Annotated in this window: 52 protein-coding genes, 2 tRNA genes and 3 rRNA genes (2 of these 57 running past the window's edge); 21 read left to right on the plus strand and 36 right to left on the minus strand. The window is 60.0% G+C overall.

Annotation, left to right across the window (positions count from 1 at the left end):
- The 8 genes from KI612_RS08525 to KI612_RS08560 form a co-directional block, all read left to right on the plus strand.
- On the plus strand, nucleotides 1-1,259 hold the 3' portion of the coding sequence (locus KI612_RS08525) for an aminotransferase-like domain-containing protein (protein WP_226443449.1). It extends 163 nt beyond the left edge of the window; the window shows 1,259 of its 1,422 coding nt (coding positions 164-1,422); its start codon lies beyond the left edge, outside the window; it ends in the stop codon at nucleotides 1,257-1,259.
- 124 nt (nucleotides 1,260-1,383) lie between these two features.
- The gene (locus KI612_RS08530) at nucleotides 1,384-3,270 is read left to right on the plus strand and encodes a SurA N-terminal domain-containing protein (protein WP_226443451.1); all 1,887 of its coding nucleotides are present in this window, start codon (nucleotides 1,384-1,386) and stop codon (nucleotides 3,268-3,270) included.
- Nucleotides 3,271-3,737: 467 nt separating this feature from the next.
- A 16S ribosomal RNA gene (locus KI612_RS08535) occupies nucleotides 3,738-5,275 on the plus strand.
- 62 nt (nucleotides 5,276-5,337) lie between these two features.
- Nucleotides 5,338-5,414, plus strand: a tRNA-Ile gene (locus KI612_RS08540).
- A 96-nt stretch (nucleotides 5,415-5,510) separates the two neighbouring features.
- Nucleotides 5,511-5,586: transfer RNA gene (locus KI612_RS08545), tRNA-Ala, on the plus strand.
- Nucleotides 5,587-5,792: 206 nt separating this feature from the next.
- Nucleotides 5,793-8,673, plus strand: a 23S ribosomal RNA gene (locus KI612_RS08550).
- A 106-nt stretch (nucleotides 8,674-8,779) separates the two neighbouring features.
- Nucleotides 8,780-8,893: ribosomal RNA gene (gene rrf, locus KI612_RS08555) — 5S ribosomal RNA — on the plus strand.
- The 16S, 23S and 5S rRNA genes sit together here with 2 tRNA genes alongside, the layout of an rRNA operon.
- Nucleotides 8,894-9,130: 237 nt before the next feature.
- A complete protein-coding gene (locus KI612_RS08560) occupies nucleotides 9,131-10,603 on the plus strand; it encodes an IS1182 family transposase (RefSeq protein ID WP_226443453.1) in 1,473 nt (490 codons plus the stop codon).
- 120 nt (nucleotides 10,604-10,723) lie between these two features.
- Here the strand turns inward: KI612_RS08560 and fabI are convergent, their stop codons facing one another.
- Complete coding sequence (gene fabI, locus KI612_RS08565) at nucleotides 10,724-11,521, minus strand: enoyl-ACP reductase FabI (protein ID WP_226443455.1); 798 nt, start codon at nucleotides 11,519-11,521, stop codon at nucleotides 10,724-10,726.
- Nucleotides 11,522-11,564: 43 nt separating this feature from the next.
- Nucleotides 11,565-13,211, minus strand: a complete 1,647-nt coding sequence (locus KI612_RS08570) for an electron transfer flavoprotein-ubiquinone oxidoreductase (protein WP_226443457.1) — start codon at nucleotides 13,209-13,211, stop codon at nucleotides 11,565-11,567.
- A 93-nt stretch (nucleotides 13,212-13,304) separates the two neighbouring features.
- Here KI612_RS08570 and KI612_RS08575 point away from each other — a divergent pair, with 93 nt between their 5' ends.
- Complete coding sequence (locus tag KI612_RS08575) at nucleotides 13,305-13,715, plus strand: acyl-CoA thioesterase (protein ID WP_226443459.1); 411 nt, start codon at nucleotides 13,305-13,307, stop codon at nucleotides 13,713-13,715.
- Between the two features lie 36 nt (nucleotides 13,716-13,751).
- Nucleotides 13,752-15,101 (plus strand): dGTP triphosphohydrolase, encoded by a 1,350-nt coding sequence (gene dgt / locus KI612_RS08580; protein ID WP_226443461.1) that lies wholly within the window; start codon nucleotides 13,752-13,754, stop codon nucleotides 15,099-15,101.
- Between the two features lie 6 nt (nucleotides 15,102-15,107).
- Here the strand turns inward: dgt and KI612_RS08585 are convergent, their stop codons facing one another.
- The 7 genes from KI612_RS08585 to KI612_RS08615 all read right to left on the minus strand — a co-directional run bounded on the left by KI612_RS08585 (nucleotide 15,108) and on the right by KI612_RS08615 (nucleotide 21,698).
- Nucleotides 15,108-15,425 carry a hypothetical protein gene (locus KI612_RS08585; RefSeq protein WP_226443463.1) on the minus strand — a complete coding sequence of 106 codons (318 nt, stop codon included), beginning with the start codon at nucleotides 15,423-15,425 and terminating at the stop codon, nucleotides 15,108-15,110.
- Nucleotides 15,426-15,578: 153 nt separating this feature from the next.
- A complete protein-coding gene (locus KI612_RS08590) occupies nucleotides 15,579-16,139 on the minus strand; it encodes a hypothetical protein (RefSeq protein ID WP_226443465.1) in 561 nt (186 codons plus the stop codon).
- Nucleotides 16,140-16,205: 66 nt separating this feature from the next.
- Nucleotides 16,206-19,523 carry a tape measure protein gene (locus tag KI612_RS08595; RefSeq protein ID WP_226443467.1) on the minus strand — a complete coding sequence of 1,106 codons (3,318 nt, stop codon included), beginning with the start codon at nucleotides 19,521-19,523 and terminating at the stop codon, nucleotides 16,206-16,208.
- 111 nt (nucleotides 19,524-19,634) lie between these two features.
- Complete coding sequence (locus KI612_RS08600) at nucleotides 19,635-19,961, minus strand: hypothetical protein (protein WP_226443469.1); 327 nt, start codon at nucleotides 19,959-19,961, stop codon at nucleotides 19,635-19,637.
- A 127-nt stretch (nucleotides 19,962-20,088) separates the two neighbouring features.
- Complete coding sequence (locus KI612_RS08605; RefSeq protein WP_226443471.1) at nucleotides 20,089-20,505, minus strand: head decoration protein; 417 nt, start codon at nucleotides 20,503-20,505, stop codon at nucleotides 20,089-20,091.
- A complete protein-coding gene (locus tag KI612_RS08610) occupies nucleotides 20,505-21,044 on the minus strand; it encodes a hypothetical protein (protein WP_226443473.1) in 540 nt (179 codons plus the stop codon). The genes KI612_RS08605 and KI612_RS08610 overlap by 1 nt, the downstream gene beginning before the upstream one ends.
- A gap of 9 nt (nucleotides 21,045-21,053) precedes the next feature.
- On the minus strand, nucleotides 21,054-21,698 hold the full coding sequence (locus KI612_RS08615; RefSeq protein WP_226443475.1) for a hypothetical protein: 645 nt from the start codon (nucleotides 21,696-21,698) through the stop codon (nucleotides 21,054-21,056).
- Between the two features lie 138 nt (nucleotides 21,699-21,836).
- On the opposite strand from KI612_RS08615, the gene KI612_RS08620 reads away from it, so the two are divergent.
- A complete protein-coding gene (locus KI612_RS08620; protein WP_226443477.1) occupies nucleotides 21,837-22,106 on the plus strand; it encodes a hypothetical protein in 270 nt (89 codons plus the stop codon).
- Nucleotides 22,107-22,252: 146 nt separating this feature from the next.
- On the opposite strand, the gene KI612_RS08625 is transcribed toward KI612_RS08620, so the two are convergent.
- Genes KI612_RS08625 through KI612_RS08660 form a run of 8 tightly spaced genes read right to left on the minus strand, consistent with a single transcriptional unit; the run spans nucleotide 22,253 to nucleotide 27,294 of the window.
- Entirely contained in the window at nucleotides 22,253-22,537 is a 285-nt protein-coding gene (locus KI612_RS08625) for a hypothetical protein (RefSeq protein ID WP_226443478.1), read from the minus strand.
- On the minus strand, nucleotides 22,537-22,728 hold the full coding sequence (locus KI612_RS08630) for a hypothetical protein (RefSeq protein WP_226443481.1): 192 nt from the start codon (nucleotides 22,726-22,728) through the stop codon (nucleotides 22,537-22,539). The genes KI612_RS08625 and KI612_RS08630 overlap by 1 nt, the downstream gene beginning before the upstream one ends.
- A complete protein-coding gene (locus KI612_RS08635) occupies nucleotides 22,725-23,075 on the minus strand; it encodes a hypothetical protein (protein WP_226443483.1) in 351 nt (116 codons plus the stop codon). Before KI612_RS08635 ends, KI612_RS08630 begins: the two co-directional genes overlap by 4 nt.
- Nucleotides 23,072-23,485, minus strand: a complete 414-nt coding sequence (locus KI612_RS08640) for a regulatory protein GemA (RefSeq protein ID WP_226443485.1) — start codon at nucleotides 23,483-23,485, stop codon at nucleotides 23,072-23,074. Before KI612_RS08640 ends, KI612_RS08635 begins: the two co-directional genes overlap by 4 nt.
- 7 nt (nucleotides 23,486-23,492) lie before the next feature.
- On the minus strand, nucleotides 23,493-24,527 hold the full coding sequence (locus tag KI612_RS08645) for a hypothetical protein (RefSeq protein ID WP_226443486.1): 1,035 nt from the start codon (nucleotides 24,525-24,527) through the stop codon (nucleotides 23,493-23,495).
- Nucleotides 24,528-24,550: 23 nt separating this feature from the next.
- Entirely contained in the window at nucleotides 24,551-26,878 is a 2,328-nt protein-coding gene (locus tag KI612_RS08650) for a hypothetical protein (protein WP_226443488.1), read from the minus strand.
- On the minus strand, nucleotides 26,868-27,032 hold the full coding sequence (locus KI612_RS08655; protein WP_226443490.1) for a hypothetical protein: 165 nt from the start codon (nucleotides 27,030-27,032) through the stop codon (nucleotides 26,868-26,870). Before KI612_RS08655 ends, KI612_RS08650 begins: the two co-directional genes overlap by 11 nt.
- 40 nt (nucleotides 27,033-27,072) lie before the next feature.
- Complete coding sequence (locus KI612_RS08660) at nucleotides 27,073-27,294, minus strand: helix-turn-helix domain-containing protein (protein ID WP_226443492.1); 222 nt, start codon at nucleotides 27,292-27,294, stop codon at nucleotides 27,073-27,075.
- Nucleotides 27,295-27,366: 72 nt separating this feature from the next.
- Here KI612_RS08660 and KI612_RS08665 point away from each other — a divergent pair, with 72 nt between their 5' ends.
- The 5 genes from KI612_RS08665 (at nucleotide 27,367) to KI612_RS08685 (ending at nucleotide 34,312) form a co-directional block, all read left to right on the plus strand.
- Nucleotides 27,367-28,005 carry a helix-turn-helix domain-containing protein gene (locus KI612_RS08665; protein ID WP_226443494.1) on the plus strand — a complete coding sequence of 213 codons (639 nt, stop codon included), beginning with the start codon at nucleotides 27,367-27,369 and terminating at the stop codon, nucleotides 28,003-28,005.
- Between the two features lie 474 nt (nucleotides 28,006-28,479).
- Entirely contained in the window at nucleotides 28,480-29,085 is a 606-nt protein-coding gene (gene lexA, locus KI612_RS08670) for a transcriptional repressor LexA (protein WP_226443496.1), read from the plus strand.
- Nucleotides 29,082-29,789 carry a translesion DNA synthesis-associated protein ImuA gene (gene imuA / locus KI612_RS08675; protein ID WP_226443498.1) on the plus strand — a complete coding sequence of 236 codons (708 nt, stop codon included), beginning with the start codon at nucleotides 29,082-29,084 and terminating at the stop codon, nucleotides 29,787-29,789. Before lexA ends, imuA begins: the two co-directional genes overlap by 4 nt.
- The gene (locus tag KI612_RS08680) at nucleotides 29,722-31,161 is read left to right on the plus strand and encodes a Y-family DNA polymerase (protein ID WP_226443500.1); all 1,440 of its coding nucleotides are present in this window, start codon (nucleotides 29,722-29,724) and stop codon (nucleotides 31,159-31,161) included. The genes imuA and KI612_RS08680 overlap by 68 nt, the downstream gene beginning before the upstream one ends.
- Nucleotides 31,145-34,312: an error-prone DNA polymerase gene (locus tag KI612_RS08685; protein WP_226443502.1), complete on the plus strand. Its 3,168-nt coding sequence runs from the start codon at nucleotides 31,145-31,147 to the stop codon at nucleotides 34,310-34,312. The genes KI612_RS08680 and KI612_RS08685 overlap by 17 nt, the downstream gene beginning before the upstream one ends.
- A gap of 8 nt (nucleotides 34,313-34,320) precedes the next feature.
- On the opposite strand, the gene KI612_RS08690 is transcribed toward KI612_RS08685, so the two are convergent.
- The 16 genes from KI612_RS08690 to zigA all read right to left on the minus strand — a co-directional run bounded on the left by KI612_RS08690 (nucleotide 34,321) and on the right by zigA (nucleotide 49,247).
- Nucleotides 34,321-35,103: a ZIP family metal transporter gene (locus KI612_RS08690; RefSeq protein ID WP_226443504.1), complete on the minus strand. Its 783-nt coding sequence runs from the start codon at nucleotides 35,101-35,103 to the stop codon at nucleotides 34,321-34,323.
- Entirely contained in the window at nucleotides 35,100-35,681 is a 582-nt protein-coding gene (locus KI612_RS08695; protein ID WP_226443506.1) for a DUF3299 domain-containing protein, read from the minus strand. Before KI612_RS08695 ends, KI612_RS08690 begins: the two co-directional genes overlap by 4 nt.
- Nucleotides 35,682-35,692: 11 nt before the next feature.
- A complete protein-coding gene (locus KI612_RS08700; protein ID WP_226443508.1) occupies nucleotides 35,693-36,967 on the minus strand; it encodes an ABC transporter permease in 1,275 nt (424 codons plus the stop codon).
- Nucleotides 36,964-37,632, minus strand: coding sequence for an ABC transporter ATP-binding protein (locus tag KI612_RS08705; RefSeq protein WP_226443510.1), 669 nt, complete (start codon nucleotides 37,630-37,632; stop codon nucleotides 36,964-36,966). Before KI612_RS08705 ends, KI612_RS08700 begins: the two co-directional genes overlap by 4 nt.
- A 1-nt stretch (nucleotide 37,633) precedes the next feature.
- Entirely contained in the window at nucleotides 37,634-38,134 is a 501-nt protein-coding gene (locus KI612_RS08710; RefSeq protein WP_226443512.1) for a DUF2796 domain-containing protein, read from the minus strand.
- Between the two features lie 65 nt (nucleotides 38,135-38,199).
- Complete coding sequence (locus KI612_RS08715; RefSeq protein WP_226443514.1) at nucleotides 38,200-38,709, minus strand: TlpA family protein disulfide reductase; 510 nt, start codon at nucleotides 38,707-38,709, stop codon at nucleotides 38,200-38,202.
- Nucleotides 38,710-38,720: 11 nt separating this feature from the next.
- Nucleotides 38,721-40,856: a TonB-dependent receptor plug domain-containing protein gene (locus KI612_RS08720; RefSeq protein ID WP_226443516.1), complete on the minus strand. Its 2,136-nt coding sequence runs from the start codon at nucleotides 40,854-40,856 to the stop codon at nucleotides 38,721-38,723.
- Between the two features lie 100 nt (nucleotides 40,857-40,956).
- A complete protein-coding gene (locus KI612_RS08725; RefSeq protein ID WP_226443518.1) occupies nucleotides 40,957-41,226 on the minus strand; it encodes a hypothetical protein in 270 nt (89 codons plus the stop codon).
- Between the two features lie 54 nt (nucleotides 41,227-41,280).
- On the minus strand, nucleotides 41,281-42,021 hold the full coding sequence (locus KI612_RS08730) for a DUF4198 domain-containing protein (RefSeq protein ID WP_226443520.1): 741 nt from the start codon (nucleotides 42,019-42,021) through the stop codon (nucleotides 41,281-41,283).
- A gap of 11 nt (nucleotides 42,022-42,032) precedes the next feature.
- Complete coding sequence (locus KI612_RS08735; RefSeq protein ID WP_226443522.1) at nucleotides 42,033-43,196, minus strand: DUF1624 domain-containing protein; 1,164 nt, start codon at nucleotides 43,194-43,196, stop codon at nucleotides 42,033-42,035.
- Entirely contained in the window at nucleotides 43,196-45,313 is a 2,118-nt protein-coding gene (locus tag KI612_RS08740) for a TonB-dependent siderophore receptor (RefSeq protein WP_226443524.1), read from the minus strand. The genes KI612_RS08735 and KI612_RS08740 overlap by 1 nt, the downstream gene beginning before the upstream one ends.
- Nucleotides 45,314-45,356: 43 nt before the next feature.
- Nucleotides 45,357-45,917 carry a gamma carbonic anhydrase family protein gene (locus KI612_RS08745; protein ID WP_226443526.1) on the minus strand — a complete coding sequence of 187 codons (561 nt, stop codon included), beginning with the start codon at nucleotides 45,915-45,917 and terminating at the stop codon, nucleotides 45,357-45,359.
- Nucleotides 45,918-45,920: 3 nt separating this feature from the next.
- Nucleotides 45,921-46,502, minus strand: a complete 582-nt coding sequence (locus tag KI612_RS08750; protein ID WP_226443528.1) for a 6-pyruvoyl trahydropterin synthase family protein — start codon at nucleotides 46,500-46,502, stop codon at nucleotides 45,921-45,923.
- Nucleotides 46,496-47,581: a CobW family GTP-binding protein gene (locus KI612_RS08755; protein WP_226443530.1), complete on the minus strand. Its 1,086-nt coding sequence runs from the start codon at nucleotides 47,579-47,581 to the stop codon at nucleotides 46,496-46,498. The genes KI612_RS08750 and KI612_RS08755 overlap by 7 nt, the downstream gene beginning before the upstream one ends.
- 8 nt (nucleotides 47,582-47,589) lie before the next feature.
- Nucleotides 47,590-48,012: an RNA polymerase-binding protein DksA gene (gene dksA, locus KI612_RS08760; protein ID WP_226443532.1), complete on the minus strand. Its 423-nt coding sequence runs from the start codon at nucleotides 48,010-48,012 to the stop codon at nucleotides 47,590-47,592.
- Entirely contained in the window at nucleotides 48,009-49,247 is a 1,239-nt protein-coding gene (gene zigA, locus KI612_RS08765) for a zinc metallochaperone GTPase ZigA (protein ID WP_226443534.1), read from the minus strand. The genes dksA and zigA overlap by 4 nt, the downstream gene beginning before the upstream one ends.
- 123 nt (nucleotides 49,248-49,370) lie before the next feature.
- Between zigA and KI612_RS08770 the strand changes: the two genes are divergently transcribed.
- Complete coding sequence (locus KI612_RS08770; protein WP_226443536.1) at nucleotides 49,371-49,868, plus strand: Fur family transcriptional regulator; 498 nt, start codon at nucleotides 49,371-49,373, stop codon at nucleotides 49,866-49,868.
- 28 nt (nucleotides 49,869-49,896) lie between these two features.
- Here the strand turns inward: KI612_RS08770 and KI612_RS08775 are convergent, their stop codons facing one another.
- Genes KI612_RS08775 through KI612_RS08785 form a run of 3 tightly spaced genes read right to left on the minus strand, consistent with a single transcriptional unit; the run spans nucleotide 49,897 to nucleotide 52,309 of the window.
- A complete protein-coding gene (locus KI612_RS08775) occupies nucleotides 49,897-50,250 on the minus strand; it encodes a YkgJ family cysteine cluster protein (RefSeq protein WP_226443538.1) in 354 nt (117 codons plus the stop codon).
- A gap of 25 nt (nucleotides 50,251-50,275) precedes the next feature.
- Nucleotides 50,276-50,539: a phosphopantetheine-binding protein gene (locus KI612_RS08780; RefSeq protein ID WP_226443539.1), complete on the minus strand. Its 264-nt coding sequence runs from the start codon at nucleotides 50,537-50,539 to the stop codon at nucleotides 50,276-50,278.
- Nucleotides 50,540-50,542: 3 nt separating this feature from the next.
- Entirely contained in the window at nucleotides 50,543-52,309 is a 1,767-nt protein-coding gene (locus KI612_RS08785) for a serine hydrolase domain-containing protein (protein ID WP_226443541.1), read from the minus strand.
- 137 nt (nucleotides 52,310-52,446) lie between these two features.
- Here KI612_RS08785 and cysE point away from each other — a divergent pair, with 137 nt between their 5' ends.
- The 4 genes in view from cysE to KI612_RS08805 are tightly spaced (at most 58 nt apart) and all read left to right on the plus strand, a layout consistent with a single transcriptional unit that may run on beyond the window.
- A complete protein-coding gene (gene cysE, locus KI612_RS08790; protein WP_226443543.1) occupies nucleotides 52,447-53,202 on the plus strand; it encodes a serine O-acetyltransferase in 756 nt (251 codons plus the stop codon).
- Between the two features lie 58 nt (nucleotides 53,203-53,260).
- Nucleotides 53,261-53,755, plus strand: coding sequence for a Fe-S cluster assembly transcriptional regulator IscR (gene iscR, locus KI612_RS08795; RefSeq protein ID WP_226443553.1), 495 nt, complete (start codon nucleotides 53,261-53,263; stop codon nucleotides 53,753-53,755).
- 7 nt (nucleotides 53,756-53,762) lie between these two features.
- Nucleotides 53,763-54,920 (plus strand): cysteine desulfurase family protein, encoded by a 1,158-nt coding sequence (locus tag KI612_RS08800; protein ID WP_226443555.1) that lies wholly within the window; start codon nucleotides 53,763-53,765, stop codon nucleotides 54,918-54,920.
- 25 nt (nucleotides 54,921-54,945) lie between these two features.
- Nucleotides 54,946-55,954 carry the 5' portion of an IscS subfamily cysteine desulfurase gene (locus KI612_RS08805; RefSeq protein ID WP_226443557.1) on the plus strand. 203 nt of this gene lie beyond the right edge of the window, so only the first 1,009 of its 1,212 coding nucleotides appear in the window; it begins with the start codon at nucleotides 54,946-54,948; the stop codon falls past the right edge of the window.

Below are 55,954 nucleotides of genomic sequence, written 5' to 3' on the forward strand. Positions count from 1 at the left end.
AGGGCAGGGGGCTGGTCGAGGCCCGGCCGCAGTCGGGTTACTTCGTGCGCCGGATCGAGCCGGCGCGGGCCCAGCCGGTGCTTCGGCCGCCGCCGGTCGAGCCGGTGCCGGTCGATGTTTCGCAGCGCCTGGTGCGTGTCCTGCAGTCCGGTGCCAAACCGGGCATGGCGCCGTTTGCCGCCGCCTTGCCGGCGCCCGCGTTGCTGCCGCTCGCGGCGTTGCACCGGTTGTACGCGGGTATTGCCCGCCGGCAACCGAAGCTCCTCGAAGGCGGCAGCCATATCAACATGGACGAGCCGGCCCTGGTCCGGCAGCTGGTCCGTCGTTCGCTGGCCTGGGGCGGACCGCTCGCCGCTGAGGAATTCGTCATCACCAATTCCTGTACCGAAGCGCTCGGCCTTTGCCTGCGGGCAGTGACCAAACCCGGTGACACGGTGGCCGTTGAGTCGCCGGCATACTATTTGATGCTGCAATTGCTGGAGACGCTGGGCCTGAAGGCGCTGGAGATTCCGACCGACCCGCAGACCGGCATCTCGGTCGAGGCACTCGATCTGGCGACGCGTGACGGCGCGGTTGCCGCCTGTCTGCTGGTGCCCAATGCCAGCAATCCGCTCGGCAGTGTGATGCCCGACGAGAAAAAGCGCCTGCTGGCGACGTTGACCGCCAGCCGCGGTGTCGCGGTGATCGAGGATGATATCTACGGTGACCTGCATTTCGGCAGCCAGCGGCCGTGGCCGATCAAGGCCTTCGATACGGCGGGAAACGTCATGCTCTGTTCCTCCTTCTCGAAAAGCCTGACGCCGTCGCTGCGCATCGGTTTTGTCGCCGCCGGGCGGCACCGTTCGGCGATCGCGCTGCAGAAGACGATCACCAGCGGTGCCACCAATCCGCTGACCCAGCATGTGCTCGCCGAATATCTGGCGTCCGGCGCCTACGAACGGCATCTGCGCAGTTTGCGGCGCAGCTACGAAAGCCAGGTCGAAAGCATGCGGCAGGCGGTCGGTCGCTATTTTCCCGCGGCGACCCGGATCGCCAGGCCGCAGGGCGGCTTCGTGCTCTGGGTTGAGTTGCCGGAGGCGTTCGATGCCGCGCGTCTGCACGAGCGGGCGGTCGCCGAAAATCTTTCCTTTGTCCCCGGCGAGCTGTTTTCCGCCAGCGGCATGTACCGCAATTGCCTGCGTCTCAATTGCGGCAATCCGCATACGCCGGAAATCGACGATGCCGTGCGCCGTCTCGGTGCCTTGATTGAAAACCCGTAATTGCACCAAATGGAGGCTGCAAAAACTACGGTATCATTCCACATTGGCCTGTACGGGCCATCAGTCTCAATGAAGGCGGGCACGGGTCCGCTTCTTATATTGCATCCGAAGGGTTTCTCCTCTCATGTTTGACGCAGTCCGGAACAACAAGAAGATCGTCCAGATTTTTCTGGCGCTGATTACACTGCCGTTTGCCTTTTTCGGCGTCGAGTCCTACGTTCGCAGCGTGGGCACCGGTGACGATGTGGCCAAGGTCGGCGACATCAAGATTACCCAGCAGCAATTCCGGCAGACGCTGCAGGAGCAGCAGGAAAAGCTGCGGACCCAGTTGGGCGGTCAATTCGACCCCAAGATTCTGGATACCGTCGAAGCGCGCAGCGCAATTCTCGATGATCTGATCAACCAGCGTTTGTTGCTGGTCGAAGCCAGCAAACGCGGCATGTTTGCCAGCGATGATGCCGTGCGCCGTACCATTGGCTCGGTCGAGGCTTTCAAGGTCGATGGCAAATTCTCCTCGGAACGCTACGAAGCAGCGTTGCGGGCGCAGGGCATGACGCCTGCCGGCTTCGAGGCGCAACTGCGCCAGGACATAACCCTGCAGCAGCTGGCTGGTGCGGTCGGGCAATCGGGCCTGATGGCGCGCGCGGTCGCTGACCGGGTGCTGGCCGTGCAAAGTGAAAAGCGTGAAGTCATGGAATATCGCCTTGGTCTGGATGCTTATCTGGCCAAGGTCAAGCTGGCTGACGGCGCGGCGAAGAAGTTCTACGACGAGAACAGCAAGCAATTCGAAATGCCGGAGCGCCTCAAGGCCGAATATGTCGTGCTTTCGATGGACGGCATTGCTGCCCAGTTGGCGGTCACCGATGCCGAGATCAAATCCTGGTACGACAGCCACAAGGACAAGTTCCAACAGCCGGAAGAGCGGCGCGCCAGCCATATCCTGGTTGCCTCGGAAAAGATCGGCAAGGACAAGGCACGGGCAAAGGCTGCTGAACTTCTCAAGGAAGTCCAGAAGACGCCGTCCGCTTTCGCCGAACTGGCCAAAAAGAACTCGGATGACCCGGGCTCCGCTGCCAAGGGTGGGGATCTCGGCTTCTTCGGTCGCGGCATGATGGTCAAGTCGTTCGACGATGCGGCTTTCAGCCAGAAGGAAGGCGAGATTTCCGGTGTGGTGGAATCCGATTTCGGTTTCCACATCATCAAGGTGACCGGTATCCATGCCGGCAAGGAAAAGCCGCTGGCTGACGTCAAGGCCGAAATCGAAGCCGAACTGAAGAAGACGGCTGCATCGCGCAAATTTGCCGAAGCCGCCGAGGCTTTCAGCAATGCTGTCTATGAGCAGCCGGATAGCCTGAAGCCGGCTGCCGACAAGTTCAAGCTCGCGGTCAAGCAGTCTGACTGGTTGTTGCGCCAGGCCAATCCGGTCAACGGTCCGCTGGGCAATGAAAAGCTTCTGGCTGCCCTGTTCTCGGAAGACTCGGTCAAGAACAAGCGCAATACCGAAGCGGTTGAGGTGGCAGCCAATACGCTGGTTGCTGCGCGTATCGTTGAATACAAGCCGACCGAGTTGCAGTCATTCGACAGCGTTCGCGCCAATATTGAAACCCTGCTCAAGCAGCGCGAGGCTCAGGCGCAGACCAGGAGCGAAGGCGAAGCTCGTCTGGTAGCCCTCAAAAAGGGTGAGGACAAGCTGGCTTGGGGAAGTGCCAAGAGTGTTTCCCGCATGGATGCGCGCCTGATCCATCCGCTGGCGGCACCGCTGGTCTTCAAGGCTGATGTCAGCAAGCTTCCGGCTTACGCTGGTGTTGAGCTCCCGGGGATCGGCTACGCACTCTATAAGGTTGCCAAGGTCGAGGCGGGTGACAAGCTCGATGATGCCCGGCGTCTGGCGGTTGTTCGTCAGCTTGGATCGCTTCAGTCTCAGGAAGATGTGCAGTTGTATCTTGCGGCCTTGCGCAATCGCTACAAGGTCGAAGTAAACAAGGCTGCATTGGAGTCGAAGGATCGCTGATTTCCTCTGGGTTAAAAGGAAACCAAAAGCCGGCTGGATTACCCCAGCCGGCTTTTTCTTTTTGAGAGGGCGAAAACGCTCAAAGGAATCTTTTTGTTGATCGGTGTTGACCTTGGCTTGAAGATCTATATAATGCGCCCCTCCTTGCAGCGCTTGGTTCTACGGGCGGTGGAGGGAGGAAGTGGTGGTTTGGGTTTTGGCGGGTTGAGCAGAAAAAAGATTTCAAATTTTGCTTGACGGTTTAGCTGAAGTTCTTCATAATCTCGCTTCTCTGCTGCTGACGGATTTAACGAGACGGCGCGGTGGAAATGATCTTTAACAATTTGAACAACCGATAGGTGTGGGTGCCTTGATGCTAGTGGCTTAGGTCACACAAAAGTATTAAAGGCAATCACACGGATGGAGAGATCCATCGAGGTAGAAGTTAAATTCTACCGTCAGTGAATTGTGAGTAGTAATGTTGGATTGAACTGAAGAGTTTGATCCTGGCTCAGATTGAACGCTGGCGGCATGCCTTACACATGCAAGTCGAACGGCAGCACGGGAGCAATCCTGGTGGCGAGTGGCGAACGGGTGAGTAATGTATCGGAACGTACCATTGAGTGGGGGATAACGTAGCGAAAGTTACGCTAATACCGCATATACCCTGAGGGGGAAAGCAGGGGATCGCAAGACCTTGTGCTCTTTGAGCGGCCGATATCAGATTAGCTAGTTGGTGAGGTAAAGGCTCACCAAGGCGACGATCTGTAGCGGGTCTGAGAGGATGATCCGCCACACTGGAACTGAGACACGGTCCAGACTCCTACGGGAGGCAGCAGTGGGGAATTTTGGACAATGGGGGCAACCCTGATCCAGCCATGCCGCGTGAGTGAAGAAGGCCTTCGGGTTGTAAAGCTCTTTCGGCCGGGAGGAAATCGCATCAGTTAATACCTGGTGTGGATGACAGTACCGGAATAAGAAGCACCGGCTAACTACGTGCCAGCAGCCGCGGTAATACGTAGGGTGCGAGCGTTAATCGGAATTACTGGGCGTAAAGCGTGCGCAGGCGGTTTTTTAAGACAGGCGTGAAATCCCCGGGCTCAACCTGGGAACTGCGCTTGTGACTGGAAGGCTAGAGTATGGCAGAGGGGGGTGGAATTCCACGTGTAGCAGTGAAATGCGTAGAGATGTGGAGGAACACCGATGGCGAAGGCAGCCCCCTGGGCCAATACTGACGCTCATGCACGAAAGCGTGGGGAGCAAACAGGATTAGATACCCTGGTAGTCCACGCCCTAAACGATGTCAACTAGGTGTTGGGTGGGTAAAACCATTTAGTACCGGAGCTAACGCGTGAAGTTGACCGCCTGGGGAGTACGGCCGCAAGGTTAAAACTCAAAGGAATTGACGGGGACCCGCACAAGCGGTGGATGATGTGGATTAATTCGATGCAACGCGAAAAACCTTACCTACCCTTGACATGTCCAGGAGCCTGAAGAGATTTGGGTGTGCCCGAAAGGGAACTGGAACACAGGTGCTGCATGGCTGTCGTCAGCTCGTGTCGTGAGATGTTGGGTTAAGTCCCGCAACGAGCGCAACCCTTGTCGTTAATTGCCATCATTTAGTTGGGCACTTTAACGAGACTGCCGGTGACAAACCGGAGGAAGGTGGGGATGACGTCAAGTCCTCATGGCCCTTATGGGTAGGGCTTCACACGTCATACAATGGTCGGTACAAAGGGTTGCCAAGCCGCGAGGTGGAGCTAATCCCAGAAAGCCGATCGTAGTCCGGATCGTAGGCTGCAACTCGCCTGCGTGAAGTCGGAATCGCTAGTAATCGTGGATCAGCATGTCACGGTGAATACGTTCCCGGGTCTTGTACACACCGCCCGTCACACCATGGGAGCGGGTTCCGCCAGAAGTAGGTAGCCTAACCGCAAGGGGGGCGCTTACCACGGCGGGGTTCGTGACTGGGGTGAAGTCGTAACAAGGTAGCCGTAGGGGAACCTGCGGCTGGATCACCTCCTTTCTAGAGAAAGCATCTCTGGCACCCACAACCTATCGGTTGTTCAATGAGTAGCAAACAGACGAGGGTCTGTAGCTCAGTCGGTTAGAGCACCGTCTTGATAAGGCGGGGGTCGTTGGTTCGATTCCAACCAGACCCACCAACGTCAAATCAAGTAAGCGAGCAGTACGAGGCGCGAGACATCGCCGCATACCTTGGTATGCAAGATGTTGAGCAACGACGTAATGCGAAGCTTAACGGGGGATTAGCTCAGCTGGGAGAGCACCTGCTTTGCAAGCAGGGGGTCAACGGTTCGATCCCGTTATCCTCCACCAGAACCTAAAGATAAGCAGCGATGTTTATCTTTAGCTTTTGAGGAATCAATTGCTACGCTCTTTAACAAATTGGAAGAAGGTTGTGTCACTCGTGCTGATGAGGCATGGGTGATGCGTTGTGATTGCATCTGTAACGTCTTCGGACGATACAGCACAAATATGAGTTTGCCTGTAGCCGCTCTCGTTAAGAGAGTACAAGGTTATAGGATCAAGCGACTAAGTGCATGTGGTGGATGCCTTGGCGATCACAGGCGATGAAGGACGTGCAAGCCTGCGAAAAGCGGGGGGGAGCTGGCAATGAAGCTTTGATCCCCCGATATCCGAATGGGGAAACCCACCTCTTATGAGGTATCCCTGACTGAATACATAGGTCAGGGAGGCGAACCCGGTGAACTGAAACATCTAAGTAGCCGGAGGAAAATAAATCAACCGAGATTCCCCAAGTAGTGGCGAGCGAACGGGGAGCAGCCTGCTAGTGATAGCGGAATGGTTAATGGAACGGAATGGAAAGTCCGGCCGTAGTGGGTGATAGCCCCGTACATGAAAACCAATCCGTGGTACTAAGTTAGCGAAAAGTAGGGCGGGGCACGTGAAACCTTGTCTGAACATGGGGGGACCATCCTCCAAGGCTAAATACTCGTGATCGACCGATAGTGAACTAGTACCGTGAGGGAAAGGCGAAAAGAACCCCGGGAGGGGAGTGAAATAGATCCTGAAACCGCATGCATACAAACAGTGGGAGCCGACTTGTTCGGTGACTGCGTACCTTTTGTATAATGGGTCAGCGACTTACGTTGTGTTGCGAGCTTAACCGAATAGGGGAGGCGTAGCGAAAGCGAGTCTGATAAGGGCGTTTAGTAGCACGGCGTAGACCCGAAACCGGATGATCTATCCATGGCCAGGATGAAGGTGCCGTAACAGGTACTGGAGGTCCGAACCCACTAATGTTGAAAAATTAGGGGATGAGCTGTGGATAGGGGTGAAAGGCTAAACAAATCCGGAAATAGCTGGTTCTCCCCGAAAACTATTTAGGTAGTGCGTCACATATCACCAACGGGGGTAAAGCACTGTTATGGCTAGGGGGTCATCGCGACTTACCAAACCATGGCAAACTCTGAATACCGTTGAGTGCGAGTGTGGCAGACAGACAGTGGGTGCTAACGTCCATTGTCAAGAGGGAAACAACCCAGACCGCCAGCTAAGGTCCCCAAGACACAGTTAAGTGGGAAACGAAGTGGGAAGGCATAGACAGCTAGGAGGTTGGCTTAGAAGCAGCCATCCTTTAAAGAAAGCGTAATAGCTCACTAGTCGAGTCGTCCTGCGCGGAAGATGTAACGGGGCTCAAACTGTGCACCGAAGCTGCGGATATCGAAAGATATGGTAGGGGAGCGTTCTGTAGGTCTGTGAAGGTGACTTGAGAAGGTTGCTGGAGATATCAGAAGTGCGAATGCTGACATGAGTAGCGATAAAGGGAGTGAAAAGCTCCCTCGCCGAAAGCCCAAGGTTTCCTACGCAACGTTCATCGGCGTAGGGTGAGTCGGCCCCTAAGGCGAGGCAGAAATGCGTAGTCGATGGGAAACAGGTCAATATTCCTGTACCGATTCTAGATGCGATGTGGGGACGGAGAAGGTTAGGTCAGCCATCTGTTGGAATAGGTGGTTTAAGCGTGTAGGAGTGTCCCTTAGGCAAATCCGGGGGAATTATCTGAGGCGTGACGACGAGGCACTACGGTGCTGAAGTGATTGATACCAAGCTTCCAGGAAAAGCCACTAAGCTTCAGTCTAGAATTGACCGTACCGCAAACCGACACAGGTGGGCAGGATGAAAATTCTAAGGCGCTTGAGAGAACTCAGGAGAAGGAACTCGGCAAATTAACACCGTAACTTCGGGAGAAGGTGTGCCCCGGTAGGGTATAAGTCCTCGCGACGAAAGCCCGATGGGGTTGCAGTGAAATGGTGGCTGCGACTGTTTAATAAAAACACAGCACTCTGCAAACACGAAAGTGGACGTATAGGGTGTGACGCCTGCCCGGTGCCGGAAGGTTAAGTGATGGGGTGCAAGCTCTTGATCGAAGCCCCGGTAAACGGCGGCCGTAACTATAACGGTCCTAAGGTAGCGAAATTCCTTGTCGGGTAAGTTCCGACCTGCACGAATGGCGTAACGATGGCCACACTGTCTCCTCCTGAGACTCAGCGAAGTTGAAATGTTTGTGAAGATGCAATCTCCCCGCGGCAAGACGGAAAGACCCCATGAACCTTTACTGTAGCTTTGCATTGGACTTTGAATCGGTCTGTGTAGGATAGGTGGGAGGCTGTGAAACCGGGACGCTAGTTTCGGTGGAGCCAACCTTGAAATACCACCCTGATTTATTTGAGGTTCTAACCTTGATCCGTGAATCCGGATCGGGGACCGTGCATGGTGGGCAGTTTGACTGGGGCGGTCTCCTCCCAAAAGGTAACGGAGGAGTACGAAGGTACGCTTAGGACGGTCGGACATCGTCCATAAAGTGCAATGGCAAAAGCGTGCTTGACTGCGAGACCCACAAGTCGAGCAGGTGCGAAAGCAGGTCATAGTGATCCGGTGGTTCTGTATGGAAGGGCCATCGCTCAACGGATAAAAGGTACTCTGGGGATAACAGGCTGATACCGCCCAAGAGTTCATATCGACGGCGGTGTTTGGCACCTCGATGTCGGCTCATCTCATCCTGGGGCTGTAGCCGGTCCCAAGGGTATGGCTGTTCGCCATTTAAAGAGGTACGTGAGCTGGGTTTAAAACGTCGTGAGACAGTTTGGTCCCTATCTGCCGTGGGCGCTGGAAATTTGAAGGGGGCTGCTCCTAGTACGAGAGGACCGGAGTGGACGAACCTCTGGTGTACCGGTTATGACGCCAGTCGTATCGCCGGGTAGCTATGTTCGGAAGAGATAAACGCTGAAAGCATCTAAGCGTGAAACTCGCCTTAAGATGAGATTTCCCGGAGTCTTGAACTCCTTAAAGGGTCGTCGAAGACCACGACGTTGATAGGTCAGGTGTGGAAGCGCAGTAATGCGTTAAGCTAACTGATACTAATTGCCCGTACGGCTTGATCCTATAACCTTGTAATACACTGCAAGCAACACTCATAGCAGTCACAACAATCAACCTTCTCTCCCAATTTTGCTTCGGCGCAGCAATGCGACGCAGCACACAAGTTACGCTTGGCGGCAATAGCCTGCTGGACCCACCCCTTCCCTTCCCGAACAGGACCGTGAAACAGCAAAGCGCCGATGATAGTGAGTATTTCGCTCGCGAAAGTAGGTCACCGCCAGGCTCCCATTTCAAAAGCCCCCCTAGCACAAGCTAGCGGGGCTTTTGTGCGTCTACCCAACTGAAAATAGCGAGCGAATGAAATTGAGCGCGTTCGTGCCTTCGTAGATCTGAAGGAGGGCGGCTGGTAGCATCACAGCTTTTTCTCAGACGTAAAAAAGCCGCTCAGGGTTACTGAGCGGCTCAGACCGCTGACAAAGCCTCCAAGCGATTGGGGGCTTTATTTTTTTATAATGCAGGCATGCTCAAGCCTGCCTACCCTGCCCAAACGGAACTGGAGATGGTGACGTTGGAGCAATTGGTCCCGAAAGACCACTTGCTCCGGCTGCTCGACCAGCACATCCGGTTTGATTTTATTCGTGAAGCGACCCAGCACCTGTATTGCGAGAACAATGGCCGACCGGCGATTGATCCGGTGGTGTTGTTCAAGATGTTGTTCATTGGCTACTTGTTTGGGATTCGCTCCGAGCGACGGCTGGTGAAGGAAATCGAGGTCAATGTGGCTTACCGCTGGTTTCTCGGCTTTCGGCTGACGGACAAAGTGCCGGATGCCTCGACGCTGTCGCAGAATCGGCGTCGCCGCTTTGTCGGGACGGACATTGAGCAACGCATCTTTGACGGGATTGTCGAGCAAGCCATTGAGCACAAGCTGATTGGCGGGCGGGTGCTTTACACGGACAGCACGCATCTGAAGGCGAATGCCAACAAACGGCATTTTGAGGCGCATCAGGTTGAGCAAACACCGGCGGCCTATTTGGCCGAGCTGGATGCAGCCATCGAAACGGATCGTGCCGCCGCGGGCAAGAAGCCGCTCAAGCGTGATGACGATGATTCGACACCGCCAATGAAGGAGGTCAAGGTCAGCACGGTCGATCCCGACGCAGGTTTCATGGCCCGCGACAACAAGCCGACCGGCTTCTTCTATCTGGATCACCGGACTGTCGATGGCGTGCATGCCCTGATCGTCGATACCCATGTCACGCCGGGCAATGTCCATGACAGCCAGCCCTACCTTGCCCGCCTGGATCGGGTCATGGAGCGCTTTGATCTGGCCGTGGGCGCCGTCGGGCTCGATGCCGGGTATTTCACCCCGCAAGTCTGCAAGGGCATTCTTGACCGAGAGTTGTTCGGGGTGATGGGCTACAAGCGACCCACACACCGCGATGGCTATTTCTACAAGCGGGACTATCTCTACGATGCGGTCCAGGACTGCTACCGCTGCCCGGCCGGGGAGGTTCTGCCGTACCGGACGACCAACCGGCTGGGCTATCGGGAATATGCCTCGAATCCCGCCCGTTGCGCTGATTGTGGCGTGCGCGGGCAGTGCACGCAGAGCCGGAACCATCAGAAGCTCGTGACCCGGCATCTCTGGGAAGGTTTCAAGGAAGCGATCAACGCCAATCGCCTGAGCGACCTTGGCAAACGGCTGTACGCCCGGCGCAAGGAAACAGTGGAGCGCAGCTTTGCCGATGCCAAGGAGTTGCATGGCCACCGTTACGCCCGCTTCCGTGGCTTGGCCAAGGTGCAAGCGCAGTGCCTGCTCTCGGCGGCCTGTCAGAACATGAAGAAGATGGCCCTGTTGCTGGCCCGCAAGGCGGCAGCCTTATTGGCCAAAATCCTCGGGCAAGCCCTGTTTGCGGCCGACTTCGCCCGCTATTACCTACCGATGGCGCTCCACCACGAAAATTCCAGAATCCGCCTTGTTTCGGCTTGAATCCGAAAAACGCCCGAATTCCCAAACAGAAAAACAAAACCCCCGAAAAATCGGGGGTTCGTCAGCAGTCTGAGCCGCTCAGGGTTACTGAGCGGCTTTTTTATTGGGTCGGCCTGTGGCTCAGGCAGGCAGAGGTTCTGCGTTACCCAGGGCTACCGTATTCATGCCGCCATCGACATACATGATTTCGCCGGTAATGCCGCTGGCCAGGTCGGAGAGCATGAAGGCGGCGGCGTTGCCGACTTCTTCGATGGTCACGTTGCGACGCAGCGGGGCATTGTGCGAGTTGTAGGCGAGCAGTTTGCCGAAGTTGCCGATGCCGGAGGCGGCCAGGGTCTTGATCGGGCCGGCCGAGATGGCGTTGGCACGGATGCCTTCAGGGCCGAGGCAGAAGGCCAGGTAACGGGTAGCCGCTTCCAGGCTGGCCTTGGCCAGGCCCATGGTGTTGTAGTTCGGCATGGTACGCTCGGCGCCGAGGTAGGAGAGGGCCAGTGCGGCGCTCTTGCGGCCCTGCATCATCGGGCGCGCGGCCTTGACCAGTGCCGGATAGCTGTAAGAGGAGATTTCGTGGGCGATACGGAAGGCGTCACGGGTGATGCCATTCAGGAAGTCGCCTTCGATCGCTTCGGTCGGGGCATAGGCGATGGAGTGCACGAGGCCATCCAGTCCATCCCAGTGTTTGCCCAGTTCGACGAACAGATTGTCGATCTGTTCGTCACTGCCAACATCGAGCGGGAAAACGAGGGTGCTGTCGAATTCGGCCGCAAACTTGTTGATGCGGTCGAGAAAGCGTTCGTTCTGGTACGAGAAGGCGAGTTGAGCGCCTTCACGGTGGCAGGCCTTGGCGATGCCATAGGCAATGGAATGCTTGGACAGCAGTCCGGTAATCAGAATCTTCTTGTCGGCGAGAAAGCCCATGTGTTGTTCTCCCTAAGGGGTTTAGCCCCGAGATTATAAAGCATCACATGTTCGGATAGGTTGGTCCTTCACCGCCTTGTGGCACGACCCAGTTGATATTTTGGGTCGGGTCCTTGATGTCACAGGTCTTGCAGTGCACGCAGTTTTGCGCATTGATCTGCAAACGTGGATTGTTGCCGCTTTCATCGCGCAGGATTTCATAGACGCCGGCCGGACAGAAGCGTTGCTCCGGTGCATCGTAACGCGCCAGGTTGATGGCGATTGGTGTGCTGTTGTCTTTCAGGTGCAGGTGACAGGGCTGGTCTTCTTCGTGATTGGTGCTGGAGAGGAAGACGGATGAAAGCCGGTCGAAGGTGATCACGCCATCCGGTTTGGGATAGGCGATGACCGGGCACTCTGCTGCGGCTTTCAGCTTGGCGTGGTCAGGCTTGGTGTTGTGCAGGGTCCACGGGGCCTTGCCGCCGAAGACGATCTGGTCGATGCCGAACATGATGGAACCGAGTTTCAGTCCCTTGTTCATCCACGGCTTGAAGTTGCGCGCCTGGTGCAGTTCCTGGTGCAACCAGCTTTGCTTGAAGCTTTCCGGATAGGCGGCCAGCTCGTCGCGCTGGCGATCAGCGCTCAGCGCGGCGAAGCAGGCTTCGGCAGCCAATGCCCCGGACTTGATGGCACAGTGCGAGCCCTTGATGCGAGCGGCATTGAGGAAGCCGGCGTCGTCACCGATCAGGGCGCCACCCGGGAAAACCAGTTTGGGCAGGGATTGCAGGCCGCCAGCGGTCAACGCCCGTGCACCATAGGAAATGCGTTTGCCACCGGTCAGGAACTTGCGGATTTCCGGGTGCGTCTTGAAGCGCTGGAATTCCTCGAAGGGCGACAGGTGCGGATTGCTGTAGCCGAGACCGACCACGAAGCCGACGGCGACCTGATTGTTTTCCAGATGATAGAGGAAGCCGCCGCCGTAGGTATCGGGCTGCATCGGCCAGCCGCCGCTGTGGATGACGAGGCCGGCCTGGTGTTGTTCGGGTGTGATTTCCCAGAGTTCCTTGAGGCCGATGCCGTAGGTTTGCGGATCGGCGCCGTCGTTCAGCTTGAAGTGTTCCTGCAACTGCTTGCCGAGGTGGCCGCGGCAGCCTTCGGCGAAGAAAGTGTATTTGCCGTGCAGTTCCATGCCCGGCTGGAAGTTCGGACCTTCGCTGCCATCGCGCAGGCGCCCCATGTCGCCGGTGGCGACGCCCTTGACGGCTCCATTTTCGTCGAAGAGCACTTCAGCGCCGGCAAAGCCGGGATAGATCTCGACGCCGAGGGCTTCGGCTTGTTCACCGAGCCAGCGGCAGACGTTGCCGAGCGAGATGACGTAATTGCCTTCGTTGTGAAAGCATTTCGGCAGCAGGCTGTTGGGCACCTTCATGGCGCCGGTTTCGGAGAGAATCAGGAAGCGGTCTTCGCAGACCGGTGCATTGAGCGGAGCGCCATCGGCTTGCCAGTCGGGCAGCAGCTCAGTGAGCGCGCGCGGATCCATGACAGCGCCGGAAAGAATATGGGCGCCGATTTCGGCACCTTTCTCGATCAGGCAGACATTGATTTCGCCGCCTTTCTCTGCCGCCTGCTGTTTCAGCCGGATTGCCGCCGCCAGACCGGCCGGGCCGCCGCCAACGATGACGACGTCGAATTCCATGGCTTCGCGTTCCATGATGTCTCCTCAATTTTTGGTTTGTTGTGAACTGCTTCGCAATACGGTACAGTATGGAAAGGTATAGATCAATCCCTTGTAAAGCGCAAAGTCATGGAACATAAAAAGAAGCTGATTCACGTCACGAAAATGCCCATTCGCTGGGGTGACATGGATGCCTATGGGCACGTCAATAACACGGTGTATTTCCGTTACATGGAGCAGGCACGCGTCGAGTGGATCGAAGACATGCAGGTTGTCGTTCGTCCGGGTGGTGCCGGGCCGGTCATCATCAACGCCAGTTGTACTTTCCTGATGCCGCTGACCTATCCGGGCAATGTCGAAGTGCGGACCTATGTTGGCGCACCGGGGCGTTCCAGCGTGCAGACCTACGTCGAGATGCGTCTCGAAGGCGACGAGCGGATCTATGCCGAAGGCGCAGCCAAGGTGGTGTGGATGGATACGCAGACGGGAAAATCGGTGCCTTTGCCGGATCATGTCCGGGCTGCGCTCGAAGCGGAGTAAACTCGCAGCCCATTGCATCGACGATACTCAATAGCCATGGGCAAGCGCAAAGTCTGGGAAAAACTGTTGTCAGCCGAGCGTCTGGGCGCCGGCAAGGGGCCGGGGACGCCGGAGCGGACGGCCTTCCAGCAGGATTACGACCGCATCGTGTTCACTTCCGCCTTCCGGCGCATGAAGGACAAGACGCAGGTCTTTCCGCTCTCGAAGAGCGATTACGTCCGCACGCGCCTGACGCACAGCCTGGAAGTCAGCTGTGTCGGGCGTTCGCTCGGCGCCGTGGTCGGGCGCGAGATCATCGCCCGGCATGGCTTGCGCGATGTCGAGTCCGGCGATTTCGGCGCCATCGTCGCCGCTGCCTGTCTGGCACATGACATCGGCAATCCGCCTTTCGGTCATGCCGGCGAGGATGCCATCCGTGAGTGGTTCCGGAATTCCGGGTTGCTTGACCGGCATCCGTTCTCGCCCGCCCAGCGTGCCGACTTCGAGCGCTACGAGGGCAATGCCCAGGGTTTTCGCATCGTCACCCGGCTGCAAAGCCCTGCCAATCCGGGATTGCAACTGACCAGCGCGGTGCTCGCGACTTTTACCAAGTATCCGCGGCCGTCGCATCTGGATGCCGAGCTGGACGGGCGTAGCGGCAAGAAATTCGGCTTCTTCCAGCAGGATGCCGAAGCCTTCCGCCATGTCGCACGGTCGACCGGTCTGATCGAACGAATTCCGGATACCGCCTGGCGGCGTCATCCGCTGGCTTTCCTGGTCGAAGTGGCCGACGACACCTGCTACCTGATCGTCGATCTTGAAGATGCCGCCAAGCTCGGTTTCGTGCCGTATCGCGACGCCGAGTGCCTGCTTGCCGACCTGGCCGGCAACACGATCAACGGCAGTCGCCTGGATCGCCTGCATGATCCCAAGGAGCGTCTCGAATACCTGCGTGCCAAGGCAATCGGTCGTCTGCTCGAAAGTGCGGCGGCGGTCTTTCTGGAGAACGAGGATGCCATCCTTGATGGTTCGTTTGACGACGAACTGCTCGAACAGTCGCCAATTGCCCATCCGCTGCAGGCCATTCTCAAACTGGCCAAGGAAACCATCTACACGGCGCGCCCGGCGCTGGAAATCGAAACTGCCGGTTTCGAGGTGCTCGGGGCGCTGCTTGGCCTGTTCACCAATGCCGTCGAGGCGCGGGCCGGTGCGCCGGGCACCCGCTTCACGACGCGCGAGCGCATGCTGCTCAAATTGCTGCCGGTGCAGTTCCTCGGGCACGGCGGCGAGCCGGATGCCGATCCCTATCTCCGCCTGCTGCGCGTCGCCGACTTTGTGGCCGGGATGACCGACTCCTACGCGGTCGACATGTATCGCAAGCTCAAAGGCTTCGACCTGCCGACCTGATTCGGGTCAGCGCAGCTTGAGCTTGTCCAGGCAGCGCTGGCGGGCTTCAGCCAGGGCGGGCAGGGCAGATTCGTCGAGTAGTTCGGCCGCACTGCGGTAGAACTCGTCGATGGCTTTCTTGACGGCGGCTGCTTCCAGGCGGCGCTGCATGCCCGGCAGGCGATCTTCCTGGGTCGGCAGGTCGAGCGGACGCAGGTTGGCGTAGCGCGGAATCATCGTCTGGCCCTTGCCTTCATCGCTACTGGCAGTGAGCGGGCCGGTCTTGGTGAAAATCTTGCCGTCGTATTCGAAACGGCCGCCGAGCGGGATGTCTTGCAGTTTCATGTGGGTTTTCCTGGGAACGGGCGCGATGGTCGGAAACTTTGACAGGTTGGAGTGCCGAATAAATTAAATAAGGAAACCAGCTATTTAATGGATTGCGGATATGCCAAATATCGCGCAATTTCTCGCCACCTGTAGGCGTTAATGGCCGGGGTGTTAGCGGCTCCGGCGCATGGCGTCACGTACCAATGGGTTCCAAGGTGAAGCACCTGTGTCGCGGAACCCTTGGGCGTGTTCGTCGAGAGGGCTTTTGCCATGAGCGCTTTGAATTACCCCTGTGGCCTGCTGGCGCTGCCGATCCATGGCATCGCTTAGCAGTGGATTCGAGTAATCACAGCGATGGGCGGCCCGCATGTTGCCTTTATTCAACGAGGCTCCCACGATCTTGGTGATTATTCCATCGCCACGATAGTCAAAAACAACTGAGACACCAGAAGTCACTCCATTCAGCATTAAATCGATGGCGTTTCGAAGGAAAGCGATGTGGCCAACAATGGCTCCTTGTTCTTCCTCGATTGCCTGCAGTACGCCGGCACTTTCACCGGTATCGCCGAGCAGAATCGGGATGTCTTTATCAAAAGACTTGATGATCCGTTCCGGAACAACGAAGTAAGGCCCTGAGCCGTCTTCAGCGTTAAACCTTCCTGCAGGAAGTAGCGTCATGACGTGCATGGATTTCGGGCGCGGTGCAACTTGAAGTGTATAGCTATTTTGCATGGTGAAATATCCTTTGTTTCCTAAGGAGAGCGGCCCTCAAGAGATTTTGATCTCTCAAATCGGTTGCTAACGCGAACCTCTTGCAAGCGCCAGCCGATGAAATACTTGCTTGATTTCCCGCGCCACATCCGGAGTTGCTGAGGCTTTATGTTTTCCGCCAAAGCTTCCAAAGTCGAGAACAAGCGGGGTTTGCGCATTCTGGCCAGCACCAGAACTTGTTGGGGTAAGCCTTGGAATGGTGATCCGTGACGCTGCACTACCTAGCTTCCCGCCCATTGCGAAACGCGGCATTTGGCCTGCGTTAATCAGTCGCATGTTTGCTTCCCCCCACATCCGTACTGTCGGCCGCTGGATAACCCATTCTCCAGGGGTTCCCCAGTACAGCATGTTATCTGCCCGATCATGCGGAGCAGTTCCGGGGAGCGGGCCGCCATAGGCTCGCGCCGGGATGGCATTTTCCGCGCCGCTCTTCGCTTGGATTTCTGAGGGAATGTTCCCCGCTGTGTTCACTGTGATTGTCACCGTTTTGTCAGATAGGGCGGCAATCTTGGCCTCAACTGCATTGAGATTATTGATTGCATCGGTGATTTCGGCATTGATCTTCAGGGTCGACATCTCCCCTTTCATCTCGGTCAGCTTTCCTTGAGCCTGATTGAGTTGATCCATCAGACTGGCAGCCTGTTGCTCGGCCTCCATTGCCTTGTAATCCTCCGCCTTGGCCTGTGTTTTTTTCAAACCTGCCTGGGCGGCACCGGTTTCCTCAACCAGGTTGGCATCACCGCTTTTTTCAGAAAACTGCATTGCCCTATCGAGGAATCTTTCTGCCTCTTTCGCGTATTTCTCGAAGTCTTTACTACGGCCATCCAATTGGGCTGCCGCGGCGGCGCTGGCATAAAAGCTTCCATCACGGAGGGCACTCTGGGCTCTTGCCGCATCGTTTTGCTGGCGAACTTCTTCCGGCAATCCTTGCTCCCGCATGGATTGCGCTTTGTCCTGAGCGGATTGCTGAACCTGCTGTGCTTGATCGCGTAATCCCGTCGCCTTGTTTTTGGCTCCCTCGGCCTCTTTCTGGGATTCCTCGCGAGCCTTCCCGATCGCTTCGACCAGCTTTTCATAACCCTTGATCTGAGCAGACAGGGCCTCTGACCGCGTTTGTGTGACCTCGCCGGCCAGGGTTTTTTCGCGATCCGCTTCCAACTTTGTGATTTGGCCGGTCAGCTTAAATTGCTCGCGCCGCAAGCGCTCCCCGGCAACAACTGTATCTAGGTACTCGTTATAGGCAGTCGCCTGCTGGCTATAAAACTCGATGGCATCATCAAATTTACCAAGTCCTTTTGGCAATCCTTTGTCATTATTTTGCGTTAAGTTAACTACTTTGGCAGCCGCGTAATCACGTGCTCCCTTGATCGCCTTTTCATAGGCATCAAATGCCGAATCGCCAAATTCTTTAATTCCGGCGGCGTCGCGCATGGCAGTGCTGGCATGCTCGCTGTTCGTGTTTATCAGCTTCTGAATCTGGGCTTCCAAGGCCTCCGCCTGTCTTCGCGCTTCGCTTGCAGCAGCCCCCCATTCGATCAGTTTTTCTACCCCGGTCAGAACCAAGCCGCCGACCGTGAGGTTTTTCAACACGCGAATGGCCCCCGTCAGTAAGCCGAAGCCGGCAGCAGCGGCTGATGCACTTGCTCCCGCTCCTGCGATACCCGCCGATGCCCCACCAAAAATTGCCAAAGCGCGGCCACCAAGAACAACCGCCGCGACTGCTGTTGCCAATGTCCCCAGCGTATCGGCAAAGCGGGTAGCGACAATACTGGCGTCGGCCAAAAACTCAACGACCGCGCCGAAGGTTGCGGCAAACTGGCTAGCTAGTTTGTCCAGTTCCCCGGAGTCGGCCATATTGCCAATATGATCAAGTACGCGCTCCAACTGCTCGGCGACCTTGTCCAAAAGGCCAGAATTGGCAATGCGCAACTTGAACTCGGTAAATGCGTTTTCCAGGCGTTGAAGCTGAGCTCGGGCCGAAGCTTCGGCGGCGGGCAGCGACCCACTTACAGATGCCTGTAATGCCGCAGCGAATTTCGGCAGGAAATCAGCAGACATGACTTGCCCTGCTTCCAGCATTTTCTGCAGATCGGCCGTCGTAACACCCATGGCCTTCGATGCAATTTGAAAAGCCCCTGGCAAGCGTTCGCCGAGCTGGCCCTTGAGCTCTTCGGCTGAAACCGTACCTTTGGACATCATTTGGGAAATAGCTAAAAGAGCGCCAGCTTGCTCGTCTGCCGTTAATCCCATGACAGCCCCGGCAGAGGCGACTGCCTGAAAAATATCCCGGGTCGCCGCACCTTCCAGAACGGTACCTTTTGCTGATGCCTGCAGTTTTGCGTAGGCTTTACTTGTGCCGATCAACTCCAGGCCAAGCTGATTTGACAGCTTGCTGGCAAAATCCATCTCTTCGGCGCCTTTGCGAATATCTCCGCCATTCGCAAAGACGAATTGTGTTTTCAGACTATCAAATTGAATTCCTGTACTGACCGAAGCTTTCAATAGCTGAATAGCTTCGTGCACAGACAGCGCAGCCACAGCCATTGCGGCCATATGGCTTGTGGTTCCAGCTAAGTTTCCAGAAGCGCCAGCGGCAGCGTTACCGGTTGTGTTCAACTCGGCATTAAGCGCCGCTACTTTTTCCTTGGCCGCCTGAGCTGCCCTCGCAATATCTTGGGCTGCTGCACCATTGATTCGCAATGTCGCCAATGCCCGATTGACGTCGGCGATTTCTTGGCGAATCGTATTTGAACCGCGCAAACTCAGTGCGCCGAGTGACGTTCCAACCGCCATGTTCTTCGCTGCCACTGCAGCGGCAGTAGCGCGGGAAGAGGCTTTGAGCGCATCATCACGCGCCGCTACCGCCCTCGCTTGATCAGCCAGCGCCGCTGCCTTCGCTGCTGCAATCTCCTGAGCCAGATCGCTCATTCTGACCTGGTGAGCAGCTCGCTGGGCAGCGGATGTTGCTGCAGCAGCAGCGATGGCTGTCTGCTGCCCGGAGCGCGTTGCGGCGAAAATAGCATCTGCATTTGCTTGCGCCAAGCCGCGCTGCTGTTGCAACGCTGCCGTCTTGGCTACAACGGCTTCCTTGGCTGCAACAACGGCAGCCCTGGCTTTTTCGAACTCGGCAACCATCGCCCGAGTTGGCGCTCCATTTGCGCTTAACGCACGACCGAGGGCCTGTGCTTCAGCCTGCGCTTCTGTCAACTTCTTGCTGGCTTCGCCAACGCTGGTTTTTATATCGGCGTACGTCGCAAGAATATCGCGCCGCGAAACCGCAAGCCCGGCCTTTAACTTTGCCGGGTCGGCTGTGATTTCAAACGATAGGGATAGCTTATTGTTCATCGCGGTGTGCCGCGTTCAATTCAGTAATTGAAGACTGGAAAACGCTCCAGGGGTAATGCCAGGCACTGGAGTGCCCCGACCGTATGAGTGTCGCGACATTCTGCTCAAGTATCAGGATACGTTCGTCAATGGAGCCAAGTTCTCTTGCCATCGAGTCAAAAGCTTGGTCTGAAGGCCGAAAAAATCGGGGTTCAACTCCTTTACTTCGGTAATGGCTTCTTGGAGCTCTCGCGGTGTCATCGCGCCAGCATCCTCAGGGGTGATGGTGGTAAACCAGTACAGATCCGGGATGAAGAAGCCTTCGATCAGTAGGACGTCAACCACATCACCTTGCCGCTCGCCGCCGAGCTCTTTCAGCCAGTTTCGGATTTCTTCAACCGTTGCTTCCTTGATTTCGAATTCCTTGCCTGCAATTTCTTTCTTGCGCACGATGCCCATGATCATTCTCCGGGGGGTGAGTGGTTTGGTTAAGGGGTGTTGGCATGGGTGGGGCTCACGGTATTTAGTGCTATGCCAACCCTCGCACTAATACGCTGGCCCTCATTCGCTAAGGAGGCGAATAGGGTTACAAGACCGACACGACATCGATGCCGTGGGCTTCGAGTTGGGCAATGGCCGCCGTTTTCTGGTCGGTCGTGATGTCACCCGGCCAGACCAGCCCGGCGCTATTCACGCCAGCGCCGCGCTTGATGACAACCGCCTTGCAGGTGGCGGCCGAAATGGGTAGGTCTTCGGCGAGGATGGCGGCGGCGTTTTGAGAGCCGTCGTTATTCGTCAGATCGAGCGGCACATAAACGCCGGTGGCAGTGATCTTGCCGAGCACGGTGCCAATTTCCACCGACACCCGAATCTCCACTTCGTCGCCGACGATGACTTCGACGTCGGTGCCACCAAAGCCAGCGACAGTGACTGCCTGGCTAGACCACTTCGGCAGCACCTCGTACAGCAGCACATCACTGAGAGAATTGTTTTGGGAATACATCAAGTAACCCCCTTGAATATGGGATCCAGCCGCAAAGACTCAGTGTCAATGGTTGGATTAAGTGGCTTGTTCACGATTTTCTCAATCGTTTTTCCTGCCATTCTGTGTTTGATGCCAAGTTCAAATACAGCCTCGGTCGAACTAAGCCCACCCAATGTGACCATGACATCAAACTCATTTCTGACTGTGTCTTGGACGTATGCGTGCAGGGCAATTGTCAGATTCGGCACACTGAGTAAGGTGCCGCGATATTCTTTGACGATTGCGTGTGCGGCTTCCTCGCCGATAATTTCGACCAGTTTTTGATACGCCTTTTCCCCCGCCTCTTTGGCCCCTCCCTGTACGGCGGGAACTCTGAATACCTGGCCGCCCCAAGCCGTCACAAGCAACGATGCGGCATCCAGCCCAATCAGGCGAATCAAATCACGTGCTGATTTCGGGAAAACCACGTATCGGCTCAGTAGGTTCAGCAGTTCCGGTGTGATTTTGTGGCCGCGTAGTGCTTTGATGTCCGGTATATGTTCGGGAATGGTTTGCATGACCTCCCCTTAGTTCTTTTCCCGGAGGCCAGGGATCACGCACCCGATCTCTGCAAGAATTTCGCTCTTGATCTGCTGTTGATCGTCGCTCAGGATTTCTGCGCCTACATCGACAAGGCTGTTTTCCACGCCAAACATAAATTCGATGGCATGCCTATCCTTGTAGAGGATTTCATCTTCTGCTTCGTTGGCAACGACATAGATGCATTTCAAAAGCTCAACAAACTCAGTATCTTTTTTGAGCTTTTCGAGAAGGCGTTGCCTGATGCACCGAAAAACAAGGTTCTGCAAATGCCTTTTGTCATGGTCAGCTTCCAGGTATCCGCCATCCCAACGGGAGGATGACTGCGATTTTTTTTCCTGCAGATTGACGATGACGGCCTTGATCGACTCCAGCTCTGCCTTGATTGACAGGGCCTTGTTTTTCAACGAGCTCATTTCTTCGGTCGTCTCGGCTTTCCCGCAGGCAGAATCCACTGCGGCGAGATTTGCTCCCAACTCGACCTTCTTTTTTTCTGCCTTACCAAGCTCTTCGGCAAGTTTTTTCGCCCGCAAACGGCGAGCAGCACATTCCTTGACGCCAGCGTTGAAGTTGGCGACAGCAACACTCAGTTCATTGTCGATTTCGATACCGAGTTTTATGGCGTTTCCCATGTCACATTCCCTAAAATATTGCTGTAGGACAAATCCGTTTTGATGGGGTCAGTATCCGTCATGGAGGAATGGGGATTCACGGGTATGGGCATGGGTACCTGCCGCAGTTGGATTCGCCAACGATGAAAGGTGTATTCGATGGATGAAGCTATCCCCATGCGGGTCTGTACTGGTCGTGAGCGCTGGTCGGACACCTGCGGTTGGTGCAACCACCATCACCAGGGAAAGAGAACCTGCTCAGCCTTTCCGGAAGGCATTCCTGATGCAATCTGGTATGCCGAGGAAGGGCACCGGTCGCCTGTGGATGGCGACCACGGCATTCAGTTCGAGGGAAAGGTGAACATAGAAATCGTCACGGCCGAGCGTTACGACATTCCGGAGTTCCTACGCAAGCAAGCCGTAGCCTGAACAATGAATACACCCCTCGGGCATGCCACAGGACAGCGTTAAAGGGGCGTTAATTTCAATTTTCGTTATCTTGGTGGATGCTGCCTTCCACCAAGAAAGAAAAAACCGCCAGAGAGCGATTCTGGCGGTTTGGGTATAGACGGCTATTAGGTTGTGGCAGATCGCTCTACGTCGTCAAAGTAGTTAGCCAGTTTTCGAGACAACCAGGCAGCGGTATCCAATAGCTCGACACATATATCGCCTGCCAAGCGTTTGTCGCCTAGCTCGTCCCCGGTCATCACAACATTCGCGGCAAGAGTGATTGCTGTCACGCGAGCAGCAACCTGGGCCGGGGTGGCATTGAAATATTCGTATCCTTCATCCGATGGAAAGACTGCTATCTTATTCATTTTGGATGATGTTCCTTTCTTTGGCGTTTGATCTTCGGTCATTAGAGGGAAGTGCGGGGATTTTTTGCCTTGGTTTTCTCTGATTGGCCGTGCTCTGTGGCCTGACCAGCCATCAGCACTAGAAAAGGCAGGTTGCGATGGGTGGGCGCGGCGCGAAAGTCGTCACAAGCCTGCGCGACAAGGTCACTCACCCCCAATTTGTGCGCAATCTGTATAGGGTGGGTCGTGTTCATGCTTCCCCCTGGTCAAGGCTGCGCAGATCATTCGATAGACGGAAAGAAGCCTCATTGATATTCCGGATCGAGGACTTCATGGCTTCGCCAAAGAACCGGAAGACAGCAGAAGCGTTGCTTCTCCGGGTGAAGTTCATTTGTTCGTCGGCGCTAGACATGTCTGGTTGCAGCATGACGCCGATGCCTTCTATGGCATCAATTCCAAGTTCAATAAACGATGCTGCGGCCTCGATATCGTTGAAGGCGCCATGGTCATGGAGTGGGATGGGATTCATCTTCGGTTTCCTTCCTTTGGGTGGTGTTTGGTCGGTGCTGATCAGGGTTAGGCAGGGGGCGAGGTTGTTCATTTGGTAGGCTTTTGCTTGAAGTGCTTCAAAGCAAAGATCACCTTCGGCGCCGTTTCGGTGTCCAGAAAGCGAAGATGCGAAACCTTGAATTTGTGCTGTAGCCAGCGCCGCAGGCCTTCCTGGTCTTCTGCTCCCTTGTAGTCCTGCCAGAGGCGCTGGATATACGAGCGCTGGGCATAGGTGGCGTGGCCACCAGCGCGAAGTGGTGCTTTTCGTTGTTCCTGGGCAGCGGTGGATTCGAATCCCAATTTGCCGAATTCGACCATCACGGCTGCAAAACCATTGGCGTCGAGGTCTTTGGCTGATTCGACTCCCGCAGCCCGTTTCAGCAGGGCGCGGTAATCGTCTTCGTGCATATCCAGAGTCTTCTTTGCGAGATGGATCAGGGCCAGTTTCTTTCTATCGATCATGGCAACCTCACTTGAAAAAAACGCTATTGAGTTGGGCTGCAGACCGCAAAACGGTGATGTCGACCGGAATGCCTTTCTTGATGGCCTGTTGTTCTGCATCCTCAAATGCCTTAGCCAGGAAACGCATGCCGCCACTGGGGCCGCTGCGGGAAACCATCTTCCCGGCTTCCTCTAGAATCTTCGGGCAGGTGTAGCCGAGCGCCTTGGCGTAATCCTCTCCATCGGCAGCCATGTTTTTCTCAATCGACCGGGTGCGGGCTCGGCTCAGGAATGCCCCAAGTTCGACCTGGTGCTTTTTCACGAAGCCGTTCGAGGTGGTATTCGAAACCATCAGCATGGAAGCCTGCGAACCGTCGAAGACATCTCGCAGCGTGGCCCAGGTGCCCCGCTCGAAAGCATAGTTTGCCTCGTCGATAATGAGCAGGTCACCGGCACGCAGTGCGTTTCTGACGCGTTGCCCAATGGAGCGCCCACGGGTTACGAATTTTTCATTGATTCGTATGGCGTCAGAGATGCGCTGATAGATTTGTCCGGTCGTGCGATCCTCATCCGTCAAGGCCAGATAAGCAGCGCCCGGAGCTTCATGGGTCATCGGGTGCATCCGCGCAAAGCGTTCCAGTGTTTTGGTTTTGGAAATCCCATAGCCGCCGATCAAATGAAATAGGCGTTTTGTTTCCAGCGCATCCATGGCCAGCCCGGAGATAAACAGGCCTGTCTGAATTTCTGTGTATTCCCGCGCTTTTTCCTTCCGCTCGGCGGCGTATTCATCTAGCCAGCTCATAAGGGAAAACAGATCTTTAGCTTCTCTGAGTCGATTCCGTAAGAGCCCCCCTGAGTCTTCGGTAACGCCCAAAGTGGCGCGTTTCTTTTCATCCAGAAGAGCGTGGATTTTGTCCTCTGAAATCCGGCATTGCCGCTCGATAAACCCGATATTCACCCCGCCGGCCAGCAACGATTCCAGGCGTCCCAAAATGGCTACAGCGTCAGGAACCCAGTCCTCAGGCATCTCTGCACGCAATTCGGCTTTTGTCGCAGGTTTCATTTAAAATATCCTCTCGATTTTTGCTACTTATGGCCCGTCAGGCGGCAACCTGACGGGTCTGTTTTTTCAGCAGTACCCAAGGCGTTGGCGTCCTTGGCTTTCTGTATCAGGCGCTGGCGCTCTTCGGCCTCCCAGTCATCCACTGGTGAGGTTTCTGGTTCGCTTGGCCGGTCGTACATGCCGCGCACCGTGCCGGTTTCATGCTCGAACCACTGCCCAGGCAAGAGCCTGACCTGTTCGACCTTGGGCGGCTCGCCGGCCTGCTCAACGGCTTCCCGAATCCCCTTGAATTCTTCTGGCAGCGAAATTTTTGGGCCGAATGGCACGACCGGGGCAGGGGGGCTGAGTTGGGCAAATTTCCCCATCTCGGTAACGGTGTCGACCTTTCGGCTACCTTGCTTCATATCGCGGATTCCCTTGTTCATCAGGGAAACGCGTCGGCCTGACTCAATGGCGCCGGATTTATCGACAATGCCGAACTCGCGGTTTCGGTAGGCAACCAGCGGATCAGTCAGCTTGCCGGTGGCATCTCGCGGGCAAATCAGAATCTGGTCGGTATCCCATTTCGCGTAATAGACCAGGACTTGGTTTCCCATCACGTAGGGCGAAGCCATTTCGTCATGCCAGTAAGTAACGCCAGCGATCTCGACGCCGGTATTCACGACCTTGTAGGGTTTGCGTTCTGACAAGGCCATCAGCAGCACCCCATAGTCGACGTCGACCGCCTGCCAGCCGGCCTTGATATGCCGGTCAAACTTCTGATTCGGGCTGCTGCCATCACCTTGCCGGCGGGCATGGTAGTAGTCCATTGCCTTCCCGAATGCGTCCTGGAATTGCTCCCAGCTTCCATTGAAAGCGCGGGGCGCTTGGCCTACCTTGTGGGTTTTCTTCTTCATCCGGTCGCCGCCGATCCAGCCGGGAATGAAAGAAAACGCGGTGCGTTCCAGCACGCCAAAAACACCTTCTTTTGCCGCTTTGCCTTGCGGGTTGTGAGGTGTAGCCCGAACGACTGCGCGCGGGTCTTCGTCGCTGCCTGAGTCCTCCTTGTCGGCTTGCTCGATGCGTTGCTCAAGGTCTGCCGAGTTCATGCAATAAGCCCGGAAGTCATCAACCATCAGTGCCAGGCGCTCGAATCCTTCCATCATTTCCTTCCAGACGTACTCGCTGCCGTTGTCCAGGTAGAGAATCGACGGAAGGCCCCATTCACGGACCATCTGCACGAAGGAATAGGCAATATGGGCCTGTGTGACGCTGCGCCCCTTCTCGAACAGAAACAGGGTGTAGAAAACCCGGTTCGTCGCCAGATCAAGCCAGCTCACCATGCGGGCGGTTGCCTCGCTGCCGTCTTCGCGCTTGTTCAAGATGTCGACCGGGTGCACGTCGCCCATGACAATTTCCATAGGCAGCAATCCGGCGCGGCCGCGCATGACTCGGGGTTTGAAACGGTCGGCAAACTTGCCGGCATCCATCGTTTTGGCGGCGGCCTTGCGCAAATCCTTGAACTTGCGCACCTGGGCAATGCCGACATCGCAGTTTTCCAGGTTGGCGCCGGCCCAGCCTTTGGCCCGCGACAGTTCAATCAAGCGCACATTCGCCAGGTTCCTGATTTGCGGCATCGTCCCGTGGCTGCTGAGAAACAGGTTTTTGATGTGCTGGCGCAGGTCTGTCCAGATTTCCCGCAGTTCCTTCTCTTCAAAGGGGGCGGTTTTGTCGAACTCGCGGCTGACAATCACGCGGTCACCTGTTTCGTTTCTGGGGCCACGAATCAACGCATTCAGGCCGCCTTTTTCGTATTTGGCGATCAGGCCTGAAATCCCCTTTGCGTTGTATGTCCACTGCAAGCCGTTCGGGAAGGTGATCGGCATGGAAGCAACGATCTTGCGAACCATTTCCGCGCGGCCTGGCGTCCATTTGGGTTGCATCAAGGCCGGCTTGATCAATGTTTCCAGGAATTCTGCCTTTGCAATCGCAGCAAGCCGGCTGGGCTTCGACTCGGCGACGAGGACGGATGTCGGAATGTGCTTGTGGGCCTTGGGAATCTCGGGTTTCTGAAACAGTTCCGGGTGCTGGTCATGCCATTTCCCCGATAGGTCGGCGGGCAGGGAGGGAACGAATACCTGATAGGCCTTGCCGCGATTGCCGCCGACGCTGTCGACTACGCGGACAACAAGGGAAGTTTTGCGCCAGGTGCCGCCGGTGTAACAGCGTTTTAAGGCCGCCCGTGCGTTCTGGCCCGCGATACCTGCCAGTTCTGACAGGTCGTTTGCATCAATCCAAAAAAGTGGGTCTTCAATGCCTTCTGCGTTCGGATCAGGCAAGGCCAGAGGCATGGTTTTGTCATCACGCGACATGGCAAACCTCCCAGGAGGTGCCGGAGAACTTGCCAGCTAGGCGCCGGGCAGCGGTGGCTGCATCGGTTTCGGAGTCATAGCGGGCGGCGCGTTCCTGTTTCCATGTGGCCACCATCCCTGTAGCAGTCAGGCGAGCAGCGTAAATCCCTGCCATAGCTCTCCCTGCGGCGGCAGTGCAGCGTACCAGATAGCATTTATTCATCGTCGCCGTCCTCGACGATTTCTCCATCTTTGATTCCCAGGAGGACGGCAACTTTGTGGCTTTCGCCGATGCGGCCGGTTAAACGTCCGGTAAGAACTCCTCGAACTGTGGCGTAGCAACGGCCATTTTTTTGCGCCCAGCCACGAATGCTGATGCCTTTCCGGGCGAAATCGGCAAGGACTTCTTCCCGTGTCTTTAGTTGCTTTTGTTTCATATGGACTCCTGTTGCGGATACAATTGATGCCAACATTTGTTAGCAACACCATTTTGATAACGAAAACAATCTATGTCAACAAACGTTAGCACTAATTTTTTGATAAGCAATCGCCTTAGAGAGGAGCGCGAACGCCTTTGCCTCAGCCAGGCTTTGTTTTCGGGAAAGGTTGGAGTGAGCCGGATGTCACAGGTTAACTACGAATCTGGAAAGCGTTCCCCTGATGCTGCATACCTTCTGGCTGCTTTTGAGGCCGGGGTTGACGTTACCTATGTGATTACTGGCAAGCGAACCCAAACGCCAGATTTTTTCAGAATGGCCACCGTTTTCGTCTTGGAGAGCATCGAGAAAAAAACCGGTTTTGCTCACGATATTTTGGGGTTCGTTATCGAGGCTATATCCGATGTAACGACAAGCGAATGGTTAATGGACAAGGCAGAGCTTGAGTCAAGACCAGATGTCCCATGGGATATGACCCAATGGATTGATTTGTCAGTATTGAACCAATTGGTAGCGGCGCTATTTGAAAACGCTAGGCTGCTCCGAGATGTGTTTGGAGCTGTCAATTTTGTGCTTGGGAATGACGGACCTTACAAGCTATCTCCCCAGAAGAGATTGGCTACGATTTTGATGCTCTATAAAACATTCCGTGCAACAGGTGAAACAGATCCAGACATGGTTCTGGAGGCGATTGAGCTTGCGGCCAGTTAACGTCTAAGTTCGTAACGCCCGCGTTGTGATTTGCGCGATATTTGGCACAACCCCCAGGATGCGCAATATCCTCCGTAGGGTTCTCAATGGGTTCCCAATACCCCGAAAAACAGCAAAAAACAGGGTGCGCAATACCTGATCAATTACTAAGCTGCGTAATTTTTAAGCGCCCACCGTGTTCACGCCCGCCCCCGGTCTACTGTTCATTCCAAACCACGAAACACCCGTAAACGCTTGAAACACGGCTATTTCTTTCCATTCTCGTACTGGATTTGTGCATTTTCCACGGGGCCGCTTTTTTTGGGCGCCGCCCGGAAACCCACGCCCCGCAAGGCTCTTTTCCTTCTTTAATTCGTGCGGGCTTTCCCAGAATAAACAATTCCCCCCCACCACCAGCGATCTTAGCAGTTCTCCGCTTGCCAAAAAACAAATGCTGTATAAAAATACAGTCATTGGTTTTTAGTGGAGCAGGCCATGAAACTCACGCCGCGTCAGCAGGAAATTCTCGATTTCATCCGTAACACCCTGGAAGTGCTCGGTGCGCCGCCGACCCGCATGGAAATCGCGCATGCTTTCGGCTTCGCTTCGCCCAATGCCGCCGAGGATCACCTCAAGGCGCTTGCCAAGAAAGGCGCCATCGTCCTCGAAGCCGGCTCGGCGCGCGGCATTCGCCTGATCGAACAGCTCGGCCTGCCGCTGATCGGCAGCGTTGCCGCCGGTTCGCCCATTCTCGCCGTCGAAAACGTACAGGGGCGCTACGCGCTTGATGCCCAGTTGTTCAGCCCACGCGCCGACTATCTGCTCAAGGTGCGCGGTTTGTCGATGATCGATGCCGGCATCTTCGACGGCGATCTGCTCGCCGTGCACAAGACCAACCAGGCGCGTGACGGCCAGATCGTTGTCGCCCGCCTCGACGAGGAAGTCACCGTCAAGCGCCTGCAGCGGCGCAGCGGCTTTATCGAGCTGATTGCCGAAAATCCGGATTTCGAACCCATCATCGTCAATCCCGCCGAAATCGATTTTGCCATCGAAGGCATTGCCGTCGGCCTGATACGCGGGGCGGTCAGCAGCTTCTCATGAGCGCCGTGCCGTTGCCCCTGGCGGAAGTGCTGGCCAGAGGTGACATCTGGCGCGGCGACGCGCTGCCCGGCCTGCCGGAAAACGCCATTGCCAGCGGCCATGCCGAACTTGATGCCGAATTGCCGGGCGGCGGCTGGCCGCGCGGAAATCTCAGCGAAATCCTCGTCGACCGCTGCGGCCAGGGTGAAATGGGCCTGCTGCTGCCGGCGCTGGCCAGCTTGTCGCAGGCCGGCGGCTGGCTGGCCCTGATCGATCCGCCCTGGCAGCCGCATGCACCGGCCTGGGCCGCCGCCGGCGTGGTGCCGGAACGTTTGCTGGTGATCCGCGCCGGGCGCGATGCGGCCTGGTGCTGTGAGCAATTGCTGGCGAGCGGCGGTTTCGCCGGCGTGCTGGCCTGGCCGGCTGTGAGTATCGATGCGCGTGCCTTGCGTCGTTTGCAGGTTGCAGTCGAAGGTCGGCCGACCCTGGCCTGCCTGTGGCGGCCGACCGCGGTGGCCGGCCTGCCGTCGCCGGCACCCCTGCGCCTGGTGCTGGCGGGTGAGGCGAGCGGCCTGACCGTACATATTCTCAAGCGGCGCGGCCGACCGGCGGCGCGGCCACTCCATCTGTCCATTCCCCGTCCCGGGAGATCGTCGCGTGCTCTGGCTGGCCCTTCACTTTCCGCTGTTGCCGCTCGAAGCACTGCCCTTGCGGCAGTCGCCTAGCGCGCTGGTCAATCGCGGGCGGGTGTGCTGCGTCGACCGGGCAGCGGCCGAGGCCGGCGTCGGGTCGGGACAGAAATTATCGACGGCGCTCGGCCTGGCGCCCGCTCTGGCCGTGTTCGAACGCGACGCAGGGCGCGAAGCGGCGGCACTTGCCAGCCTGGCCTGCTGGGCCGGGCGTTTCACGCCGACCGTCAGTCTGGCTGCCCCGGATGCGCTGCTGCTCGAAATCGGCGCTTGCCTGCGTTTGTTCGGCGGCGCTGAAGCCATTGTTGCCGCCGTCGAAGCGGGTTGCCGCGAGCAGTCCTACACGCTGACCTGGGCCGCGGCGCCGACGCCGCTCGGCGCGCTGTGGTTGGCGCGGGCCGGGCGGGCGGCGGTTTATCCCGAGGCGAATGCCATGCAGGCGGCTCTGGCCAGTTTGCCGTGTGTCGTACCGGGCTGGCTGGCGGATGTCGTCGAGCGGCTCGAGGCCTTCGGGTTGCGCTGCCTCGGCGACCTGCGCCGGCAGCCGGCGGCCGGTCTGCGCCGGCGCATCGGCAACGCGCCGCTCGACGACCTGCTGCGCGCCTGGGGCGAAATCCCGCATCCGCAGCTGGCCTTCGTCTTTCCGGAAAGCTTTCGCCTGAGCATCGAACTGCCGGCCCGTGTCGAGCATGCCGAAGCCCTGGCTTTTGCCGGCCAGCGCCTGTTCTCGGCGCTGGCCGGCTGGCTGCAGGTACGCCAGTTGCTGGTCCGGGCCTGTGTCCTGCAACTGACCCACGACGATCGTTCGACGAGTGAGCTGCCGCTGCGCTTCGCCGAGCCGGCCGCTGACGAGGCGCGCTTTGCCCGGCTGTTGCGCGAGCATCTCGGCCGCCTGCAATTGCGCGCGCCGGTCGAGGCGCTCTGCCTGCGGGCCGAGGAAGTCACGGCCCGGCCGGGCGCCAGCGCCGGTTTGTTCGAACAGGCGGTGGCTGGCGAAGGCCTGGCCCTGTGCCTGGAACGCCTGCAGGCCCGGCTCGGTGCCGGTGCTGTGCGGGTGCTCGCCGGGCAGGCCGATCATCGGCCGGAGTGCGCGACGGGCTGGCGCGAGCCGGCTCTGGATTTGCCGCTTTCTGCGGCGTCGACCGTTGGGCAGGCGCCGCCGCGGCCGCTCTGGCTGTTGCCGGCGCCGCAGGCGCTGCGCGAGGAGCGCGGCCGGCCGTTCTGGCAAGGCCCGCTCAGCCTGCAATCGCGCGCCGAACGTCTGGAAAGCGGCTGGTGGGACGAGGGCGAGGCCGGCGCGGCAGGCGATCTGCGCCGCGACTATTTCGTCGCCCGCAACCCGCACGGGCAATGGGCCTGGGTGTTCCGTGACAGGGAAGGCTGGTTCCTGCATGGCCTCTTCGCCTGACACCGGGCCGGCCGGCTACGCCGAGCTGCATTGCCTGTCCAATTTCAGCTTTCTGCGCGGCGCTTCGCACCCGGAAGAACTGGTCGAGCGGGCGCAGGCCCAGGGCTATGCGGCGCTGGCGCTGACCGACGAGTGCTCGCTGGCCGGTGTCGTGCGGGCGCACAAGGCGGCGCAGGCGGCCGGGCTGAAATTCATCGTCGGCAGCGAAATGCGCATCGCGTCGGACGCGGCGTCGCCCGTAGCGGTCGACGGCCTGAAACTGGTCTTTTTGGCCTGCAACCGGCACGGCTACGGCAATTTGTCGGCGCTCATCACGCTCGCCCGGCGGCGCGCCGACAAGGGCAGCTATCGCCTGCAGCGCAAGGATCTGGAAGCCATTTCGCCGAGCGGTGCGCTGCCCGATTGCCTGGTTCTGTGGGTGCCCGGCGCGGCGCCATCCGTCGAGGACGGGCGCTGGCTGGCGGCGCGTTTTCCCGGTCGGGCCTGGATCGCCGTCGAACTGCACGCCGGGCCGGACGACGAAGCGCGCCTCGACCTGCTGGTCGCGCTCGGTGCAGCCTGCGGCCTGCCGCTGGTCGCGGCCGGCGACGTGCATATGCATGTCCGCGCCCGGCGGCCGGTGCAGGATGTGCTGACGGCGCTGCGCCTGAAAACCTCGGTTTTCGCGGCCGGGCACGCGCTGTTCCCGAACGGCGAGCGCCATCTGCGTTCACGCCTGCGTCTGAGCCGACTGTATCCGCCACAGATGCTGGCCGCGACGCTGGAGATTGCGGCGCGTTGCGACTTTTCGCTCGACGAGTTGCGCTACGAATACCCCGAGGAAATCGTCCCGGCCGGCGAAACGCCGGCGTCGTGGCTGCGCGCCGAAACCGAGCGCGGTTTGCAGGGGCGTTATCCGGACGGCGTGCCGGGCAGTGTGCGCGAGCGCGTCGAGCACGAACTGGCATTGATCGCCGAGATGGCCTACGAGGCCTATTTCCTGACCGTGTACGACATCGTCTGCTTTGCGCGCAGCCAGGACATTCTCTGCCAGGGGCGCGGCTCGGCGGCCAATTCGGCGGTGTGCTATGCGCTCGGCGTGACCGAGGTCGATCCGGCGCGCTCGGCCTTGCTCTTCGAGCGTTTCGTCTCGAAGGAGCGCGGCGAGCCGCCGGACATCGACGTCGATTTCGAGCACGAGCGGCGCGAGGAGGTGATCCAGTACATCTACACGAAATACGGGCGCGAGCGCGCGGCGCTGGCCGCCGCCGTGATCACCTACCGGACCAAGGGCGCGCTGCGTGACGCCGGCCGGGCGCTCGGTTTCGACATCGCCCGCATCAACGCGCTGACCGCCTCGCTGGCCTGGTGGGACAAGCGCGAGCAATTGCCCGAGCGCTTCGCCGAACTGGGCCTGGACCCGGACTCGCCGCGCGTCGAGAAGTGGCTGGCGATTGCCGAGGCGCTGCGCGGCTTTCCGCGCCACCTGACGCAGCATGTCGGCGGTTTCGTGATTTCGCGCGGGCCGCTGGCCCGCCTGGTGCCGGTGGAAAACGCCGCGATGGCCGAACGCAGCGTGATCCAGTGGGACAAGGACGATCTCGACGCGATGGGCCTGATGAAGGTCGATATCCTGGCGCTCGGCATGCTCTCGGCGATCCGCCGGATGCTGCAGACGGTCTCGCTCCACAGCGGTCGACCGCTCAAAATGCAGGATATTCCGGCCGAGGATGCGGCGACCTACGCCATGCTGTGCAAGGCCGACAGCATGGGCGTCTTCCAGGTCGAGTCGCGGGCCCAGATGGCCATGTTGCCACGCCTGAAGCCGCGCGCTTTCTACGATCTCGTCGTCGAGGTGGCGCTGGTCCGGCCCGGGCCGATCCAGGGCGACATGGTGCATCCCTACCTGAAGCGGCGGCAGGGCAGGGAAGCCATCGAAAAAATCTCGCCGGCGGTAGACGCCGTGCTGGCGCGGACTTTCGGCGTGCCCATCTTCCAGGAACAGGTCATGCAGCTGGCCGTCGTCGCCGCCAATTTCACGCCCGGCGAGGCCGACCAGTTGCGCCGGGCGATGGCCGCCTGGAAGCGCAAGGGCGGGCTCGAGCCTTTCGAGCAGAAACTGCGTGCCGGCATGGCCGCCAACGGCCTGCCGGAGGCCTTTGCCGAGCGCATCATCGCGCAGATCCGCGGCTTCGGCGAATACGGCTTCCCCGAGTCGCACGCCGCCAGTTTCGCGCTGCTTGTCTATGCCTCGGCCTGGCTGAAACGTCACCATCCGGCGGCCTTTTTGTGCGGCCTGCTCAACAGCCAGCCGATGGGGTTCTATTCACCATCGATGCTGATCCAGGATGCGCGCCGGCATGGCGTCCAGGTGCTGCCGCCGGATGTCATGGCCAGCGACCGGGACAGCCGGATCGACGAAAACGGCGCGGTGCGCCTTGGCTTGCGCGAGATTGGCGGTTTGGCGCAGGCGGTCGGCGAGCGGATTGCCGCGGCGCGGGAAAATGCCGGTTTTTCAGCGGTCGACCGCCAGAAAAAGCCATTTTCCGACGTTGCCGATCTGGCGGCCCGCGCCGGGCTGCAGCGCCGCGATCTCGACCTGCTCGCTGCCGCCGATGCGCTCGCTTCGCTGGCCGGGCATCGCCGTCAGGCGGCCTGGGCGGCAAGTGTCGAAAAGGCGCCGCCGGCTGTGCAGGGTGACCTGTTTTCCGGTCAGGTGCTGGCCGAAGCGGTGCCGGATCTGCCGACGCCGGGCGAGGGCGAAAACCTGGTCGCCGATTACCGCAGCCTGGGTTTGAGCCTGCGCCAGCATCCCTTGACGCTGTTGCGCCAGGCGCTGGCCGAGCGGCGTTTCGTCACGGCCGCTGACCTGAAACAGGCCGGCCAGCGCGCCGCAATCCGCGTCGCCGGTATCGTCGTCGGCCGGCAGCGGCCGGGCACGGCGACCGGCATTGTCTTTGTCACGCTGGAGGATGAAACCGGGTTGACCAATGTCGTCGTCCAGCCGCAGCTGGTCGAGCGACAGCGGCGCGAATTGCTCGGCGCGACCCTGCTCGGCGTCTATGGCGTGCTGCAGAAGGAAGGCGAAGTCATTCATCTGCTCGCCAAACGCCTGGTCGATCTGTCGCCTTGGCTGGGGCGGCTGGAAACGCACAGCCGCGATTTCCACTAGCGCGGTTGTCAGTGCAGCCAGTGCGCCACGCCCGGCACGATGGCGATGCCGGCCGCAATCCAGCTGGCCTGCGCGGCGAAATGACGGTTGGCCTGGCGGTGCAGCAGGGGTAGCAGGTCGGCGACGGCGATGTAGATGAAACTGGCGGCGGCCAGGGTCAGGACATAGGGCTGGATGCCCATCGCGTCATGCATGAAGTAGTAGCCGAGCAATCCGCCGAGCAGTGACGTCAGGCTCGATGCCGCATTGGCGAGCAGGGCCAGTCGCTTCGACCAGCCAGCGTTGAGCAGCAGGACGAAGTCGCCGAGTTCCTGCGGGATTTCGTGGGCGACGATGGCCAGGGTGGTGGTGACGCCGAGCGCAGGGTCGGCGAGAAAGGCGGCGGCGATCAGGATGCCGTCGACGAAATTGTGGAAGGCATCGCCGATCAGGATCAGGGTGGCCGCGTTGCGCGCGGCGGCGGGGGGCTGATGGCCACACCCCTCCGGATGGGCATGCCGCCACAGGGCCAGGCGTTCTAGTACGAAGAACAGCAGCAGGCCGGCGAGCAGCGTCGCAAACAGTGATGCGGCGGCCGCTTCGCCAGATTCGCCCGGTTGCCCCTCGATAAAGGCGGCAAGGGCTTCGGGCAGGATGTCGAGACAGGCCGAAGCAAGCATGACGCCGGCCGCGAAGGCGACCAGTTGGTGCGTCCAGCGCTCGTCCAGGCGAAAGACAAGCAGTGCCGCCAGCAGCACGCTGAGCAGACCGCCGGCCAGGCTGGCGGTGATGATGGCGAATAGATCGTTCATGGTTCTCTCCCGAATAGATAACGCTCGAGGCTATCGCCCTGCAGGCGATAGCCGTAGATGCCGATGCTGCTGTCGCCGCGCACGACTTTCAATGTGCCGTTGATCCAGAAGGCGTCCATGCTCCTGATGTCGGCAACCGGTTGGGCGAGGATGACGTGGATGGTCTGGTTGGCCGGCGGTGGCGGGGTGTGGATGCAGGCGCCGAAATAAGGTACGAGCAGCAGTTCGGAGACCAGCTTGCCCTTGCGTTCGAGCGGGATGACAAAGCCGGCCAGGCGTATCCTTTTGCCGTCCAGGGCCGTGTTGACCGGTGCGGCATCCCAGGCGGTGCGCATTTTTTCGAGCGCCTCCCGGGCGCGTGGATCGCTGTCCTTGAGGCGCGCCAGGTTGAGGCCCTTGAAGGCGGCCATCGGGTTCCAGTCTTTCGGTGTCAGTTCTTCCCACTCGATTTCGCGATAGCTGGCCGGACTGGCCTTGGCGGCCGGTTTCAGGCGTTCGCCGACACGGTAGTCGGCGCTCCAGGTGAACTGGGCGGCGCCGAGCAGGCTCAGGCCGGCCAGCAAGGCAGCGAGACGCATGGCATTTCCCTTCATAAGCGCGGGGTCAGGCCGTCGGCCAGGGCCAGGCGGCTGGCCCGCCAGGCCGGCAAGAGGCCGGCGAGCAGGCAGGTGGCGACGATGGCGGCGAGCAGGCCGAGTTCTTCCCGGCCTGGACTCAGCGAGTGCAGCACGATGCCGGCGTTCGCGGCCAGCCAGGGGCCGGCCGCAAAGCTGGCGGCGGTGAGCAGGAGCAGACCGCCGCCGGCGCCGAGCAGGCCGAGGAAGAGGCTTTCAAGCAGAAGCAACGCGGCGATCTGCGGCAGGCCGGCGCCGAGCGCGCGCAGGATGGCCAGTTCGCGCCGCCGCTCGCCCAGCCCGGCCAGCATGACGGCAAGCAGGCCGGCCAGACCGAGCCCCAGTATCAACCAGGAAAGACCGCGCAGCAGGTGCTCGGCGAAAGCCAGGCTTTGCCACAACTGGTCGAGGACGACGCCGGGCAAGGCAGCCTGCAAAGGCTCGTCCTTGAAACCGGCGATCCTGCGCTGCACGCCGAAAACCGCGGTGCGCTGGTGCAGGCCGACCAGGAAGGCGGTGATTTCGCGTGGCGTCAGGTCGAACTTGTCGACCAGCGCGGGGGGTATCTCGACGCCGGGCAGCGGCATGCCGCCCTGCCAGTCGAGGTGGATGGCCTCGATGGCGGCAAGGCCGACGTGTACGGTGCGGTCGACCGGCGTGCCGGTCGGCGCCAGGATGCCGACCACGGTAAACGGCTTGTCGGCATGTTCGAGGCCGGGCAAGGGGCCGCTGCCATGGCTGAGGACGATGCGCTGGCCGAGGCGGTAGCCCAGCTGCTGCGCGACTTCGGCGCCGAGCACGGCGCTGAACAAATCGTCGCGCCCGTCAGTGAAAGGCCGGCCGCCGGCAATGACCAGCGGTGTTTTCAGGCCGTAGTGGAAATACCTGAAATAGTCGCTGCTGGTGCCGAGCACCGGGTAGCCGCGGTGCGAATCGCCGAGCGAAAGCGGGATGGTCCAGGCGACGGCCGGGTCGGCGGCGATTTTCCGGTAACTTTCCCAGGCGATGTTGTTGCTCGCGTCGCCCAGCCGGAACACGGCGTAAAGCACCAGTTGCAGCGGGCTGCCGCGCGCGCCGACGATGAGGTCGGTGCCGGACACCGATTGCGCGAAGCTTTCCTGCGCGTCGTGGCGCAGGCGTTCGACGGCGAGCAGCAGGCAACTCGCCAGGATGACGGCAAGCAGGGTCAAACCGAGCGTTGCGCGCCGGTTCCAGGCGCTGGCCCAGGCCAGGGGAAGCAGGAATTTCATGCGGCAAGCTCCCGGCAGGCGTCGAAATGCGCGCTCAGGCGCAAGTCGTGGCTGACAAAGACGACGGCGCTGCCGTTGGCGCGCGCTTCGGTCAGCAGCAGATCGACGAAAGCGGCCTGGCGGGCAGCGTCGAGCGCCGAGGTCGGTTCGTCGGCGATGAGGATTTCCGGCCGTCCGATCAGGGCGCGGGCAGCGGCGACGCGCTGTTGCTGCCCGACCGACAGGCGATGCGCGGCTTGCCCGAAGAGTTCGGGCGCGATGTCGAGGCGGTGCAGCAAGTCGCGGGCGGCCGCTTCCGGCTGGCCGGCACGCGCTGCCCGGTGGGCGGAAAAACGGCAGGGCAGGAGGACGTTGGCGAGCACCGGGAGATAGGGAATCAGGTTGAACTGCTGGAAGATGAAACCGATGTGATCGGCGCGAAAGGCGTCGCGGCGGTGCGCCGGGAGATCGGAAAAATCTTCGCCGAGCAATTCGATCCGCCCGGCCTGCGGTGCCAGGACGCCGCCGATCAGGTTGAGCAGCGTGCTCTTGCCGCTGCCGCTCGGGCCGTGCAAAAACAGGCTTTTTTGCGCGTCGACCGTAAGGTCCTTGAGACGCAGGCAAAACCCGTCGGCGCCCGGCCAGCGGAACTCGAGATCGCGCACGCGCAGCGGCGGCCGGCTCATCTCACCAGGCAAAGCGCGTTACCTCCGGGGTCAGGCGGCCCGCCTGCTGCCCGGCCGGGCCGGCGAAATCGACGCCGATCCGCTTGAGGTGCGGGAAGGCGGCGAACAGCCGGGTCTCGATGCCGCGCAGCGCCGGCAAGTGGCGGCATTGCCAGCGGAAGTCGGCTTCCAGGTCGAGGTGGCCGTCGGCCGTCGCCTTGCCGTCGAGCACGGGCGAGGCGAGCTGGACATCGGCCGCGGCGCAGCCCGCCGCCGCATCCAGCACGAACAGGCGTCCGGCCTGGCGCAGCGTTGCCGCCATCGCCTTCACCGCCTGCTGCTCGGCCGGCGTGCGCGGCGCGTGTTCGAAGCCGAGCAGGTTGGCGAGCGGCGAGTCGAGATGGATGGCCAGCGTATTGCCATCGACGACGATTTCCAGCTTTGCCTCGCCATGGACGTGCGCCGGGGCGGCGAAGACGGGCAGACTGATGAACAGGGCGAGCAGTAAGAACCTCGGGTGCATGGAAAGACTCCTTTCGGGAAGGTGGCCGGCCCTGTTGTCGGGTTGGCCAGTCGGCTGACATTCGTTCATTTTTGTCCCGTTTCGTCGGTGCATTGGGAAATAGCCGCTTCCAGCCAGGCTGCATCGATTTCGCCCGAATGCGCGGCGCAAGGACGGCGCAGCCTGTCGAGCAAGACCGTGTGCGGCAAGACACCATGCGGGTTGCCGAAGCGGGCGAGCAGGCCGCGCGGCTCGTTCGGTCCATGCAGGGAGAGCAGCGGCGGGCTCAGGGCCTGACTCACCGAAGCGGGGACGGCGAGGGTCTCGGCCGGCCGCTGCAGCGCCACGGCCACGACGCGAAGCGTGCCCATCCGGGCGCTTGTGGCGAGCAGGGGCAATTCCCGTACACAGGGCGGACAGTCGGCGCGCCAGAAATTGACCGCAGTCAGGCGCGGCGGCAGTTTCGACAAGATCACGAACTCCCTGCCGTCGGTCAACTCGAAATCGAGCGGGGTTTTTGCCGTTTCCCGGGCGTTGACCGCCAGGCAGCCGAGCAGCCCTGCCAGCAAGGCAAGGCTGATCCTGAGCGGAAACATGGGGCGTTTTTTCACAGGCTGAACTTGACGCCGCCGTAGATGAAGCGGCCGCGGTTCGGCCCCCAGATGTGGGTCACGTCCAGCGCACCGTTCGCATCGATCCACAGCATGCTTTCCTTGTCCGACTGTTTGAAGTCGAAGACATTGTCGATGCCGAGATAGGCCGACCATTGCCTGTCGATGCGGTATTCGCCGCGCAGGTCGACCACCCAGAAAGACGGGCTCTTGTCCATCTTCTTCGTGCCGTCCAGGTTGTAGCGCGGGTTGTTGGCATAATCGTAGAACCTGGCGAGATCCATCGGCCCGGTCCAGGTACCGCGCAGCATGCCGGTCCATGGCCCGCTTTCGTAATCGAGGCGCAGGTAGGCACGGGTTTCCGGGCGCGCGAAAGCGAGCGTGCCGGCTTCCGAGAAATCGTAATTGAAACGCTCGGCGGCCAGTGTTCCCGTCAATTGCGGCGTCAATTTATACGTGAAAGTGATATCGCCGCCGGTGACGGTGACCGGTGTTTGCGCCGAGGTGAATAGCGTGACGGCTCTTTCCGTGCCGGAACCGGTACAGGCCCCGACTACGCCGCCGTCTTCGCATTGGCCCGAGTCGAGCAAGGCCATGTTCTTGATCTTGTTGTAATTCAGCGAACTCGCCACGGCCAGCCGGTCGCCGGCATAGGAAAGCGTGTAGGACGCGTTGTCGGAGATTTCCGCCTTGTCGACCCGGCGGACGATGCGCGTGGTGTCGAGAATGCCGTGATCCTGCTCAAAGAACGAGGTCGGGGCGCGGAAGCCGCGCCCGATCGCGAAACGGCTGTTCAACTCGGGCGTATGGTTCACCAGGACATTGAGGCGCGGGCTGCTGATGCCGCCGAAAACGTTGTGGTCGTCGTAGCGTAGCGAACCATTGACTTCGACATTGCCGTCAAAGAAAGCATGATAGGCCTGCAAAAAGACACCCGGTGTACGGTACTTGTAGTTGTCGATGCCATTGTTGGGAGCGCCGCTGGCGTCGGTGCCGGTACTGCCGAGATCTTCGTAGCGGTAGTTCAGGCCGGCGGTGACCAGCGTCTGGCCGATCGGCTGCTGCGTGCTGGCTTCGACGTAATACTGGGTTTGCTCGGCCTTGTAGCTTGCCTTCTCATAGAAGGAGTCCTGCTTGTGTTTGGCGTAGCCGAAGGCGAAATGCAGGCTGCCCTGACCCAGTTGCCGGGTCGCGCTGCTGACGAACTGCTGGCGGTCGGTGAAAATGATTTCCGACATGCCGGCCCGCCCGTCGCTGTAAGGAACGATCAATCCGGTGGCCGGATTGATCCAGCCGGCACTGCTCGGCGAGCCGTTCCTGCCTTTGCTCCAGTCGAACGGATTGCCGCTGCCATCGGCCTTGACACCGCTGTAGTCGGTCCCCATCGCACCGCCCATGCGTTTTTCGTCGACGACATCGAAACGCCCCTTGAGCTTGAAGCCGCCGACATCATCGAAAAAGAAGCCAATGCCGCCGAGATTGCGCTTGTAGCCGGTGTATTCCGAGACCTTGTTGTCGTCGCCATCGACGGTGTCATGCTGGTTGTGGCTGAAATTGGCGGTGATGGCACCACCGGAAAACAGTTTAGCTCCGAACAGGTCGGTGCTCCATTGGCCGTAGGCGCCGAATTGCTGGTTGGCCATGAACTCGTCCTTGCCCGGCCGGCGAGTGACGATATTGACCGAGCCGGCCAGCGCCTCCGGTGCGACAAGGCTGGTACCGGCGCCGCGCGAGATATCGATGCGCTCGATGCCGCCGAGGCTGACGCTGTCCAGCCCATAGGCGGTCGAGACCGAGGAAAAAATGGGGATGCCGTCGATGAGCAGCGTGGTGTAGCGCCCGGGCAAGTTGTTGAGGACCACGTTGCGGACGTTGCAGATCGAACATTCGGTCTGGACGGCAATGCCCGGACGCTTGTCGAGTACCTCGGTCAGCATCGTGGCGCCGGTCTTCTCGATGTCGCGGGCGGAAAAGCTTTCGGTGGCGATCAGTTCATCTCGTAGTACTGGTTTGCTGCCGATACCGCGGACATTGCTGACGGTGACTTCGGCCAGTTCCTTGTCGGCAGCCTGGGCATTCGACCAGACAAGGAAAAGCGCAGCGGCAATCGGTGTTAAGGGGTGACGCAACATGGGATGTCCTTCAGGAGAAAGTCGCTGGCTTGCACGAGTTTCTGTGCTGGCTGACGGATTGAGTCGGGAGGTGCTCGAAGTGTTTCATGCTGGATGATGTCTATCGAATTGCAGGGGCAGGCTCCGGCCGTGCTGTTTGATCAGCCCGTTCCGATAGGTCACCTGACCGGAGACGATGGTCGGTGAAATGCACCTGGTCATCGATCATGCCGGGCAGCAGCCATCGTCCGGTGGCATCGATTTCCTCGTCGGCGCTGGCGGCGATGCCTGGCGCGATCTTGTCGATGCGGCCATGACGGACCAGCAGATCGCCCTCGAACATTCGGCCTTCATTGACCAGGCGGGCGTTGCGGATGAGCAGGGTGTTCATGCGAGTCTCGGCGGGCGTTTGGCGATCTGGGCTGGTTGCTTGGGCATAAGCGCTTCAGTCGGCCTTCGGCATAAGCAGGAATGAAAAGCTGGCTGCGTACTGGATGAGATCGGCATCCTCGCCGACAGCAGGGGTTTCGTGTTTGACGTAAATGACGTTCAGACCGTGATTGGCCACCTTGAGTCTCACCTTTCCATGGCGGTCGGTGGACACGGTCAGGCCGTCCGGATCGTTGGCAAAGTCCGGGGTGACCTTGGCCCCGGCGAGCGGCTTGCCGTTGAACAGGACGCGAAGCGTGATGGTGTCGCCCTTCTGCTGTGGCAGGGGCGGCTGAACAGGCAGGATTTGCAGCGGGTGACTCGGCAAGGCATGCAGCGGCGCGCTCAAATCGCGAATCTGATGAATCGCAAGCTTGATGTAGCGACCGCTCTTTCTGGCGTTGGCGACCTCGCTCCTGCTCTTGGCCAACCACTTGCCGTCGCTGTCCTGGGTGTAATAGCCGTTGTCGAGGACGCCCGCCACAACGGCAGGATTCGCCGTGCGGTCGACCAGCAGCAGGTGGTCGGTCTTGATGAGTTGGCTAGGCACCGGCTGACCGGCGGCATCGTAGCCGGTGAGGGGCCGAATCCGGTCGAACTTGGCAACGATGGGATCGTCTTTGCCGCCGTCGCCGTAAATCATCGCCAGTTCGCCGGCACGCTGGGCGAACCAGATGCCGTGGGCGCTGGCGCTCGGGCTGAAGACAAGCGCGCCAAGCAGGGAAAGAAGGGTGAAAAGATGGGCTTTGGTTTTCATCAGGATTCGCTTTAAAAGTAAGAGGTCCAGCCGCCCGCCTGCTGCCGCTTGTAATTGGCAAAACGGCGGCAAAGCGGATAGAGGGCTGGAAGCAGCAGCGCGGCCATGAGCCAGATCTGCCAGACGGCATTGAAGCCAAAGCGTTCGCCCTGCGTGGCACCGAATACCGCGGTCAAGGCGAGGTAAAGCCCGCGCAGCATGTAGAGATGGAGGACGTAGAAGAACATCGGCACGCGGCCCAGTGTCTGGAAGAACGCCCAGGGACGTCCTTTCTCCAGCCAGGCGAGGAGCAACAGCGCCAGACCGAGCGTGAAGAGCACGAAGAGGAGGGAGGGCGGGTATTTGGTGACGTTCAGCCAGGCCATTGCTTCGCCAAGCAAACTTGCGGCGGGGGCGCGCGGATGATCGCCATAGACGTTGAGCCCGCGTAAGGCGACAAACAGGGCGAGCATGCCGATCCCCGCGCGCGTGAGCCAAAGCTGGCGTTCCTTCGGATCGGTGGCCCGGCTGTACAGCGGCCCGCTGGCGTAGCCGAGAAGGATGATGCCGATCCATGGCAGCAGCGGATAAGAGGTACGCGCCTTCAGGCCTTCGGCCAGCCAGTTCAGCTCGATGATCGAACGGTCATGCAGGATGGCCCAGAGCGGATACGCAGCTTGTTCCGGCGTGAAATGAATCCCGTCCAGCAGATGATGGCCGGCGACGATCGCGATTCCCAGCAGCCATTGCCCGCTGCGCGGCAGCCAGAGGAGTGCGGCCAAGGCCAGCATGGATAGACCGATTGCCCAGATGACCTGCAGATACAGCATTTTGGGCAACAGTGGAAAGGTCCACGCCAGGTTGATCAGCGTCAGCTCCAGCACAATCAGGAAAATTCCGCGTGTGGCAAGGTAACGGCTGGTCTCCCGCCGCCCATCCCGATCCTGCGTGGCCATCTTCTGACCATAGCACCAGGCACCCAAGCCGGTCAGAAAGACGAAGACCGGCGCACAGAAGTGGCTCGCCAGGCGGGTAAAAAAGAGGGCCGGCGTGGTCGTATCCAGGTTCATCGGATCGATCACCTGATGGTGCAGGTAGAAATACTCACGCACGTGGTCGAGCAGCATCAGCGCCATCACCACCCCGCGCAGGGTGTCGATGGCTGCGATGCGTTGTGTCTGGCTGGCCGTTTGCATCAGAACTTGGCTTGCATGCCCAGGGTGAAGGTGCGCGGTGCGCCCGGCGTGATCCAGTACACATCGTAGGAGCTGGCGTAGTAGGTCTTGTCGAACAGGTTGTCGATGTCCAGCGAGATGCGCAGGGTCTTGTTCGGTTTCCAGTAGGCCATCGTGCGCACCGTGGTGTAGCCCGGCAGTTCGAAACTGTCGATGCTGTTGCCGGCGCGCTTGCCGACATAGGTCGCACCGGCGCCGAAGCCGTAGCGGCCGGCGCTGAAGCCGTCCTCGTACATGGCCAGGGCGCTGCCGCTGTGCTTCGGCACGTTGATCAGGCGGGCGCCGACCAGCGCGGCGTTGCTGTCCTTGGTGATTTCGGCATCGATGAAGGCGTAGTTGGCCAGGACGCGGATCTTGTCCGTGATCTGCCCGGAGAAGTCGAACTCGACGCCGCGGCTGCGCGCTTCGCCGGCGGCGATGGAGAAGCCGGCGTTGGCCGGGTCGTTGGTCAGCACATTCTTCTTGTCGATTTCGAAAACCGATACGGTGCCGCCATAGCGCTTGTTCGGCGCCTCGTACTTGAGGCCGATTTCCTTTGACTTGCCGCGCTCGGGGTCAAACGAGCCGCCAGCGGCGTCAACGCCGTTGTTGGCGCGGAAGGATTCGCTGGCCAGTGCGTAAACCGACAGGGTCGGCGTGGCCAGCCAGGTCAGGCCGAGGCGCGGCGTCGTCACATTGTGTTCCTGCTCGCTACGCACACCGGTGCTGCGATTGTCGATTTCCTGGCGGAAGCGGTCGTGGCGCAGGCCGACGAGTAAACGCCAGTCGGTGGCGAAGGCGATCTGGTCCTGCAGGAAAAATCCCGTGTTGTTCTGGGTTTCCAGCGTATTGGTCGGTGTCGTGTTGAGCGCCAGGGGCGTCTGACCATAGACCGGGTCGTAGATGTTCAGGCCGTAGGTTGTCGTCGAACGGCCGCGCTTCATCACCTGATCGAGTTCGAAGCGATAACTGTCGATACCCGCCAGCACCTCGTGCTTCAGCCAACCGGTGGCGAACTTGCCATGTACTTCGCCCTGGAAGGCGAGGTCGTTCGAGCTGTAGTCGCGGTAACGCCGCTCGCGTTCGATCACCGGGGCGCCGGCCGTGGTCCAGCGAACGCTGCCCGCTGTGCGCGGACTGGCCTCGGTCGAATAGCCCTCCAGGCTGGTCGTCCGGTAGGCCAGGCCGGCCTTGGCCTTCCAGTCGCTGGAAAACTCGTGCTCGACGGTCAGGTTGTGGGTCTTGTTGTCGATCGTGATGTCGCCATCGTTCGGTTCGCCCAGGAAACGGTCGCGCGGGACGCTGCCGACCTGGCCGTTGATGGCGACGACGCCACGGTCCATCGGCGCTTTCTGGCGGATCGCCTCGAAGTCGTAATTGACCACGGTGCTGGGTGAGAGCAGCCAGGTGAAGGATGGAGCGATCAGGTAGCGCTGACTGTCGACATGGTCGCGGAAACTGCCCTTGTCTTCGTAAGCCATGTTCAGGCGGTAGGCCAGGGTATCGCTGATCGGGCCGGTGGAATCGATGGTTGTCCGGTAGGTGTCGTAGCTGCCGGCATAGACCTCGACGGCATGACCGGTCTTGAACTGCGGTTTCTTGGTCACGATGTTGAGGATGCCGCCCGGCTCGCTGCCACCGTAGAGCGCCGAGGCCGGCCCCTTGATCACTTCCAGGCGTTCGACGTTGGCCATGTCGCGCGGAGCGTTGTAGCCGCGATTGCCGGCAAACCCGTTGCGCAGGAAGTTGGCGCCGGTATCCGGATTGCCGGCGAAGCCGCGAATCGAGAAGTTGTCCCATAAACCGCCGAAATTGTTCTGGCGATTGACGCCGCTGACGTAATCGTAGGCTTCTTCGAGGCGCACGGCGCCGATGTCGTCGATGGCCTGGCGCGGCACCACGCGCACCGCTTGCGGCACTTCGCGCAAAGGCGTTTCGGCGCGGGCGACACCAGCCTCGTCGCTGTAATAGCTTTGGCCCTCGCTGCGGCCGACGACCTGAACTTCGCCCAGTTGCGTTTCCTGTGCCTGGGCTGGCAGAGCGAAGGCAGCGACCAGGGCGAGTCGCAGGACGGGGTATTTCAATTGGGATGTGTGCATTGCTTTCTTCATTAGATATCTATTATTTGCGAATTATAATCATTCAGAATTCATTCTGCAGGCGCTTGTAGCCCTGCACCAGCTCATGATTGGTGCGCACGACGTCCTCGGAAAACTCCGTCGCTGCAGCGCTGACACGCGGCACGGTGGCGAGGTCGGTCTTCGGGCCGATGCGCAGGGTCGAGGAGACGTAGAAGCCCGGCGGCAGGTCGGTGCCGTCGACCACGGCGTTGTGGCGGACGACGCAGCCGTCGCCGATGCGGCAGTTGAAGACGACACTGTTGAAGCCGATGAAGACGTTGTTGCCGATGATGCAGGGGCCATGCACGATGGAGCGGTGGGCGATCGAAGTGTGTTCGCCGATATCGACCAGGGCGCCGGACTTGGAATGGATGACGACGCCATCCTGGATGTTGGAGTGGGCACGGATGCGGATCGGCTCGAGTTCGCCGGCGGCATCGACTTCGTCGGCGCGGATCACGGCATAGGGGCCGACGAAGACGTTTTCCTCGATGATGACCTTGCCGCAGATGATGGCGGTCTGGTCGACATAGGCGGATTCGTGGATTTGCGGCAGGTCGCCGCGCGGGTTTTTGCGGATCATGGTTCAGACTCGGAGGGGATTGGCCGTGCGCTTGCCGCGCTTGAGCTTGTCAAACAGCTCGGGATCGGGCCAGTCCGCGCGGATGGCCGGGGAAAACTCGATGTCTTCCAGCAAAATCGGGCCCATTTTCGGGTTGACCGCATCGGCACGGAAACATTGGGCGTAACCGCTTTCGGTTTCATGGACGATGATCGAATGCAGGCTGATTTCGGCTTCGCCGTTACGCATGTCGGTCAACTCGAGCAAGCGGTCGATGAGCACGAAAAACAGCCGCGAGAACTGTTCGGCGCTGGGCGAGACGGGCAGCAACACCCAGCGCTCGGAAAAGCGCTGGCCGGCGGCGATGTAGTCGGGATCGTCGCCCGACCATAGCGCGACGGCATGGTCGAAGGCATCGATCAGCGGCCGCGCGCCGTGCTTGAGCAGGCCGAAGTCGTAGAGCATCTGGCCACGGTCGAAGGCGTGCGCTTCGAGCAGGATTTCGAGCTTGTAGGAGTGGCCGTGCAGCGAGTGCGCGCAGCGCTGCGTGCTGCAGCCGCGCACGATATGCGCGTTCTCGAACTTGAACAGCTTGCGGATCAGCATTCGGCTGTCGTCTCGCCGACGTCGCGGACACCGCAGAACATGGCGAAGGCCTGTTCTATCATCGACTGTGGCAGGTCGCGGACGATGAAGACGAGGCGACTGCGCCGGTCGTTGTAAGGCACCTCATCTGGCCAGTTCTCCAGGTAGGCGTAGGGATACATGACGTGTTGCACGCACTGCACGACACGCGGCCGGTGGTCGCCGACGACGTTGAGCAGACCCTTGATGCGCAGGATGCGGTCGCCCATGCTCTCGAGCAGCGTGGCCACGGCATCGGCAAAAAAGGCCCACTGCAGCGGCTGGTCGAAAGTCAGGGCGAAGCTGTAAACATGCGCGTCGTGGCGGTCGACGTCGTGATGATGGTGATGGCCGTGCGCCAGGCGGCGCTCCTCTCGTACCTTTTCCTCGGCCAGCCAGGCGGCGACGTCCGGCGTCTTGCGGCCGGGATCGTAGAGGCCGCAATCGGTCAGCGAAGCGACGGCGACTTCGCCGCGGCTGACGTAGATCTGCGCCGCGGAAGGATTGAGGCGACTCAGGGTGCGACTGACTTCGTGCTGTTGTTCTGGCGTGGCGAGATCGCACTTGCTGAGCAGCAGACGGTCGGCCATGGCGATCTGCTTGACCGGTTCGGCGTGTTGCGCCAGCTGTTGCAGGATGTGCGTCGTATCGACGACGGTGACGACGCCGTCGATGCGGTAGCGCTCGGAGACGAAAAAGTCTTCGAGCAGCGTGAAGATCACCGGCGCCGGATCGGCCAGGCCGGTGGTTTCGATGATGACGCGATTGATCGGCTTGATTTCGCGGCGCAGGCAGCGCATGAACAGTTCGCTCAGGCTGCGTGTCAGGTCGCCGCGTACCGTGCAGCAGATGCAGCCGGAATCGAGCAGGATCATGTCTTCGTCGATTTTGCTGACCAGGTGATGGTCGACCGCTACCGAGCCGAATTCGTTGATCAATACCGCCGCATTGGCCATTTCCGGCTGGCCGAGCAGGTGATTGAGCAGGGTTGTCTTGCCGGCGCCGAGAAAGCCGGTGAGCAGGGTGACCGGGATGCGCCGTTCGAGTTGGGTTTGTTGCATGTTGCTTCCTAACTGCCGTATTGGCGTTCGCGTTGTTCGTGGCGTTCCTGGGCTTCCAGGCAGAGATTGGCGGTCGGCCGGGCGATCAGGCGGGCGATGCCGATCGGCTCGCCCGTTTCTTCGCACCAGCCGTAGCTGCCGTCCTCGATGCGCTGCAAGGCCTTGGCGATTTTCTTGAGCAGCTTGCGCTCGCGGTCGCGCACACGCAGCTCCAGCGTGTGTTCTTCCTCGGTGCTGGCGCGGTCGGTCGGATCCGGCGCCGCTGTCGTCTCCTGCAGGTGCTGCGTGGTTTCATTGGCAGTGGCGCGCAGGGCGCGCTCTTCGGCGAGCAGGCGCTGGCGGAAGGTGGCGAGCTGGGCGGCCGACATGTAGTCCGCGGCCGGGGCGGCGAGCAGTTCGGCATCGCTGAGCAATTTTTCAGTCGGATTCATGCGGCAGGTTCTTCCTCTTCATCGATCGTCCACTGCGGGAACGGGTCCGGGTAGCCAACCCAGACGGCCGGGCCGGCAGCCAGTTCGTCGGCGTCGAGCAGGCAGGCGTCGAAGGCCTGGCGCAGCGCGGCTTCGTCCATGTCGATGCCGATCAGCACCAGTTCCTGCTGCGCATCGCCGTAGGGTTCGACCCAGCGTTCCCGGATGATCTGACGGTTTTCCTCGTCCTGCGGCCATTCCGCTTCCGGCACGGCAACCCACCACAGGCCGCCCAGTTCGTGCCGGGTGACCGGGCCGGCCTGCGACCAGCTACCCACCAGGCCGGGGCGCGAGGCCAGCCAGAAATAGCCTTTCGAGCGGATGACGCCCGGCCACTCCTGGTTGATCCAGGCGTGGAAACGCTGTGGATGGAAGGGCCGGCGCGCCTGGTAGACAAAGCTGGAAATGCCGTATTCCTCGGTCTCCGGGATGTGTTCGCCGCGCAGTTCCTGCAGCCAGCCGGGCGCTTGTTCTGCCTGTTCGAAGTCGAAGCGGCCGGTATTCAGGATGCGTTCGAGCGGCACTTCGCCGAAACGGGCATGGACGATGTCGGCGCGCGGATTCAGCGTGTGCAGGATGGCTTCGAGGCGGGCGATCTCGTCCGCCGTCAGCAGGTCGGTCTTGTTGAGAACGATGACGTCGCAGAACTCGACCTGCTCGACGAGCCGGCCGACGACCGGGCGCTGGTCGTCTTCGCCCAGGCTTTCGCCGCGATCGGCGATGTAGTCCTGCGAGCTGTAATCGCGCAGGAAGTTGTAGCCATCGACGACGGTGACCATGGTGTCGAGGCGGGCGATGTCGGACAGGCTGGTGTCGTCTTCGGCGCGGAAGGTGAAGGTCTCGGCGACCGGCAGTGGCTCGGCGATGCCGGTCGATTCGATGAGCAGGTAATCGAAGCGGCCTTCCCTGGCCAGGCGGGTGATTTCGATCAGCAGGTCTTCGCGCAGCGTGCAGCAGATGCAGCCGTTGCTCATTGCGACCATTTTTTCCTCGCCGCGCAACAGCTCGGCGCCGCCTTCGGCGACCAGCCGGACATCGATATTGACCTCGGACATGTCATTGACGATGACCGCGACGCGCAGGCCCTGACGGTTGTTCAGGACATGGTTGAGCAGGGTCGTCTTGCCGGCGCCGAGGAAGCCGGACAGGACGGTGACCGGCAGGCGGTCCCGGGAGGAGGGGAGGGGAGCGTTCATCTGGCTTCTTCGTAGTAGGGGCGGCCCATTGGCTGACATACCGACGGGGGCGGTTGAGAATAAAATGATATGTTATAACATTGCATTTGTGCAATACGGGCTCATCGCCCTAAAATCGCGACCATGACGACCGTAATTTCCGATCCGGCTGATTCTTGTGAGCACTTTCTCGACGGCGTAGCCGCCCGTTGCAAGGAGCGCGGTGTATCGCTAACCGCGATTCGGCGCGATGTACTCGGCCTGCTTTTCCGCAGTCCGAATGGGCTCAAAGCCTATGATTTGCTGGCCAGAGTCAAGGAAGCGCGCAGTAATGCGACGCCGCCCACCGTTTATCGGGCGCTCGATTTCCTGATCGAGCAGGGGCTGGTGCACAAGATCGGACGCATCAACCAGTTCGTCGCCTGCCGCCACGATTCGCACTGCCTGCCCAGTCTCTTTCTTGTTTGTCCGCGTTGCGGCAAGGTCAGCGAGTTGCACGACCATGCCCTGACCCAGTTGCTGATGCTCAGCCTGAGTAATGCCGGACATGGTCTGGAAAATCCCGAAGTTGAAATCGGTGCCGTGTGCCCGGAGTGTTCCGGCCGGCAAAGAGAGTCGGAGAGTCGCGGCGCGCTCGCCTGAGCGGATGTTGCCGCTGTCCGGCTTCGTCTCAGATGAGGCGATGCGGTGTGGCGTCAAACCAGGCTTCGATCTGGCGCTCGATGTCCGCTTCGATCATGTTTTCCGGACGGCGGCCGTGCGGGCAGGGAAGTCTGGCCGTCGTGCCGAACAGGCGGCAGATCAGCGGGCGTTCGCTGTAGGCCTGGCAGCCCTGCTCACCCAGTTGCGGGCAATTCCAGGCGGCCAGGGCGGTCGACCGGTGTTTTTCGTCGATTTCCGGCAGGCGCGCCATTTCCTCGCTGGATGCGGTGATCGGGCCGCAGCAGTCGTGGCAGCCGGGAATGCAGGCGAATTCTGGGATGTGCCGGCGCAGGAAGCGGATTTTCCGGCTGTTCGGGGTCATCGACGCTGTCCCCGCGGTGTGCCGCTCACGCCGACCGGCTGCTTTCGACCAGTGTCGCCAGCGTAGCGACCGAGCGCAGGTGTTCGCGACTTTTTTCATCGTTGGCTTCAAGCACGATGCCGTATTTTTTCTTCAGTGCCAGCACCAGTTCCAGGGCGTCGATCGAGTCGAGGCCAAGGCCGTCATCGGCAAACAGCGGGGTGTCGTCGCCGATTTCATCGGGCGTGATGTCTTCGAGATTCATCGTCTCGATGATGAATTCCTTGAGTTCTCTGTGCAGGTTTTGCATGGTTCAGTTCAGTTTCTTGCGGAGCTGGTAGCCGGAAAAGCCCAGCCGTTGTTCGTTGTCTTCTTCAAGCAGGCGCAGCGTGTCGCCGCGACCGCTGCCCAGGCCGGCGGTCACGGCTTCGTTGTCGGATACCGCCTGGAAGCCGATGCGCAGGAGCAGCTCAGGCTTCTCGGCGAAGCGTACTTCGCCGACCAGGATGCCGTTGTCTTCGCTGAGGGCGATGTGCTCGGGCGAAGGGCCGTCGATCTTGCCGATGATTTCGTATTGCCCGATCCGTTCGAGGAATTTCTCCGGAATGCTCGACGGTTTGAGTTTTTCGCCGAATATCAGCGATTCGCCGCCGATCCGGCCGACGATGATCTGGCGTCCGTCAACGCTGACGATGGAGAGACGGATGTCGTCGAAGGCGCCGACATGCACCGGTACCAGGCCGAGCACTTTGTACTTGACGCTGAGCAGGCCGTCTTCGTGCGGCACCAGACGGAAGCTCTGGCCGACCGCCTCGACGTCGATTTTGCCCGACTTGGTGGAGATCTTGGCCAGCCCGACCAGGGTGTCGAAATTGCCGTCGAACTGCTGCAGTTCGGCACGGGTCGGTTCGCGCTCCTTGGCGCGTACCACCGGCTGCGCCGCCTGGCGGATGCCGGTCTTGGCTTCCAGCATCAGGCGCAGGGCTTCGCTGGCGATTCTGGTCACGGCGGTGTGCGCGGTGGCGGAGTTGGAGAGGACGACGACGCCCAGTTTGTGCTCGGGCAGAATGGCCATCATGCTGTGCGAGTCGGGCAGCGAACCACCATGACTGGCTACCTGGCCGCCGCCGGGGATCTCGATGCCGTGCATCATCCAGCCCAGTCCGACATAGGCGTTGAAAGTGAGCGGGAAGTCGGCATTCTGCACCCGCACCATTTCACGCGCCGTGGCGGCGGAGAGAATCCGGTTCTGGCCCGATCTGCCGTCGGCAAACTGCATTTTCATGAACTGGCCGAGGTCGACCACGTTGCTGAGCAGATTGGCCGCCGGCATGTCGCGCAGCGAAAAAACCTCGATTTCCTTGTTCTTGTCATAAGCCTTGGTCACGGCGCGCGAGGCGAAGCTGCTCTGCGTCATGCCCATGGGCTGGAAGAAGTGGCGCTCCATGTAGTCGTTGAACGGCTCGCCGCTGACTTTTTGCACGGTGGCGCCGAGCAGCGCCATGCCGACATTGGAATAGGAAAAAACGTAATTGGGCGGGAAGGTCAGGTATTCGTCGTGCAGGCCGTCGACGACGCTTTCGAAACGCCCCGGATCGCGCACATACATGCCGCGAAGGAAATTCGACGGCAGGCCGGAATGGTGTGTCATGACATTGCGCGGCGTCACCGGCCCGGCTTTCGGGAAGCGCGTCTTGATCGCGAACTCCGGCAGGGCGGCGGTCAGCGGCTGATCGATGTCGAGCTTGCCCTGTTCGGCGAGCTGCATGGTGGCAGCAGCGGTGAACACCTTGGCGATCGAGCCGGCACGGTAAATGGTTTCCGGAGTGGCCGGAATACCCTTTTCCAGATCGGCGTGACCGAAGCCCTTTTGCCAGATCACCTGCTGGTCGTCGATCAGCGCAATGCTCAGGCCGGTAATGTCGTTGTCCGACATTTCACGGTCGACCAGCCAGGAAAGGTATTTTTCCGTAAAACGGTAATCGCCGCGGATCTGCTGTTCGGCCACCGGTGCCGGCGTGGCACAGGCGCCAAGCAGGAGCGTGAAACCGAGGGCCAGGGGGAGCAGAGGGCTGCGCATGAGGGAATTTGTAGTGATATGTAAAAACAGCGCGGGATTATAAATCAGATACCTACGGCATCCCCGGGTAAAATAGCTGACAAATTCAGTCGAGTATTTTAAAATTCTCCCTTGTCTGAAAAGGGAGATCTGGCTTCATGTTTCGCCATTTGCGTGAGGATATCCGTGCGGTTTTTGACCGCGATCCGGCAGCCCGCTCGTTCTGGGAGGTGCTGACCTGTTATCCCGGCATCCACGCACTGTTCCTGCATCGTCTTGCGCACTGGTTGTGGGGTCACCGTTTGCGCTGGCTCGCCCGGTTTACCGCGCACATTTCACGTTTTCTGACCGGCATCGAAATTCATCCCGGCGCCACCATTGGCCGCCGCTTTTTCATTGACCACGGCATGGGTGTCGTGATCGGTGAAACCGCGCTGATCGGCAACGACGTCACGCTCTACCACGGCGTTACCCTGGGCGGCACCTCATGGAACAAGGGCAAGCGCCATCCGACGTTGGAGGACGGCGTGGTCATTGGTGCCGGTGCCAAGGTGCTTGGGCCGATCACCATTTCAGCCGGGGCGCGGGTGGGTTCGAATGCCGTCGTCACCAAGGAAGTGCCGGCCGGTGCCACGGCAGTCGGCAATCCGGCGCGCATTCTCGATCGTTCCGAACAGAGCAAGCAGCGCGAGGCGCAGGCCGAGAAGATGGGTTTCTCCGCTTACGCGGTCGGACGCGATCAGGATGATCCGCTGGCCAAGGCCATTCACGGTTTGCTCGACCACGCTGCCGAGACCGACCGTCGCTTTGCCTCCCTGATCAAGGAGCTTGATGCCCAGGGTGTCAAGTGCGATGCGGAAGTGCAGGCAGCCGATGCTTTCGATCCCAAATACCTGGGCAAAATAGTTGACTGATTTTGTCTGGTTTAGGTATAGTTGACCGCAACACTAGGTTATTAACGGGAGACCGGAAATGCGTTTGACCACCAAAGGACGTTTTGCCGTCACGGCCATGATCGATCTTGCCCTGCGCGGCGAGGACGGTCCTGTCGCGCTGGCCAGCGTCAGCGAGCGCCAGAAGATTTCCCTGTCTTATCTCGAGCAATTGTTCGGCAAGCTGCGTCGCCACAAGCTGGTGGATAGCGTGCGCGGTCCTGGCGGCGGTTACTGCATTGCGCGGCCGCTCGACCAGGTTGCGGTCGCCGACATCATCCGTGCCGTCGATGAGCAGCTTGATGCGACGCAGTGCGGCGGTCACGAAAATTGCCACGACGAGCATCGCTGCATGACGCACGACCTGTGGTCCACGCTCAACAGCAAGATGTACGAATACCTGGCTTCGGTGTCGCTCGCCGATCTGGTTGAGCGCCAGCGCCAGAAGCTGGCCGGCAAGCCGGTCGTGCTGACCGACAAGCGCCCGGCGCCGCGTGTGCGCGCCAGTCGCGACAAGGCAGCCGTAGCGGCCTGAGCGTTCCATGTTTCAACCGCGCTACCTTGATCACAACGCCACGACGCCGCTCGCTCCGGCCGTGCTGGCGGGCATGCTGCCCTGGCTGGAAAGCCTGTGCGGCAATGCCTCGAGCCGGCATGAGTATGGACGGCGGGCGCGCCAGGCGATCGACGAGGCGCGCCAGCGCGTCGCGGCGGCGGTCAATGCGCACCCGACCGAGGTTGTGTTCACCAGCGGTGGCAGCGAGAGCAACAACCTGTTCCTGAAAGGCGCCGCTGCTTCCCTGAAGCCGGGTCTGCTCGCGGTCAGTGCCGTTGAACACCCCTGTGTGCTCAAGCCGGCCGCCCAGTTGGTGCGGCAGGGCTGGGAATTGCGGCAGATAGCGGTCGACGCCGCCGGACGGGTCGATTTGACGGATTACGCCGATGTTTTGGCGGGCAAGCCGAAACTGATTTCGGTGATGGGCGCCAATAACGAAACCGGCGTCCTGCAGGATGTTGCAGCGCTGGCAACGGCAGCCCGCGCCAGCGGCGCCTGGTTCCACAGCGATGCGGTGCAGGTGCTGGGCAAGCTGCCGCTCGATTTCCGGGCGCTCAATGCGGCCGGCGTGCATGCGCTGACTTTGTCGGCGCACAAGGCGAACGGCCCGAAGGGTGCGGCGGCGCTGGTGCTCGACAAGCGCGTCGAGTTGCAGCCTCTGATCGCCGGCGGCGGCCACGAGCGCGGTCTGCGTTCGGGCACCGAAAACGTGCCGGCCATCGTCGGATTTGGCATTGCGGCGGAACTTGCGGCGCAACGCGTTGCCGAACTACCGATGCGTTTGAAAATGTTGCAGGGCAGGCTGGAAAAAGGATTGCAGGCGCTTGGCGCCACGGTTTTTGCGGTCGACGCGCCCAGATTGCCCAATACCAGTTACTTCGCCTTCGCCGATATCGATGGCGAAACCCTGGTCGGCAAGCTGGATCGCGAAGGTTTCGCGGTGGCCAGTGGTGCCGCTTGTTCCAGCGCCAATCCGGAACCCTCGCATGTGCTGCGGGCGATGGGCGTGGCGCCGGAAATCGCCCGCGGTGCGGTCCGGGTCAGCCTGGGTGCAGACAATACAGAGGTCGATATCGACCAGTTGATCAACGCCTTGCAGGTCACAGTCGGACGCCTGCAGGGACTGACGGCACTTGCCGTTTGAACAATCCGACATAGCGAGAATGACGATGAAACTTCCGATCTACCTGGATTACTCGGCCACCACGCCGGTCGACCCGCGCGTCGCGGAAAAAATGATTCCCTACCTGTGCGAGCACTTCGGCAATCCGGCTTCGCGTTCGCACAGCTTCGGCTGGGTCGCCGACGCCGCCGTCGAGGAAGCGCGCGAGCAGGTTGCCGCCCTGGTCGGCGCCGATCCCAAGGAAATCGTCTGGACCTCCGGTGCCACCGAATCCAACAATCTCGCCATCAAGGGCGCCGCGAATTTCTACGCCGGTACCAAGGGCAAGCACATCATCACCGTCAAGACCGAGCACAAGGCCGTGCTCGACACCGTGCGCGAACTGGAACGCCAGGGCTTCGAAGCCACGTACCTTGATGTCAAGGAAGACGGCCTGCTCGATCTGGAAGTCTTCAAGGCCGCCATCCGTCCGGACACCGTGCTGGCCTCGGTGATGTTCGTGAACAACGAAGTCGGCGTCATCCAGCCGATCGCCGAACTCGGTGAAATCTGTCGTGAGAAGGGCGTCATTTTTCACGTTGATGCGGCACAGGCGACCGGCAAGGTCGAGATTGACCTGAGCAAGCTCAAGGTCGATCTGATGAGCTTCTGTGCTCACAAGACCTACGGCCCGAAGGGCATCGGCGCCCTCTACGTGCGCCGCAAGCCGCGCATCCGCCTGGAAGCGCAGATGCACGGCGGCGGTCACGAGCGCGGTTTCCGCTCCGGCACGCTGGCGACGCACCAGATCGTCGGCATGGGCGAGTGTTTCCGTCTGGCCAGGGAAGAAATGGCTGAAGAAAACCTGCGCGTCGGCAAGCTGCGCGACAAGCTGTTGAAGGGCCTGCAGGATATCGAGGCGACCTTCGTCAATGGCGACCTGACGCAGCGCGTGGCGCACAACCTGAACATCAGCTTTGCCTACGTCGAAGGCGAGTCGATGATCATGGCGATCAAGGATCTGGCGGTTTCGTCCGGTTCGGCCTGCACCTCGGCCAGCCTGGAACCGTCCTACG

Origin of the sequence: Quatrionicoccus australiensis, assembly GCF_020510525.1 — a bacterium.
GTDB classification, from domain to species: Bacteria; Pseudomonadota; Gammaproteobacteria; order Burkholderiales; family Rhodocyclaceae; genus Azonexus; species Azonexus australiensis_B.

Coding starts and splice junctions, on each gene's coding strand:
- KI612_RS08530 (WP_226443451.1), top strand. CDS start 1,384: ATGTTTGACGCAGTCCGGAACAACAAGAAGATCGTCCAGATTTTTCTG.
- KI612_RS08560 (WP_226443453.1), top strand. CDS start 9,131: ATGCTCAAGCCTGCCTACCCTGCCCAAACGGAACTGGAGATGGTGACG.
- fabI (WP_226443455.1), bottom strand. CDS start 11,521: ATGGGCTTTCTCGCCGACAAGAAGATTCTGATTACCGGACTGCTGTCC.
- KI612_RS08570 (WP_226443457.1), bottom strand. CDS start 13,211: ATGGAACGCGAAGCCATGGAATTCGACGTCGTCATCGTTGGCGGCGGC.
- KI612_RS08575 (WP_226443459.1), top strand. CDS start 13,305: ATGGAACATAAAAAGAAGCTGATTCACGTCACGAAAATGCCCATTCGC.
- dgt (WP_226443461.1), top strand. CDS start 13,752: ATGGGCAAGCGCAAAGTCTGGGAAAAACTGTTGTCAGCCGAGCGTCTG.
- KI612_RS08585 (WP_226443463.1), bottom strand. CDS start 15,425: ATGAAACTGCAAGACATCCCGCTCGGCGGCCGTTTCGAATACGACGGC.
- KI612_RS08590 (WP_226443465.1), bottom strand. CDS start 16,139: ATGCAAAATAGCTATACACTTCAAGTTGCACCGCGCCCGAAATCCATG.
- KI612_RS08595 (WP_226443467.1), bottom strand. CDS start 19,523: ATGAACAATAAGCTATCCCTATCGTTTGAAATCACAGCCGACCCGGCA.
- KI612_RS08600 (WP_226443469.1), bottom strand. CDS start 19,961: ATGGGCATCGTGCGCAAGAAAGAAATTGCAGGCAAGGAATTCGAAATC.
- KI612_RS08605 (WP_226443471.1), bottom strand. CDS start 20,505: ATGTATTCCCAAAACAATTCTCTCAGTGATGTGCTGCTGTACGAGGTG.
- KI612_RS08610 (WP_226443473.1), bottom strand. CDS start 21,044: ATGCAAACCATTCCCGAACATATACCGGACATCAAAGCACTACGCGGC.
- KI612_RS08615 (WP_226443475.1), bottom strand. CDS start 21,698: ATGGGAAACGCCATAAAACTCGGTATCGAAATCGACAATGAACTGAGT.
- KI612_RS08620 (WP_226443477.1), top strand. CDS start 21,837: ATGGATGAAGCTATCCCCATGCGGGTCTGTACTGGTCGTGAGCGCTGG.
- KI612_RS08625 (WP_226443478.1), bottom strand. CDS start 22,537: ATGACCGAAGATCAAACGCCAAAGAAAGGAACATCATCCAAAATGAAT.
- KI612_RS08630 (WP_226443481.1), bottom strand. CDS start 22,728: ATGAACACGACCCACCCTATACAGATTGCGCACAAATTGGGGGTGAGT.
- KI612_RS08635 (WP_226443483.1), bottom strand. CDS start 23,075: ATGAACAACCTCGCCCCCTGCCTAACCCTGATCAGCACCGACCAAACA.
- KI612_RS08640 (WP_226443485.1), bottom strand. CDS start 23,485: ATGATCGATAGAAAGAAACTGGCCCTGATCCATCTCGCAAAGAAGACT.
- KI612_RS08645 (WP_226443486.1), bottom strand. CDS start 24,527: ATGAAACCTGCGACAAAAGCCGAATTGCGTGCAGAGATGCCTGAGGAC.
- KI612_RS08650 (WP_226443488.1), bottom strand. CDS start 26,878: ATGTCGCGTGATGACAAAACCATGCCTCTGGCCTTGCCTGATCCGAAC.
- KI612_RS08655 (WP_226443490.1), bottom strand. CDS start 27,032: ATGGCAGGGATTTACGCTGCTCGCCTGACTGCTACAGGGATGGTGGCC.
- KI612_RS08660 (WP_226443492.1), bottom strand. CDS start 27,294: ATGAAACAAAAGCAACTAAAGACACGGGAAGAAGTCCTTGCCGATTTC.
- KI612_RS08665 (WP_226443494.1), top strand. CDS start 27,367: ATGTCAACAAACGTTAGCACTAATTTTTTGATAAGCAATCGCCTTAGA.
- lexA (WP_226443496.1), top strand. CDS start 28,480: ATGAAACTCACGCCGCGTCAGCAGGAAATTCTCGATTTCATCCGTAAC.
- imuA (WP_226443498.1), top strand. CDS start 29,082: ATGAGCGCCGTGCCGTTGCCCCTGGCGGAAGTGCTGGCCAGAGGTGAC.
- KI612_RS08685 (WP_226443502.1), top strand. CDS start 31,145: ATGGCCTCTTCGCCTGACACCGGGCCGGCCGGCTACGCCGAGCTGCAT.
- KI612_RS08690 (WP_226443504.1), bottom strand. CDS start 35,103: ATGAACGATCTATTCGCCATCATCACCGCCAGCCTGGCCGGCGGTCTG.
- KI612_RS08695 (WP_226443506.1), bottom strand. CDS start 35,681: ATGCGTCTCGCTGCCTTGCTGGCCGGCCTGAGCCTGCTCGGCGCCGCC.
- KI612_RS08700 (WP_226443508.1), bottom strand. CDS start 36,967: ATGAAATTCCTGCTTCCCCTGGCCTGGGCCAGCGCCTGGAACCGGCGC.
- KI612_RS08705 (WP_226443510.1), bottom strand. CDS start 37,632: ATGAGCCGGCCGCCGCTGCGCGTGCGCGATCTCGAGTTCCGCTGGCCG.
- KI612_RS08710 (WP_226443512.1), bottom strand. CDS start 38,134: ATGCACCCGAGGTTCTTACTGCTCGCCCTGTTCATCAGTCTGCCCGTC.
- KI612_RS08715 (WP_226443514.1), bottom strand. CDS start 38,709: ATGTTTCCGCTCAGGATCAGCCTTGCCTTGCTGGCAGGGCTGCTCGGC.
- KI612_RS08720 (WP_226443516.1), bottom strand. CDS start 40,856: ATGTTGCGTCACCCCTTAACACCGATTGCCGCTGCGCTTTTCCTTGTC.
- KI612_RS08725 (WP_226443518.1), bottom strand. CDS start 41,226: ATGAACACCCTGCTCATCCGCAACGCCCGCCTGGTCAATGAAGGCCGA.
- KI612_RS08730 (WP_226443520.1), bottom strand. CDS start 42,021: ATGAAAACCAAAGCCCATCTTTTCACCCTTCTTTCCCTGCTTGGCGCG.
- KI612_RS08735 (WP_226443522.1), bottom strand. CDS start 43,196: ATGCAAACGGCCAGCCAGACACAACGCATCGCAGCCATCGACACCCTG.
- KI612_RS08740 (WP_226443524.1), bottom strand. CDS start 45,313: ATGCACACATCCCAATTGAAATACCCCGTCCTGCGACTCGCCCTGGTC.
- KI612_RS08745 (WP_226443526.1), bottom strand. CDS start 45,917: ATGATCCGCAAAAACCCGCGCGGCGACCTGCCGCAAATCCACGAATCC.
- KI612_RS08750 (WP_226443528.1), bottom strand. CDS start 46,502: ATGCTGATCCGCAAGCTGTTCAAGTTCGAGAACGCGCATATCGTGCGC.
- KI612_RS08755 (WP_226443530.1), bottom strand. CDS start 47,581: ATGCAACAAACCCAACTCGAACGGCGCATCCCGGTCACCCTGCTCACC.
- dksA (WP_226443532.1), bottom strand. CDS start 48,012: ATGAATCCGACTGAAAAATTGCTCAGCGATGCCGAACTGCTCGCCGCC.
- zigA (WP_226443534.1), bottom strand. CDS start 49,247: ATGAACGCTCCCCTCCCCTCCTCCCGGGACCGCCTGCCGGTCACCGTC.
- KI612_RS08770 (WP_226443536.1), top strand. CDS start 49,371: ATGACGACCGTAATTTCCGATCCGGCTGATTCTTGTGAGCACTTTCTC.
- KI612_RS08775 (WP_226443538.1), bottom strand. CDS start 50,250: ATGACCCCGAACAGCCGGAAAATCCGCTTCCTGCGCCGGCACATCCCA.
- KI612_RS08780 (WP_226443539.1), bottom strand. CDS start 50,539: ATGCAAAACCTGCACAGAGAACTCAAGGAATTCATCATCGAGACGATG.
- KI612_RS08785 (WP_226443541.1), bottom strand. CDS start 52,309: ATGCGCAGCCCTCTGCTCCCCCTGGCCCTCGGTTTCACGCTCCTGCTT.
- cysE (WP_226443543.1), top strand. CDS start 52,447: ATGTTTCGCCATTTGCGTGAGGATATCCGTGCGGTTTTTGACCGCGAT.
- iscR (WP_226443553.1), top strand. CDS start 53,261: ATGCGTTTGACCACCAAAGGACGTTTTGCCGTCACGGCCATGATCGAT.
- KI612_RS08800 (WP_226443555.1), top strand. CDS start 53,763: ATGTTTCAACCGCGCTACCTTGATCACAACGCCACGACGCCGCTCGCT.